Here is a 40,728-nt window from a genome sequence, read left to right on the forward strand (position 1 = left end):
GGGGGGCGCGCCGCCTGCCCCCCGCCCCCGCCCTGGTGTTCTCACCCCACCCGGGGGGGGCGCCCCGTCCCGCGCCCCCCCAACAGGGCTTTTCGGGTAACACCTCAGCGAGCGAAATCCGGATCCGGCCACAGAACACGAAGCCTCGCACCCCATGCGTCAACCAAGAGTTGACGCACGGGTGTCGTCAACTTAGGGTTGACGATGATCGGTGTGGAGCACACCGCCAGAGGTCGGAAACGGGAGTGGTAGTGGCAGCCATCCAAGCGCCGGATGCGGCGGATACGAAGAAGAAGCGGGCCCTCGTGGTGGGCGCCGGTATCGCCGGACTCGCCGCCGCCTTACGGCTGCACCGGCAGGGCTGGGAGGTCGTGGTGGTCGAGCGCGCCCCGGCCCGGCGCAGCAGCGGCTACCTGGTGAACCTGCACGGCCCCGGATACGACGCGACCGAACGGCTCGGGCTCGTACCGGCCCTGGCACCGCACGATATCGGCTTCTTCACCTCGATCATGGTCCACGCCGACGGTCGTGAGAAGTTCCGGTTACCGGCCGCGGTCGCCGAGGCCGCCGTCGGCACCCGGGCGCTCAGCATTTTCCGCGGTGACCTGGAATCGGCGCTGTACGACGCGGTGGCCGAGCATGCCGATATCCGGTTCGGTACCACCGTGCACGCGGTGACCCAGAACGCGCAGGCGGTGGACGCCACTCTCGGCGACGGCAGCCGTATCCGGGCCGATCTGCTCATCGGTGCCGACGGCGTGCACTCCCGGATCCGTGAACTGGTCTTCGGCCCCGAAGCCGAGTACCTGGTGGACCTGGGCCATATGGTGGGCGCGTTCCCGCTCGAAGCGGCCCCGGAGCATGTACCGGACGGCGCCGGAACCACTTTCATCGGCCCCGGTCGCACCGCCGGGGTGATGAACCTCGGCCCACAGCGTTCCTCGACGTTCTTCACCTACCGCTGCCCCGATACCCGAGCCGAACTCGACCGGGGGCCCGCCGCCGCGCTCACGCAGTCCTTCGGGGATCTCGGCGGCGGGGTCACCGAGGCCTTGCACCAGCTGGAAACCGATCCGGGCGGGGCCTATTTCGACTCCGTCGGCCAGGTGGTCATGGACCGCTGGAGCGACGGCCGCATCGTCCTGCTGGGCGACGCCGCCTGGTGCGTCACGGTATTCGCCGGCTACGGCGCGGCCCTGGCCCTCGACGGCGCCGACCGCCTCGGCTCGGCGCTCGCCGAGCACAGCGAGGACATCCCCGGCGCGCTCGCGGCCTGGGAGTCGTCGCTGCGACCGGAAGTCGGCAAACGACAAGACTTGGCGCGCAAGGGAATCAGCAGGTTCGCTCCGGCGACCCGCGCCCAGGTCTGGGCCGGTGAACTCATGCTGCGCGCGATCGGGCTACCGGGTATACGCAGCCTGGTCCAGCGCGCGATCCGGCGCGCGAACAACTAGGCCGTTCGTTTTGCCGTACTTCCCGGCACTCCCGGCTTCAGCCGGCGATATGGCCCGCGAGCCGTTCAGCGGCGGTGCGGGGCTCGCGGCCGAGGAGTTCGGCCAGCAGCGGGCCGGTTTCGGCGAAGTAGCCCGCGCGGGCTGCCTGGTACCAGGTGAGCAGGAGCCGGGCCATCTGCTCCGGCACACCGGCCGTGATCTGGTCGGCGATCCAGCCTTCGCCGTCCAGGACGGTTCGCTTGATAGTGCGACCGGTGAGAGAGGAGGCGATCTGGGCGAAATCGTCGAAGGTGAGGGCGGTCGGCGCGGTAAGGGTGACAGGACCATCGAAGGAGCGGTCACCGGCGAGGATGACCGCGGTGGCCTCGGCGATATCGGCACGGTCGGTATACGGGATCGGCCCGTCTTCGGGCTGAGCGATCACGCCGGTCCGCTGCCATGGGCCGAGAACCTGATCGAGCGGGCCGTAGGCGCCGTTGCGCAGTGCGGTCCAGTCGACTCCGGAGTCGCCGAGGATGGCCTCGGTGGCGATGTGGATATCCGACGGCCGGTACGGGCTGCCGGGGACAGCGCCGTGCTGGCTCGTGTAGAGAATCCGCCGGGCGCCGGCGGCGACCGCGGCTTCGATGGCAGTGCGGTGCAGGCCGACCATATCGGCGGCCGGGTCGTTGCCGGACACCAGCAGGATCTGCTCGGCACCGGCGAACGAGTCACGCAGCGCGGCCGGGTCCTCGTAGGAGGCCTGCCGCACACGCACACCACGGTCGGCGAAGTGCTGCGCCCTGGCGGCGTCGCGGACACTGATACCGATCCGGTCGGCGGGTACGTGCTCGAGGAGGTGCTCGACGGTGGCCCCACCCAGCCCACCGGTGGCGCCGGTGACAACGATCATGTTCTCGACCTTCCTGAGCGCCCACGACGTCCGTCTCCGGGTGGGCGGAACTATAAGTTGACCAATCGAGTCAAGTTCTCTGCTTCCTGCGACCGTAGGTAAGCTGACTCGATGAGTCAAGTTATGACGGCGGGCAACAGAAAGAGACGGTGAGGACCATGCCCGGTGCGGTGCCTCCGGAATCCCGGCTGCGTGCCGACGCCCGGCGCAATTCCGAACAGATCCGCTCCGCCGCGATCGGCGCCTTCCGAGGGCAAGGCCTGACGGTGCCGCTCGAGGAGGTCGCCAAGGCAGCCGGCGTGAGCAAGGCCACGATCTTCAACCGGTTCGGCGGGCGGATCGGTCTCATCGAAGCAGTCATCGAAGAGGTCGTGGCGAGTGAGCTGTTCGCCGTTATCGACCACACCCGCACCATCGACGACATCGGCGAGCGGATCGCGTACTACCTCACCGCGCTCCGCGACCTCCAGTACCGGCAGCCCGCCTTCAACGACGTCCTGTTGCAGACATATCCGCACTCGGAGCAGCTCATGGAGATCTGCCGGGCCGGAAGCGAGGCCAACGAAGAGCTCATCGCAGCGGCGCGGCCCTCCGGTGCGTTGCGGCCGGAGTTCACCGCCGACGACCTCCACGCACTCGTCGTCGACACCGCCCTCGCCCTCAAGTACGGCACACGGCCTCCGCGAGACGATTACGACCGCCGCACCCGGTACCTGCTGGACGGCATCCGCGGGCGCTCCTCCGTCCAGCGTGGACAATGACAGCATCCTTGTCCTTGCGCCCGCGTCGCCTGCCGAGGCCGTGGACGCACCGGCCTGGCTACACGGGCTACACCGCCGGGCACATCGCGGCCCGGTAGAACGCCGCGAGCGCGTCGTCGGCCGGGTGCGGCTGCGGGCGCCCGGCGGCATCGGGCCGGTTCACGCGTACCAGGTTCACCGCAACCGACATCTGGCGCTGCCCGTCGGCCGAGTGCAGCGACATCATCGAGGCCCCGAAAACCGAACCGTCGTGGCCCCAGAGCGTGTCACAGCCCGGCAGTTCCACCTTGTGCACACCGAGCCCGTACTCGATCGGCTGCCCGTCCAGCGCGATCACCGGAACCGTCTGCCGCATCTGTTCCAGCGTCTCCCGGCCGACGAGCGCACCCGCGAACAGTTCGCGGTAGAGCGTGTTCACGTCGGCCATGGTCGAAACCAGCCCGGCGCCGGGGCCGAGCCAGGAGTTGTCGTAGGTGCTGTAGTCCCGCGGCGGATCGATGACGCCGTACAGCGCCTCGTACATCCGTGAGTGCGGCTCGTCGAGTTCCGGCCGGTCCGGGAAGTAGGTGTGTTCGAGTCCCGCCCGCGCGATCACCTGTTCGGTGACGTAGCGCTCGAACGGAATACCGGTCGTGTGCCGCACCAATTCGCCCAGGATGCGGTAGTTGGTGTTGGAGTACACGCCCGGGAGCGCGCCCGGCTCGCCGGCAGGCGCGTTCACGCCCAAGGCGATCAATTCCGCTGTATCCCACTTCCGGAACCGGTTGTCGTCGAGACTGTCCGCCGAAACCTCGCCGCCGGTGAACAGTCCCGCGAGCGAAGGGAACGCGTACGGCAGATAGTCGGGCAGGCCGCTGGTGTGGTTGATCAGCATCCGCACCGTGATCTTCCGGCCGCGTTCACCCGGCACCACATCCGGCAGATAGTCGCCGATCGGCGCGTCGAGATCGACCCGGCCCTGCTCGACCTGCTGCATGACCGCGATCGCGGTGAACGTCTTGGTGACGCTGCCGATGCGGTGCCGCATATCCGGCGTTACCGGACGGCCGGAGGCCAGGTCGGCGACTCCGGCGGCGTGGCTCCACACCTCGTCACCTGCGCGCACCTCCGCGAAAACCCCCGGTATCCCGGCACGCTCGATTGCCGCCAGCGCGACGCGCAGGCGCTCGGTGTCCACTGCGTCCGCGGGCTCGGGGCTGTCAGAGGAGGCCATTGTGCAGGCACTGATACTCAGCGCGGCGGCCATCATGATGGCTATGTGTCGGATCTTCACGTCGTTCGTCCTCTCGACTCGGTAGCGAACGCACCAACTTTCGCGCCGACCGGGGAGGTCGCGAATCTGCCGAGAGACTTCGCCGAGCACGACGACAGTCGTAGGAGATCGATGAGCCGGCTACGCCGACCGTCGTAGGCGATTACAACTCGTATGTGCGCACCACTACCATCACATCGCCGTCCGGACGGATCGAGGCGATCGTATCCGCTGGTCGTGGCCGGAATCCGGGTGCTTCGGTGAGACCGTGACTTTCGTCGAAGACCGTAACGCGCACCCGATCCGCGCCGGGAGTGCGCACCGTGAAATCGGCCCCCTCGGGTGGCAGATCACGGAAGCGGATCTCGCCCGGCAGCCCGTCCGGGCGCATCCCCGTGACGGGGACGGTGACCGGTGCGGCACCCGGAACCTGTGTGGTGACGAGATCGATCGGCCGATCGAAGCGCAGGATCACCGAGGTCGCCGCGCGCGGGGATGTCACATGCATCGTCACGGTTTCGCCGTCGCGGCCACGCAGTTCGACCCGTGGTGCCCGAGCATCGATCGGGTCCGCCGGCCCGGTCCACAGCGGCTCGTGTGCGTAACCGGCCGGGAGGCCGGAGGTATCGCGGCCGGTGACATATCGGCCGGTCCAGTCGGTGGGATACCGTTCGGCGCTCACCCAGTGCGCCCGCCCGGTTTCGGCGTCGAGGACGTAGGCGAGATGGCTGCGCTGCGGATGGGCCGGATCGGCGGTATCGGCGACGAGACCCGCACCCACCGCGGCGATCCCGAGCACCGCCACCGTCGCGGGCACGGCCCAGACCTTGGTCCGGGGTAGCGCCCAGGGTTTCCCCGTGAACGCTTCGGGTTCGGGCAGCAGCAGCTCGACCGCGGGCAGCAGCATGAGACCGAACAAGGCCAAGCAGGCGGCGCCGGCTCCGGCGTAGACCATCCCGACCGCATCGAATACACCGCGGGCGGCCACGGGCAGGAACACGGCCGAGATCGTCAGCCCGCCCACCAGCATCACCGCGGGCCAACCGGCCCACCGCACCGGCATCATCGCCAGCAGCGCACCGGCCGCGGCGCACCCGGCCGGCAGGGTGAACAGGAATGCTGCGCCCGGCGCCGCCGCCGCGCACACCAACCCCAGCACAGCCGGCCAGGCGAGTGCCCCGATCGCCAGCGCGGCCGGACCCAGCCGCACCCGCAGCAGCAGATACCAGACGAGTAGCGCGGTGCCGGCCAGCGCGGCGAGCGCGGCCTCGTAGAAATCCGGCCGGTACAGCAGGCCGTTCATCATGTGGTATCCCGGCCGCAGCGCCACCAGCAGCCACCACAGCGCCTGTCCGAGCCCGATCACCACCCCCAGCGGCAGCACCACCGAAACCGCCGCCAGCACCATCCGCGGTGCACTGGCCAGCCCCCGGCGTCGCGCCGGCACGGCCAGCCCCACCACCAGCGCCGCGGCCAGCACCGCCAACGGCCAGACCAGCGCGTTCGGGTAGTGGATCGAGAGCGGGCCGACCCGGAAGTAGGTGGCGTCCCGGTCGGTGCGCAGACCGGGCAGATCCGCGGCGCCGAGTGCCCGCGTCATGGCCAGCATGTTCTCGCCGTGGTGTTGCAGACTGCGCAGGTCGAGGTTGGCGAGTGAATCACCGGCCGTGTGATAGAACGCGGGCTGCTCGATATAGGCGAAATTCAACCCGTCGAATCCGCCTTCCCGGAACTCGGTGAAATCCGTATCGTTCGGCAACTTCCGGTAGATCTCGACCATCGACGAATCACCGCGCGGATCCGGCACCGTCTCGGCGAACAGGGCCGACAGCTCCGCATTGCCCCGCGAGGTTTCGAACATCAGCGAAGGCCCGCTCACCCCGCGGGCCTCCCAGTTGAGCACCACCCCACCCGCGCGCCCCAGCGGATGCTCGCGGACGAATGCCTCCGCACCCAGCAGCCCGTCCTCCTCGCCGTCGGTGAACAGCAGTACGAGGTTGTTCCGGGTCCCGCCCTGCGCCCCGATCAGCCGTCCCACTTCCAGCATCGCCGCGACGGCGGCCCCGTCGTCGGACGCCCCGGGGCCGGTGGCGGCGGAGTCGAAATGGCTGGCGACCAGCACGGTCCCGGTCGGGTGCCGGCCAGGGAGAGTCGCGATCACATTGTCGACCCGGCCGAAGGCCGCCAGGCCCGGCGCCGTACTGGCCCCGACCGCGTGCTGGTTGTCCACCTCGAAACCGGCGGCCCGCATCTGCCCGGCGATATAGTCCGCGGCCCGGTCGCTCGCCGGGCTGCCCAGCGGGCGCGGTTCGGTCGCGAACCGTTCCAGATGCGTGAGCCCGCGCTCCGCGCTGAACTGTCCGGTCTTCCCCGCCGGCACCAGCTCCCGGTCGTTCCCTTCCGCCCGGACCGCCAGGACCGCCACACCCGCGAGCACCAGTAGCACCACCGCACCCAGCACCCGGCGGGGCGTGTCGATCAGTTTTCGGATCACGATCAGACGTTAGAGGATTCCGCGGGGAGACCCGGTGGTCGTATCGCGTTTCGCGGACTCCCCCGTCTTCGTGGCAGCGCCGCTGTTCTCACACCCTCGCCGCGACGGCCGGGCGGTGGACGCTTCCCGGCCGGTCACCGAATGCACCGTCGGCGGTGAACACTCGTTCGGCGAACCGTTCACCGATCAGGTGGTGCGTGGCGGCGTCCGGGTGGAGCCGGTCGGGCAGCGGGTTCTCGCGGTAGTCGGTTTCGCCGTACAGTTCGCGCCCGTCGAGGTAGAACAGGTGCGGATCGTTTGCCGCCCGCTGGGTGACGATGCGGGACAGCTCCTCACGGACGCTGGTGAGCGTCAGTTTTCCGTTGGCCTGTTCGGCGGGGTCGCCGGTGGCGAGGAAGCGCATTTCTCCCGCGCCCAGCGCTTCGAGATCGAAGGCGCCCGGCCCCGGTGTGTGCTCGTGGATTTCGCAGTAGATGGGCGAGATCACGAGCAACGGGGTCGTCGGATGTCCCTCGCGGATAGTGCTGAGGAACCCGTGCACGGCCGGCCCGAAGGCGCGCATCCGCATCACATCGGCGTTGACGAGATTGATGCCGATCTCGAGGCTGATCAGATCGGCCCGGGTATCGCGGATTGCCCGGGCGGCGAACGGGTCGAGCATGGCACTGCCACTCAGCCCCATATTGGTCAGTTCGACATCACCGCGGGCAGCCGCCAGCGCGGGCCAGGTGGTGGACGGGCTCCCCGCATTGGACCCCTGGCTGATCGAACTGCCGTACTGGAGCCACACTCCGCGACCGCCGCCGGGCACCGGCTCGACGGCGGCATCGGTGCGCAGACCGGCGAGTTCGGTGACTTCGTTGTGCGGCAGCCAGATTTCGACGTTCTTGAATCCGGCGGGGAGATCGGCGAAGCGCACCGTACCCACCGGCCCCGGCTGCCGGGTGGTGTTCCCGGTGGCCATATCGATGGTCACGGTATCTCCGCCCGGGGCATGGGCCTGAGCAGCCAACCGGCCGTCGATACGCAGGTCGTAGATGCCGGCCGGACGGCGGGGAGCACCCGCGTACCCCAGCCGGGTGGCCACGGTATCGAGTTCGATCGTCGTGGCCGAAGTACCGAACACCAGCCGGACACCCGAGGGCTGGCTCTCCGCCATCGCCAGCTGCCCGTCGCCTTGGGCACGCGCCCAGGCCGGCAGGCGATGCGGCAGGATGCCGCGTTCGGTGTGTTCGAGTTCGAAAGCACCGCGGACGATATCCGCGGTGATCGCGGTGGTTGCCCACTCGGCATCGCAGTGCATGGTTTCACCTGTACATCGGTTTCTCGGAGGTCGCGCCGGCCGCTTACGGGCCCTCAGCGCTCAGCACAGGCCATAGTAGGTTTCCTAAATGGTTTAGGCAAACGGTTAATGCTGTATGGTTGTCGGTGTGGCTCGAACAGGACTGACCCCGGAACGGCTGACCCGAGCCGGCGCGGAACTGGCAGACGAAGTCGGTTTCGATCAGGTGACCGTCTCCGAAGTCGCCCGGCGCTTCGGCGTCAAGGTCGCCAGCGTGTACTCCCACCTGAAGAGTTCCCAGGACCTCCGGACACGGATCGCCTTGCTGGCCCTGGAAGAAATGGCGGACAGCGCCGCCGAGGCCGTCGCCGGCCGCGCGGGCCCCGACGCACTGACCGCTTTCGCGAACGTCTACCGCGACTACGCCCGGCAACACCCCGGCCGCTATGCCGCTGCCCGGATGCGGCTACCCGCGGAGACCGCCGCCGCGAGCGCGGGCGTCCGGCATGCGAACATGATGCGCGCCGTCCTGCGCGGCTACGATATCGGCGAACCCGATCAGACGCATGCGGTGCGACTCCTGGGCAGCGTTTTCCACGGCTACGCCGCCCTGGAACTCGGTGGGGGTTTCGACCACAGTGCCCCCTCCGCCACGGACAGTTGGTCACGAATCCTCGAGGTCCTGGATTTCACACTGACCAACTGGCCGGCCCGCCGGCAGTGATCCCGGCGGCGCCCTCCCGCTTGTGGAAATCCGAATTCCCGGCCTACAGTGTGCGCAATCCGATCGGCGCTCTCCAGAAGTACAGCCGCAGAACGAGAGCCCGCGCCGGGATGTCCGGCGATGGAGTGGGCGGCGCTGTTCGCCCACCCATTTTCCTGGAGGAAACCGATGAATATCGGACTCGGATTGCCCATCGCCGACCCCGCGGCCCTGCTCGATTGGGCCCGCCGCGCCGACGCCGGCCCCTTCTCGCCCCTCGGCCTGCTCGACCGCCTCGTCTACGACAATCCCGAACCCCTGGTCGCGCTGGCCGCCGTCGCCGGCGCCACCAGCCGCGTGCGGGTGCAGACCGAAGTGCTGCTCACCCCGTTACGCGATACCGCGTTCCTGGCCAAACAGGTCGCGACACTGGACCGGATGTCCGGAGGCAGGCTGGTACTCGGTCTCGGTGTCGGCGGGCGCGCCGACGACCATCTCGCGACGGGAGTCGAACTCCGCACCCGCGGCCGCCGCATGGACGAACAACTCGCCCGGCTGCGCAGCCTGTGGTCCGGCGACCCGTTCGGCCCCGACTGTGGCCCGATCGGCCCCGCCCCCGTCCGTCCCGGCGGACCACCGATCCTCTTCGGCGGTTTCCGGCCGGCCGCTCTGGCGCGCGTGGCCCGCTGGGGCGACGGTTACCTCTCCGCCGCACCGGCGCAATGGTGCGGCGACCTCTACGATTCGGTCCGCACGTCCTGGCGCGACCACGGCCGGACCGGGGAACCCCGATTCGTCGCCCAGGTCAACGTCGCCCTCGGCCCGCCCTCACTGGTCGACGAAGTGCGCGCGGCTCTCGGCGCCTACTACGAATTCACCGGTTATGCCGAGAACATGGTGTCGGGTTTGCGCACCACCGCCGACGAGATCCGCACGGCGATAAGACAATTCACCGACCTCGGCGCCGACGAGGTGGTGCTGTACTGCTACGGCACCGACCCCGGCCAAGTCGACCGGCTCGCCGATATCGTCGCCTGATCGTCAGGGACCGGGCTCACCATCGTTGCGTCCACGGACTCACGAGGTGAACCCGGCCCGATCGGCCGTCCTACTCGGCGCCGGCCCCAGCCGCTTCCGCTTCGGCAGCCCGGCCCCTGCGTGCACGCACGGCACCACCGGACACCGTGGCCAGGGCGGCCACCGCTGCCACCGCGGCCGAACCCCACAGCAGCACGGTCAACCCGGCACCGTCGAGGATCACGCCGCCCGCGAAGGAACCCAGCGCGATACTTCCGGTGAAGGCACCGACGTACAGGCCGGTGACGGCTTCGCGCCGGTCCGGTGCGGCCTGGACTGCCCAGAGCTGGCTGCATACCGAGACACCTCCGTAGGACAGTCCCCACAGCACCAGTACCGCAGCGGCACCCAGCGGACTGGTTCCCAGCAGGAGCAGAGCGGGCAGTGCGACGGCGATTCCGGCCGCCAGGGCCAGCAACGTGGAACGGACTCGCCGCGTGGCCGCCGCGCCCGCCGCGAAGTTCGCGATGATCCCGCAGAGCCCGTAGAGCAGGAGCAGCAGCGAGATCCCGATACCGTGAACACCCGACAACTCCTCCAACGCAGGCCGCACGTAGGTGTAGGCGGCGAAATGCGCAGTGACGAGGAGAATTACCGCGATCAGGCCCGTCCGTACCGCCGGAATCGCCAGCAACGAACCGGTGTTCGCGTTGCCGGCCGCCTCCGGTTGTGCGGGTAGCTCCGGCAGGAGCACTGCCAGCCCCGCGGCAAGCACCAGAGCCGCCAGCGCAAGCGCCCCGAAGGCACTACGCCACCCCGCGATATCGCCCAGCACGGTCCCGATCGGCACACCCAATACGGAGGCGACCGCGACACCGCTCACCACCATCGACACCGCGAGACCCGCCCGGCGTTCACTCACCAGCCGCGTGACCAGCGCAACCGCCAGCGCCCATACGGTCGCCATGGCCAGCCCGACCACCACCCGGCCGAGGGCGAGAACCGTGAACCCCTGGGCGGCCGCGGTGATCAGATTGCCCACGGCGAGCAGCAGTGCGGCCGCCACCAGGACGCGGCGGCGGTCGAGGTCACCGATCGCCCGCGCGACGAAGGGCGCAGCCAACGCGGCAACGACGCCGGTGACAGCCAGGCTGAACCCGGCGGTTCCGGCGGAGATACCCAGCCCCGCCGACATCGGCGTGAGAATGCCGACCGGCAGCATCTCCGCCGTCACCACGAGAAATGTGGACAGCGCCAGCACGGCGATCGCCGACCAGCGTTCGGCGGGTTCGGCCGCGGGCACCCGCGATTCACTCACTATGGACATTAGTCCAGTCAATGATGCGTGGTATCGCGGAACAACAACGATCAGCTCATTGTTCGATCAGCTGAACTGATCGATCGCGGTGACCGGGAGGAGCGGCATGCCGGACCTACCCGTCCGCGAGCTGGAATGTCTGCTGGTACTGGCCGAGGAGCTGCATTTCGGCCGGACAGCCCAGCGCCTGCGGGTATCGCAGAGCCGGGTGAGCCAGCTCGTCGCCACGCTGGAACGCACTATCGGCACGCAACTCGTGCACCGCACCAGCCGCCGGGTCACACTCACCGATTTCGGCGCCGAATTCGTGGAACGTGTGCGACCCGTATACACCGAGCTGGCGGATGTGGTCGGTGGCGCCCGGCGCGAAGCCCGGCGGGAACTTCCCGGCCCGATCCGCGTCGGCTTCCAGGGCATCGCCTACGAAACCGTCACCTGGACTCTCACCAGATTCGCCCGCGACAACCCCGACGTGGACCTGTCCCTGCAGGAAATCCCGCTGGGCGACCCTTTCGGCGCCGTGCTGTCCGGGCAGGTCGACGCCGCCGTCGCACTGTTACCGGTGCGGGAGCCGGAGCTCTCGGTCGGTTACGTGTTCCCGCCCGCACCCCGCATGCTGGCCGTCGGCCACAGTCACCCGCTGGCAGCCGTCGAGCGCATCGATGCGGAAACCCTGGCGTCCGTAAACCTCGTATCGGTGGACGGCCCCGCACCGGAATACTGGCGCGACGTACACTTCCCGCGCTTCACCCCGCTCGGCAGGTCCATCACCGCGACGGTCCGGGTAACGACGCTCCAAGAAGGTATGACTCTCGCCGCCACCGGCCGGTACGCGATGCTGACCTGCCGCCCCGTAGCGGAACGCAACCAGCGCGCCGACCTGCGTTTCGTCCACGTCACCGGTTTCGACGAGGAGTCCCGGATGGCGCTGATCTGGCGTTCCGCCCACCGCCGGCCACCTTTGACGAAACTGGCCGCCATACTCGGCGAACTCCCCGGCGCGGCACCACTACCTGCCATCCCCACCGGCGCTACCGTCGCCTGACGGCACCGGCCGAACAGGCCGGACAGCCGCTGCGCCGACTCTCGCCGTAACACTCGCGTTCGCTGTCCCCCGGCACCAAACCGGAGGCCGTGGCAACACGAACCTCTTCCGATGCCGATCCGGACCGCCGGCGAATACGGCGGCCGCCCGGCGTCATCCGGACCGTGACCGTGTGAGGCAGACGAAAGGCCGACCTTGAGAACACCGCGATCCCCCCGCACCACCGCCGTGCGCTGCGCACTCGCCGCCGCCCTGACCTCCGCCTGTCTCCTCGGCACCGGCGGCACCGCGACAGCGGACCCGGCGGCCGTGGTCTCGGTGCAGCAGGTGAACGACCGGCAGCAACTGGTATCGGTGTTCTCGCCCGCGATGAACCGGCCGATCCAACTTCAGGTCATCCGCGCCGCGGATGATTCACGACCGCGCCCCACCCTCTATCTGCTCAACGGTTCGCAGGGCGGCCCGGCCGGTAGCGGCTGGGACGTGCAAACCGATGCCGTGGATTTTCTCCGCGGTAAGGATGTCAATGTCGTCACCCCCTTCGGCGGCGCCAGCTCCTACTACACCGACTGGGTCCGCGACGACGCCGCCCTGGGCCGCAACAAATGGCAAACCTTCCTCAACGAAGAGCTGCCACCGGTGATCGAGGAATTCCTGGGCGCCGACGGTAACCGGGCGCTGGCCGGCGTATCGATGAGCGGTACTTCGGTACTGAACCTCGCCATCGCCAAACCGGGTTTCTGGAAAAGCGTTGCCTCCTACAGCGGCTGCGCGCAGACATCGGACCCGATCGGGCAGGAATTCGTCCGGATCACCGTCGAGAACTGGGGTGGTGGGCAGAGCGTCGAAAACATGTGGGGCCCCCGCAACGGGCCCTTGTGGCGCGCCAACGACCCCTTGGTGAATGCCGACCGGCTGCGCGGCACCGCCATCTACCTGAGCACGGGCAGCGGTATCCCCGCAGCACCACACGACGCTCCCGCCGACAAACGGGTCCAGGAGGGCCGGATTCCGCTGCCGGTCCAGATCGCCTTCGGCGGGCCGATCGAAGCCGCCATCCAGCACTGCACGATGAACCTCACCAACCGGCTGCACGAACTGAACATCCCGGTGACACTGCACGATCGGCCGGTCGGCACCCACTCGTGGGGGTACTGGGAGGACGATCTGCACCACTCCTGGCCGTTCCTGGCCGGCTCGCTGGGAGTCCCGGCCTGAGCAACCTGCCGGGCGGTGCGGGTCAGTGACCGTACAGCCCGGTCAGCTCGGCGCCGATCCGCACCAACTCCGCCTGCACCGGCTGGGGTTCGACCACTTCGACCATCGAGCCCCAGCCGGCGAGATTGCGGGCGATATCACGGGGAGTCGGTGCGGCGATCCGCACCCGGCTGCGCCCGTCGCCGAGTTCGGCCTCGGTGTGGCAGTGGCGGCCGAAATGGTCACGCAGGATCGGCATGTACCGGGTCTCGATCAGCACCGTCGCCCAGGTGCGCGACCGCTTCCGCTCCACCTCGCCGACCACCTCCTGCCAGGCCCGGTCGAGCGCGAAATCGTCGGGACGTTGCGCCGGCTCCTCGGTCGCCGCCGCCTCGACGATACGGTCCACGCGGAAGGTGCGCTGTCCGGCGTCGGTGCCGGTGATCAAATACCAGACGTCGTCCTTGTCGACGAGCCCCCACGGGTCGACCAGGCGGGCCGAGCGCTTTCCCCGCGCATCGGCGTAGGTCAGCCGCACCCGCCGGCGGCGTACCACCGCATTCTGCAGCAGATCGACGATATCCGGTCGTGGCCGGTCGAGCCCGCTCCAGCCGGTCCGATCGTTCATGGTCGCGCCGGCGGCCGCCTCCGCATCGGCACGGAAAGTATGCGGGAGAGCACGAACGAGCTTGCGCAGGGCGGTCTTGGCCTCGCCCGAGACCCCGGCCGCCGAACCGATCAAGAGGAACAGCGCCTGCGTCTCGGCCGCCGACAGCCCGCTCAGGTCGGTGCGCGCGCCCCCCACGAGCGCCCAGCCACCTCCGCGCCCTGCCTGCGGATATACCGGGATACCCGCCGCCGCCAGCGCTTCCAGGTCGCGGCGGGCGGTCGCCACCGACACCTCCAGCTCCGCGGCGAGCTCGGCGGCGGTCACCCGCCCGCGGTGCTGGAGAAACAACAGGGCCGCAACCAGCCGGTCTGCACGCATATCTCCAACCTCCCCGGAAAAGTGCTCAGTTGATGAGCACTTTAGCTGGAAGAGTGAATCCCGACAGTCAGGAACCAGAGAGGAACAACCACCATGCTGCGAGGACTCACCACCGCAAACTTCGTCGTCGACGATCTCGCCGCCGCCATCCGCTGGTACACCGAACTGCTCGGCGTCGACCCCTACTTCATCCGCGAAGTCCAGGGGACGCACGCCTACGTCGAGTTCCGCATCGGCGACTTCGAGCACGAACTCGGTTTCATCGACAGCCGGTTCGCACCGCCGAGCCGGGCCGGTGCGGATATCGGCGCGACACTGACCTACTGGGCCGTCGACGACGTCGAGGCAGCATACGAGCGACTGCTGTCACTGGGCGCCACCTCGCATCAAGAAGTCACCGAGCGCGGCCCCGGATTCGTCACCGCGTCCGTCATCGACCCGTTCGGCAACGCACTCGGCGTGATGTACAACCAGCACTACCTCGATATCGTCGAGTCGACGAAGGGCGCCTGATATGGACGTCACGGCAACCAGCGCCGAGGTTTGGCGCGCCTGGCTGGAAACCCACGGCCGCACCGAGACCGAGGTCTGGCTCGTTATCCCCCACAAGGACAGTGCGACACCGGGTCTGCGTTACCACGAGGCCATCGAACACGCCCTGTGCTACGGCTGGATCGACGGACTACACCGCAAACACGACGCCCACAGCTCCCGGCTCCGGTTCACCCCACGCCGGCCGACGAGCAGCTGGAGCGCACTCAACCGCGAACGCGCCACCCGCATGATCGCGCAGGGCCTGATGACCGAAGCGGGCCAGGCCACCATCGACTACGCCAAAACCCACGGCACCTGGCAGCGCACACCCGAAGAACTACCGGACGACCTGCGAAAACCACTGGAAGCCGACAGCACCGCCCACGCGAACTTCACAGCCTTCCCACCCTCGTCCCAGCGCCTGATCCTGGAGTGGATCGCCTCGGCCAAGAAACCGGAAACACGGCAGCGACGAATCACCCGCACCGTAGAACTCGCCGCCGCGAACCTCCGAGCCAACCACCGCTGAACCCAGTTACGGGGCCGACCGGAGCACCGCCGAGACGCGGAGATTGGCCCGAAGTAGCAACACCGATTTGGCTGGGGTTCCCAGATTGCACGGCACAGGCGAAGTTTTCACAAAGCTGCGACGCCAATCTAACGCCCAATTTTGCCGACAAGGCTCGGCTGCTCCAGCAGACCCGACTCGAGAACCTGCTGACGGATGTCAACAAGTGCTACATCACCATTGTCGGCGCGCGCCTTCCAAAAAGACCAACCTTGACAAGATTTCGTTCCGAGAACGAACTGCCCGGCCGCCGAGAGCGAGCCGAATACCTCTCCTGTCGGCAGTTTTACCCTACCGTCGGGCATTACTTGCGCTTCATAAATCCGTCCACGCCTCCTACCGGTCAGCTTTTGGTTGGCGGCGAGCACACCGACATCAATCAGGTCCTTGATCGCAACCGCATAGTGCGCTCTTGTCCTTCTCGCCGCAGGGTCCGAAGCCCGCGGGAAGACGACAGGTTTTACGCCAAACTTCTCCGGTGACCAGATCCGTTCACAGAGTTTCTTATAAAGATCCTGTCGCTCATTGATAGAATCGACATTAAACTTGCTATAGCCACGGAACTCCTTCTCCAACTTGTTTTCCCTCACGAATCTATTGAAGGGCGCATTATGATTCCGGTGATCGCGATGCAAGGATGCCGCGAGGTCGTTTTGCCGCTGATACCAGGATACCTTTTCATCGAACGGCCTGTCACGATAACTTGAATTATCAGATTTAGGAAGCAATACGAGCGCACCGAGACGATTCCGGTGCGCGTCGAAAGCTTGCCTTGTCCCCACCTCGGCCTGATATCGATCAAACTTATTGGCCCAGATATGCTCGACCTCGAAGGGAACATCCTCAGCAAGATACCGCCCCGAGTCGTCGGGCTTGTTGCAGCCAACTGCAACGAAAGAAGTCAGACGACCGAGAAGATATCTGATCTGACGTTTGTTACTAGCCTGCAAACCCAAAGTGCCCATACCAGTAAATGCATAATCCAAGACTCGAACGTGCTCCGCCAAGACTACCCGAAGGGCCCGCGCGGGCATTGACGATGATTTCCGAAGGTCATGGATCACATCCCATGAAACAGCAGCGAGGTCATCTTCGGTGACCGGCAGCCCTCCTAGGAATCGCCATACGAATACGAGGTCAAGATACTGACCAACCAACTCAGCCTTTTCCTTCACGGAGACAGGGTCGTCACGCCGATCAACGGCTGCAATAACTGTGGCGAACTGCCCACCAATCCGATTGTATCGGTTGAAGAATAGGTGTGGAAGCTCGGCCGAGAACGACTGAGCCGCGCGTTCCAACATGCAGTAGTGTCGAGCATAACTACTCATACTGTCGATTAGCTCACGGTACTGGTTCTGCCTCTTTATGCCGAGTCCATCGACACTGTCCCGGAACCAGCTATAAAACTCTCCAGATTGAACCGGGTTGTCGGTCAGTTGGGCATACAATTCATCAATTCTTGCGGCGTCTTCAATATTCTGAGCATACCGTCCGACAAAGAATGACTTCAAGAATCGCGTGGGCGCATTGGGGTCTACGGCCGCCAGGTCCGTGATCATTGCACGCCACTTATTGTCGATACCAGCAGTCTCGCCGGACACACTTCTCAATAGTAGGCTTTTCAGAAGATCGAGCGGTCCGAGGCGAACGCCGCGGTCGTTTACTCCTTCGTATATTTCCCAACCTTGGGCGCGGCTCGCCGCTTTTATTCCCACCATACACACTCGATTGAGCAACCAATCAACGAAATACGGAAGCGCTTCGTCACGAAGGTCTTCTGGAAATATTGTTTCGAGTTCATCTGCAGCCTCCCACAACCTCCGGGAACCCGCAGGGGCGTTGGCGGGCAGTATGTAGTCGTCATCTCGAAAAACATGCTCTAGCAAATCGGCCCGATCGCTGATATCAATCGTAAAAGTCGACTGCCCATACGATGTCGATTTTATAAGCGGATTCAGCCCGCCTGCGTCACCGTCGAGTCCGGCGTCACGGAGCAGCGATTGCAGAAATATGAGGAACAGGTGCAAAGTTGAGATCCGCTGCTGACCGTCAACAATATAGGTAATTCCTTCATCTTCATGGTAAACGAACGACCCGAGAAAATACGGGGCGTACTCAGCCACTCTTCGACGCTCGTAAGTTGGCCTATGATCTTCCATGAATCTGTGGCGAAGATCGTAAACCAGGCGGCGGACCTCGGATCGCGTCCACGAGAACTCGCGTTGGTATGTATCCAGTCGGTACCTCCGCGACGAGAAGACACCTTCTATTGTCACCCCGAACCCGCTGATGGGACTGTCGGCCACGAAACCTCCAGAGCTACTACAACATTCAACAAATATCTTGTCATGCAGAGCCGACATCACCGCCTGGAATCCAGGGGTTCCAGCCATCGCATCAACTACATCGCCTGCTGACATCGCGCGAACATCCGCGTGCCGGATGGCTACCCGCCCGGCTCGCCGACATACGGATACTGGCTTTTCACCATGCGGGCCCGTCCGGCGACGGCTAGGGTCAGCTCATCTTCCGAGCCTCGCAGTACACAGAGATCAGTGTGAAGGGCCTCGAGCAGCTCGAGTGCGCCCGCCGTGTCGCCAGTCCCCACGAGCAGTTCGGCAAGGTCCAAACGAAGTTCCAAGACGAAGTCGCTGCCGTCACTATCGGCTGCGGTCACCTCGGCGATAAGCGTACGCATAGCTGTCAGGCCACCATCGATGTCCCCGAGCTGCATCTGACATTGGACGGCCGCGGCCCGCACCTCCCACGCCGATTCGCTGAATTTACCCTCCACGCGGCGGTATGCCTCCGCCAGCGCTTCCAGTTCAGTCCTAGCGCGACGATATTCGCCACCGAGTGCCCAAGAGGCTGCCATCTGGCGGCGCAGTTCCAGGACATCGGCGTTGTCCACACCACGCGCTTCGGCGGCTTGTTCGAGGACCGCGGCTAGGGCGTCGGCGGCCTGGGCGAAGCGCTGAAGCTCGAAGAGTTCCGAGTACCGGTCACGGGCCTTGGCTACGGCAGTGTCGAGGTGGGTCGCGGTGAGCGGAGCGGTCGGTGGGATGTCGAGTTTATAGGCGCGGGTCGGCTCGACCTGCGTTGTTTCCAAGGGGGCGTTGGGGCGGCGGAATATCCGGGTCGGGTCGGGCAAGCCCGGCAGGTATGTGGCGGCCGGTTCCAGCTCGGTTCCCGGCAGCGGCAGGAACGGCAGGAGGCGCTCGTAGACGGTGTAGGCGTCGGCCGGACGCTGCTGGGGTTCCTTTTCCAGCAGGTCCAGGACCAGGCGTTCGAAGTCGGGCGGTACTTCGGCGCGGAGTTCGCGAAGCGGGGCCGGCAGCTCGTCCATATGCGCTTGCTGCATGAGATAGGGCGAGTCGTTGTCGAACACCGGTGTACCGCTGGCCATCTCGTGGATCAGGCAGCCGAGAGAGTAGAGGTCGGCGCGCGGGGTCACCACGTGGCCGTGCATCGCCTCCGGCGACATGTATCGGAGGGTGCCGATCGCCGCGCCGGTTTTGGTGAGTTTGCGGGCATTGCGGTCGAGGATCGCGGCGATGCCGAAATCGATCACTTTCACCGAGCCGTCGCGGGTGATGAGCACATTGGCGGGTTTGAGGTCGCGGTGCACGACCGGCAGCGCGTGCGCGTGGGAGAGGACGGTGGCGATTTGGGCCGCGACCGAGGCCACCCACGACGCCGGTAGCCCGGCCCCCGGTTCGATGTAGTCGAGCAGCGGGACACCGTCGATCAGTTCCATCACGAGGAAGACGTGTTCGAAGGAGACGTCGAGTCCGGCGTCGAACACCTGCGGCACGCCGTGGTGGCGGATGCGGGCCGTTACGCGCGCTTCCCGGCGGAATCGTTCGGCGAATTCTTCGGCCTCTTCCCCCGTGTCCACCTGGTCGACCCGGATGCGCTTGATCGCGACCGGGCGGTCGAGCACGCTGTCGTAGCCGCGCCAGACCGAGCCCATGCCGCCGGAGCTGATCGGCTGGGTCAGCTCGTAGCGTTCGGCGATCAGTTTCCCCATATCGTCCCCTGCTGTTGTTCACCGCGCGCCAGGCGCGGTCCGTTCGTGGTTCAGGCTGCGCCGCCGATGCCATGTTGCCGCCTGAGCAGCCGCCACGCAGCGCGGCCGAGTTGTTTGTTCAGGGTTTCCTTGAACTCGGGGTCGGTTTTGCTGAAGTAGCGGTTGCCGAGTTTCTGCTGGGTGGCGTAGTTCTCGATCATCTTCTTTTGGAAGACCTCGGCGAACTTGCCCTGGAAGTCCTCTTGGTTCTCGTTCCCGAGCGCGGCCAGCTGCACGCCCTCGTCCTCGACCGTCGCCTGGAACTGTTTGGCCACATCGGCTTCGGTGAACTCGGTGCCGAACCGGTCGTTGAACGCCGAGATGAGTTCCGACAGCAGCGATTTCTCCGGTTCCTGCGGGCCGCCGGAGCCATCGCCGAAACCGGGCAGAGTCTGGGCGCCCTCGGGTGCCAGGCTGATGTCCTGCTCGCCCATTTTTTGGACGCGCAGGTAGCTGAGGTCGATTTCCCCGATATCGACCCCTCCGTCGGCCAGCCGCGGCAGTACGTTGAGCAGATGCTTGCCGAACAGGTGCAGCGTCTCGAGTTCGACGTCCCGGTACGGCACGATCTGCGCGAGGAAACCGTACTTCCGCACGTAGTCGCGCAGAGCGGAGCGGAATTCCTCGGCGGTGTCGTGGTCGTCGGGGTTGTCGCTGTGCAGGAGGGTTGCGAAGCGGGTTTTGGCGGGTTCGAGGTGCCAGTAGAGGTCGGCGTGCAGATTCTGCCAGGCGGTGGCGGAGCCGGCGGCCTTCTCCTCGGCCTGGGTGTAGGCGTCGGCGAAGGACCGCATTTCGTGGGAGAGCAGGATCGGCGCGGCCAGCACCCGGTCCTGGGCCAGGTAGAGGAGGTTGGGGTCGGTGGGCATCGCTTCGGCCAGTTCGTAGTACGGCCGGAACGAATTCTGGATGTCTTCGCCGTCGTTGACGAAATCCAGCACCACCAGATCGTCTTGCCCCTTGCGCTCATGGGTGCGGTTGAGCCGCGACAGGGTCTGGACGGCGGCAATGCCTTTCAGCTTCTTGTTCACATACATGGTGGTGAGCAGCGGCTGATCGAACCCGGTCTGGTATTTCTCCGCGACCACCAGGATCCGATACTCCCGCTGCCCCTTACCGCCGGAACGGGTGGCGATATCGTCGGCCCGGGTGTAGGCGAAGGCGGCGGGCAGTTCGCTTTCGGCCAGCCCGTTCTCCTTCTCCTCACTGGTCTCCTCACCCTCGTACTCGAGCGTTCCCGAGAATGCGACCAGCACGCCGACGTCCGGATAGGTGGTGATGTAGCCGCTGATCTCGAGGTGTTCGCGGATGGCTCGCGCCATGGCGACCGCGCTGCGCCGGGAATCGGTGACCACCATGGCTTTCGCGCGCCCGCCCAACCGCGGGCGGGTGTGTTCGACGAAATGTTCGGTGATCACCTCGGCCTGCTGTTTGACGGTCGCCGGATGGGTTACCGCGAACCGGGCGAGCAGCACCTTGGCCTTCGATTCGGGAACTTCCCGGTCGTCGGGGTTCTCGTTCACCAGCCGCCAGTACGTTTTGTAGGTGACGTAGTTGCGCAGCGGGTCGAGGATGAACCCTTCCTCGATGGCCTGGCGCATGGAGTAGGTGTGGAACGGGACGAACCGGTCGCCCTCGCGGGTGCCGAACGCCTCCAGCGTTTTCGCCTTCGGGGTGGCGGTGAACGCGAAGTAGGAGAGATTCTTCGCCTGCCCCCGCGCTTCGGCTTTGCGTTCGAGCCGCTGGTCGAGGGTGAGCTCGACGGCGCCGGTCTCCTCGTCGTCGGAGTCCAGGCCGAAATCGCGCAGTACCGCACGCACCGCGGTCGCGGCGTCACCAGACTGTGAGGAATGCGCCTCGTCGACGATGATGGCGAACCGGCCGCCCAGCAGTTCGGCGGGATTCTTCTTCAGGAAATCGATCAGCGCCGGGAAGGTCTGCAGGGTGATCGGGATGATCTTGCCCCGCTGTTTCGACAGGGCGTCGGCCAGTTGCGCGGATTTCGCGCCGCGTTTCTCGTCGATCTCCACGACCAGGCCCTGCACCCGCTCGAAACCGCCGACGGTGTCGCGGAGCTGGGAGTTCAGGTTGCGGCGGTCGGTGATGATGATGACCTTGTCGAACACCGGGGTGCCCGGTTGGAGGCCGGCCGCGCGGGCGGTGGGGTCGAGTTCGGCGGGGTCGGTGGGGGTGTGCAGATCGGTGAGCCGGTGGGCTAGCCAGCCGATGGTGTTCGACTTCCCCGAACCGGCGGAAGCCATCACGAGATAGTTGTGGCCGGCGCCGTGGGTCGCGGCGTGCGCGGTGAGCTTCTTGACCACCTCCCACTGGTGGTAGCGGGGGAAGATCGTGGTGCGGGTGGCTTTACCCGACGGACCCTTGGTGGTGCTGGTGTGGATGAAGCGTTCCAGCATGTCAAGCCAGTTGCCCGGGTGCCAGATCTGCTCCCACAGGTAGGACGTGGCGTAGGTGTGCCCACCCGCGGGCGGCGGATTACCGGCGCCACCGGGCTGCCCCGGACCTTCCGAACCGGTGTTGAGCGGGAGGAAGCGGGTGTTCTTGCCGCGGAGTTGGGTGGTGACGAAGACGAGATTCGGGTCGACGGCGAAATTGGCGACCACCCGGTTACGGAAGATCAGTTCGGTGGGGTCGCGTTCCTCGCGGTACTGCTTCTTGGCGTCCTCGACGGTCTGGCCGGTGAGCGGGTTCTTGAGTTCGGCGGTGGCGACGGGGATGCCGTTGAGCAGCAGGGCGAGGTCGAGCCGGTGGCGCTGATCGGTGTACTTGGTGGCGTACGGAAGTTCGCGGACCACTGTGAGCCGGTTGGCGCGGTAGTCGGCGAGCGCTTCCTCGGAGGTGACCAGGTTCGGTTTGAAGTAAGCCAAGTGGATACGGACGCCGTGATCCTTCACGCCCGACCGCAGCACCTCGATGAGCCCCTTGCTGCTCAGCTGCTGGTCGAGAACCCTCAGGAAGCCCTGCTGGGCATCGCTGGGGTTGGCATCGTCGTATTCGTCGCTGGGGTCCTCGCCGTAGTACGTGCACAGATCCGTCCACGCCGGCAACTGTGTCGCCCCGATGAACGCAAACAGTTCACCCGCATCCACACCGAGTTCAGGGCGGTACTCATGCGGATTACCCTGCCGCCAGCCGGATTCCAGCATGGAAGCGACAATGGCGTCGCCGAAAACGATCTCGTGGTGGATCGGGCTCACGTGGTCATACCCCCTGTGTGATGTTTCTGCCTGACGCTGTAGAGACGTCGAACTGGCCGGTTACGGCTGCTGTGATGAGGGCTTGGCGACGCTCAGCGAGTATAGAAGATTGCTTCTCGATTAGCCCTATTTGATACCGGATAGCCCGCTCAGCCGAATCACATTCCCGAGATATCTCCTCTTGCTCCGCGAAGCCCGGAAGAAGCAACGGCATACGCAACAGGATAGAGCTGTTGAGATTCGCCATTGTACTTCCCACCGATTGTTCAAGGAAGTAGTGGCGAAGAGCTGGAATACCTAAATATCGCATCAGGTACCCGGGGTGAAATTCCCCTGAATTCAGCCGCACACGCAAGGACCCCGTTCCGCAGATCCATCCAGCCTGCTCGCTGGTGACAACGGCCGCGCGTCCCAGTTCTCCACGACGACCGAACACGACATCACCTTCTTCGAGAATATGCCGCGTGAGGCGCGCTCGAACCTCGTCCGACACCGTCACCGCGGTATCCCCGACAATGCCCTGAGGCGTGATGTTCGCCGGGTTTACTACAGGCCAGCCGTTATCCACATAATCCTCCGCGTGTAACTGGCTTCCGAATGGACCCGTCTGCACCTGACAGCGCAGGCTACGGAGCCGAGCAACAACCCATGATTCGGGGACATGACCTAGCGGTAGAAAATCGGTCGGCACGCGCTGCGCATACCGCTGACCCCTGACAAGGGAATCAATAACCGTCGCAATTCTCTCCCCTAGAAGAGCAATGCTCCGCTTGCGCAAAATCAAGATACGGTCGATGCGAGAGGTTTCGGCGTCGAGGAAGTCGGCGATGCGGCGCTGCTCCTCCAGCGGAAGCAGAGGGATACGGACAGACAGAGCCTTCCCCAAGGTCAAGCGAAGTCGAGTGGATCCATCAGCCAAGCCTCGCATCTCAGCGAGACCGGCTTCCGACGAAAGGTACGCAGCCAGGTAGCGAGGATCCAGGAGGTTCGGATCAACCCGAAATCGGTAGCAGTCCGCTTTGACAAGCGCGGGTCCAATATCCGGTACGACACACGCACGGCCGACTCGATTATTCTCATCCCCGAGACCGGCTACGACCACGTCTCCCGATTCAGCATGATGTCCAGCAAGACTTCTCCAGTACTCAAGCGGTAGGTACGCTTCGTCGGAATCCTTCCAGAATCCGGTCCCGATGTTCCCGAGCCTGATAACCCGCGCTCCACTATCAACGTAATGCTCGGACTTAATCGCGCTCCCGAACGGGCCGTCACATGAATCGAGCACGGCTCGACGCAATTGTACAGTCATCATCGAGTGACCTCGCCCAGCAGTTGCTGAATTTCGGACTCCAGCGCCTTCAATTCGGCATCTATTTCCTCCAGCGGCCGAGGTGGCGTGTATACGTAGAAATGCCGCGTGAATGGAATCTCGTATCCGATCTTCGTTTTCGAGTAATCGATCCACGCATCCGGTACATGGGGCAGCACCTCGCGCGACAGGTACTCCTCCACGCCTTGTTTCAACGGAACGTCTTCGGAATCGCGAAGTTCAGGATCAGGTTCCGGTTCTCCCTTCACCAGTTGCATTTCGCCCTCGGGATCGCGCACCCCAAGGACCTCCCGCAAGAGCTTCGCGAACGGCGCACCGGTGGGCCAGGGTTCGCCGGCACCTACTACCGCGTCCTTCAGCGCCGAGATCGCGTCGGTCTTGGCCGACCACTTCGACCCCACAAGTGGCCGGAGCAGCTTCCGGAAATCCTCGGGGTTCGGGTACGCCTTCTTGACCGGCGCCGCCGCGGCGAGCTTGTCCAGAGCTTCTTCGGTGAGTTCGAAGCGGAGACGAAGGGGACGTTCGACGGTGATTCGGCGGTATCCGAAATCGCTGTTGGCGAAGACCTTCACCTTGCCATGGTCGGCGTGTTCCGGGTCGGCGGCAATATCGAGGGCGTTGCTGTAGATGCGGATGACGTCGTCGATCTGCTCTCGCGACAGCATCTTGCGCTTGTCGCCCAGGGATTTCCGCATCTTCTGCCAGTAGTCGCGAGCGTCGAGCAGGATTACTTTGCCCGCTTGTTCGGGGGATTTCCGGTTGGTGAGGATCCAGAAGTAGGTGGAGATGCCGGTGTTGTAGAACAGCTGGTCCGGCAGCGCGACAACGGCTTCCAAGTAGTCGCTTTCGATGATCCATTTGCGGATATTCGATTCGCCGGATTCCGCGGAGCCGGTGAACAGCGGTGACCCGTTGAAGACGATCGCCACCCGGCTGCCGCCGGAGGAGGCCGGTTTCATCTTGGAGATCATGTGCTGCAGGAAAAGCAGGGAGCCGTCGTTGATCCGGGGCAGGCCGGCACCGAACCGTCCCGCCTCACCGAGGTTCTTGTGCTCCCATTCGACATCCTCCTTCACCTTCTTCCACTCCACCCCGAACGGCGGGTTGGCGAGCAGATAGTCTGCGCGGATTTCGTCGTGGCCGGGGTTGCTGAAGGTGTTGCCGAACACGATGTTGTCCGGGTTCTGCCCTTTGATCATCAGGTCGGAACGGCAGATCGCCCACGATTCCGGGTTCAGTTCCTGGCCGTACACCTCCACCCGCGCCTGCGCGTTCAGCTTGGAAATGTGTTCCTCGGCAGCGCTGAGCATGCCGCCGGTTCCGCAGGCGGGGTCGAGGACGCGAAGGGTGACGCCGGGGCGGTAGATCTTGTCCTCGTCGGGGGCGAGCAGCAGGTTCACCATCAGCTCGATCACTTCGCGCGGGGTAAAGTGTTCACCGGCGGTCTCGTTGGACTGTTCGGCGAAGCGCCGGATCAGTTCCTCGAAGACGTAACCCATATTGTGGTTCGGCACCTGGTCCGGGTGCAGGTCCAGGTCGGCGAATTTGCCGACCACCTGGTAGAGCAGGCCCGCGCCGTCGAGTTTGCGTATCTGCTGGGCGAATTCGTACTTCTCCAGCACCTCGAGCGCATTGGCCGAGAACCCGCCGATATAGGCGAGCATGTTTTTCATCGCATGCGAGGCGTCGGCCAGCACCTTCTTGAGGGTGATGTCGGTGGTGTTGTAGAACTCCGTGCCGGCGGCGGCGCGCAGGAACGGATCCGGGTCGATATCGGTATCCGCCAGCTGCGCCGCCTGCTCGACCACCTGGCCTCGCGTCGGTTCCAGCACACACTCCAACCGGCGCAGCACCGTGAACGGCAGGATCACCTTGCCGTAGTCGGACTGTTTGTAATCGCCACGCAGCAGGTCGGCGACCGACCATGCGTGGTTGGCCAGTTCGGTGTGCTTGTTGGTGTTCACTTCCTACCTTCCAGGAGTCGCTCCGCGTCGGCGGCGAGCGGGTCGTGTGGTTCGAGGGCGCCGGCGGTGAGGCCGGTGCCGAGCAGTCCGGCGAGCCGGGCCGCGGAACGGTCGGCGCGGCGGGCCGCGTGGCGTAATCGGTGCAGCCGTTGGAACATCGCACCGTATCGCTGTTGCTGATCGAGCGGTAAGAGGGGGATGCGGAGGCGGCTGGGGACCACGCGGATCGTGGTGGCGCCGACGGCGGCTGCGGCGTTTTCGGGGCTCGCTACGAAACCGGCGAGGAACCATGGGTCGAGACGGCCGGGGGCGGGACGCAGCAGGAAGACGTTCGGGCCGAGCAGGGCGCCGGCCTCCGCGCTGCCCGCGACGCGGGCGCGGGGATGTTCCTCGCGCATACCGCGCAGCAGCGGCATCACCACGTCGCCGGGTTCGATGACCACCGAAACGGTCGCCCTGCCGGGCTCGGCCACGCCGGACGGCTCGGTATCGGCGAGGAGATCGCGGGTGGTGAGGACAGCTGCGCCGAGATGTGGATCGTTGGACGTTGCGTCCTCCTCGCGGCGCTGCCTAGTCAGGTGGACCTCCAGCGCGCCGCCTTTGGCCAGGTCGGCGACGGTAGCGGTGCGCCAGGCCCGTTTCTCGATCCCGTGGAACTCGGGTAGCTCGTCGAACTCGCCACACAGATCGTCGATGGCGACTTCCAGATCCCGCATCCCGGCGCCCGCGGCATCGGCGGTGCGGTCGGCGTCCACCGCGCCACGGACATACCGCCCCGGAGTCAGGTCGACGTCCTCGTCCAGGACGTCTATCACGCGAACCACAGCGGCTACATCGGGCAGGCCACCTTTTTCGCTACTGTTTTCGTCGAAATGCCGCCATGATTCGAGAATGGTCTCGGCAAGGTCGCGCACCGCGCCCGGTTTTCCGGGTTCCGAGGCCGGTTCGAGACGTGCTGCGTCGACGAACAGCACCTCGCCCGACCGGCTGTCACCCGGCGCCGGGCTACGCAGCACCCACACATGCAAACCCAGCTGACGAGGCGGAGCGGCGCCGGCCGGGAGGCCTATTACCGCACGCAAAGCGCCCTGGCGCAGCAGCTCACTCCTGATCCGGCGACCCGTGCCACGGAAGGCGACGGCGGGCGGTAGCAGCAGCACCGCCGTGCCGCCCGGCCGCAGATGCGCGAGCGCGTGCTGCACCCACGCCAGTTCGGATTCGCCGCGCGGCGGCACGCCGTAGGTCCAGCGTGGATCGAGCGCCAATTCGTCGGCGCCCCAATCACGTTGCTGGTTGGGCGGATTGCACAGGACGGTATCGGCTTCGAGATCGGCGAACGCATCGGCGAGGAGACTGTCCCCGACCCGGGTGTCCACCTCGATATCCGGGGCCCCGCGCGCGATATTCAGCGCCGCCCGCTGGGTCTGCACCGGCAATATGTCTTGCCCGTAGCATTCGCGGGCGCCGCGCCGGGCCGCCGCAACGAGTAGGGCGCCGCTGCCGCAGGCCGGGTCCAAAACCGTCCGAGTATCCGCTCCGGGCGTGTACGCCAGCTCCGCCATCAGGTCTGCGATCTCGTCGGGGGTTGTGTAGACGCCGGTGGTCGGGCCCTCCTCCAAGCCGCGTTCGGCCAGTGCCTCGATAACCGGACCCGGCCCGGCGTCGGCGACCGCGGCCCGTACCGCACGGACTACTTCGGAACTCTCGTCATCCGCTGCCGATGGACCGAGCGCGGCGCCGATAGGCGCGAGCAGCGCGAGCAGAGGCGGAACCTCCGCTGGTGCCACCTGCGCACGCAACACCGTACGCAGATGCTGTAGTGGCGACTCGGCGGAATTCACACCGTGTTCTTGCAGCCACTGCCGCACTTCGGACAGGTCGAACACCGGCCGCGCTTCGCTGCCGCCCGCCGGAGACGGGAAGCCGGGATGCCGCCGGCGCCAGTTACTGACGGTCGCTCGGGTGACACCGGCCAGCCGGGAGATTTCCGCGGCGGTGACCAGTGGGGCGGTCTCGGGCATACGCCTCCTTTCGTCAAGCAACAACCTAGGCGGACTGAGAACACTCGTCAACCACCTAAGTGTTGATTGACAATGTTTTCGCTTGCTCTGCACGCTGATGTCGTCTAGCGTTCTCGGCATACGGCGACCACCCCGGAACGCCGACTTCCGAATCCGAATTCCTTGTCTTGCAAGGAGTACCGCCATGCCCAACCACCGCGACCAGCTCCTCGACCACGCACGCGACAAGGGTTACCGCCGCCGCCTCGCCGCCCGCGGGCACCGCCCGCTGCGATTGCGGCACGGCGACGACCTCCGCGGTCTGCCGCCGCTCCCCCGCCGCAGCCGGTGCGCGCACACCGGGAAGATCCGCTACTTCGAACCCGAAACCGCCGAGCTGGCCTTGGCCGGCCTCGACCACGACAACCCCAGAAGACGGGAGCAACGGGCCTACCGATGCCCGCACTGCGCCGGCTGGCACCTCACCAGCCAGGCGCGCAACAGCGCAAGTAATCCCGCCACCGGCCCCGAGCCCGTGGCCTGAATTCAGGAGACCGCGTGTCCCTACGCACCCGAATCACCGCTTCCGTCCTCGCCGTCGGCGCCACCGCACTCACCGTCGGACTCGGCGCCGGCACCGCCAACGCCGAAACCCACGTCCGGCACTACTCCGGCTACGACGCCGAATGGGCCTGCAACGCCGACAAAGCCGCCTACGGTTCGGTCGCCGGCGCCGTCGTGCTGTGCGACCGGCTGAACAACGGCCGCTACCGGCTCTCGGTGGTGCCCTACGGCGAAATGCCGCTGCACCTGCTGAGCCTCATGGCCACGGGCAGCTTCGACGGGCTCTCGTAGTCCTTCCGGCGACCACCGCCACTGCTGGTAACCGATATCTCCCGCGGAACCGCTGAGCCGCCGTCCACCGGCGGCTCAGCCTCCGGCCCCAGCGAAATACACGCATCTCGCGGCAAGCGCCGTCGGGCCGATCCCGCATGCCCGAACCACCCCGAACCAAGGAGTCCGGTCAGATGACCAACCCGCACTATCCCCTCCCTCATCCGCAGCCCCCGCGCAAGAGCCGCACCGGGCTCTGGATCGTCCTCGGTGTACTCGGCTTCTTCATCCTGCTGTGCGGTGGATGCGCCGGCATCATCGCTACCAGCGCAGACGACTCCGACAGCCCGAGCAGCAGCGTCACCGCCGGCTCCGCACCCGACGAGGGTGATCCCCTCGCACCCGCCGGAACCGAAGTACGCGACGGCAAATTCGCATTCGTCGTCACGGAGGTCGAACCCGCGGTGAAGACGGTCGGCGGCGACTACCTGAGCAAAACGGCACAGGGCGAGTTCGTCCTCGTCCACATCGACGTCACGAACACCAGCGACCAGCCACAATCCTATTTCGGCAGCAACCAGAAACTGATCGACGCCCAGGGCCGGGAATTCACCAACGACACCGAAGCCGAGATCTACCTGAACGACGACGTCTACACCGATATCAACCCCGGCAACAAGTTCTCGGTGATCCTCGCGTTCGACGTCCCCGTCGGCACCATCCCCGCAGCCCTGGAATTCCACGATTCGGCGTTCTCCGGCGGCGTCCAGGTCGCGGTGCGGTGACCTGCCGTACCCGACGACACCACACACCTCTCCCGCTATGGAACCACTCGCTCTCTGAAAGAAGGTCGATGACCACCACTCTGAACTTCGCCGCCCTCGACGTCGAAACGGCAAACCCGAAATACGGCAGCATCTGCTCGATCGGCGTCGCTATCGTCCGCAACGGAACCCGGGTGAGCACCCGCACCTGGCTCTGCCGACCGCCCGCACCGGTCGACAGCTTCAATCCGGTGAACGTCGGAATCCACGGCATCACCGCTGAAATGGTCGCGAATCAACCCTCTTTCGCCGAGCAACTGCGGGCGGCAGTGACGGTCATCGACGGACTTCCGGTGATCGCCCACAATGCCACCTTCGATATGGCGGCGCTGGTACAAGCGTGCGACCACAGCCGAATACCGGTCCCGACCTGGGAATACGGCTGCACCCGGCGATGGGCGAAGCAACACCTTCCGCATCTGCCTCGGCACGGGTTGAAGGAGGTCGCCGCGGCACTCGGCACCCGCGTCGCCCAGCACCACGAGGCCGGCGCCGACGCAGCCGCAGCGGCGGATATCGCCATCACGATCGCCGCCCGGGTAGGCGCCCACGACCTGGCAGCTTTGGCGAAAGCCACCGGTACGCGACTGGGCGCACTCGGCCCCAACGGCAACATCGGCTGTCGCTGATCTACCGAGAATGTTTGCCATGCAGCCCGGCACCTACGGCGCTGTCCGATGGCGGCGGAACCCTCGGCTGCGATTCGCCGAAGCCCGCCGCCATCACACCGAGCTCCACCCGCCCCTCGTGCGGTATCTGGGTGTTGGATTCCACCGCTATGCTGCGAATACTTCGCGTGAACCTAGGTCGCCGAAGGGGTCATCGATAAGGCAGTGCGATGTCAGTAAACAACTGGTACAGCAACCGGGCACACCGGAGCGACGAAGACCCTCGCTACGACCCGGACCACGCGATCCGTTCGAGTTCGGCGCGGTACGCGAGATTCGTTCGCCGGCCGGCGAACGGCGGCGAGGTGGAGGGCATGCCGCCAGGAGTACGCCAAGGGCCGCTGCGACGCCCGCACGCAAGGCCGGCGGCGGTTCCGCAGCACGGCCGGTAAAGAATCCCGGAGTAACGCCGCCGTCCAAAGCACGGAAGCAGTGGGAAGAGTTCGCGAAGACGTGGTTCTCGCGCAATCCGACCGGTTCGGCCCGCTCCTGCCGGGACGCAGCGCGGGCCGCAGGGCTCCTTCACGTCACCAAACAGATGGCGGTCGAGCAGCTACACGCTGCACACGCGCGCCGGAAGCAACCAGCCGCTCCCGCGACGGCGCGCCGCCTGGCGGAAAAGGCGCGAAGGCTCACCGCCGACCGTTCGAAACGAAGCAAGAGCCGGCGATCCCGGCCCAACGCGGTACCGGAAACATTCCCCAGGGCGACAGTGGTCCGGGCGGAGGATCGGTGCCCGTCCTGCGATATGGTCCCCGACCGGATGACCGGGGCCTGTCGCTGCGGATAATCGAGATACGAGGCTGACGTGGACGTCGAGGGTCACTCACCTCGCCGAGAGCTGGCCATTTCGATCTATCTGTCGGGCATATGTCAGTAGTAGTCCACCGAAACCAGCGCCTCCGCGGAAGTGGTGAAGAGATTCCCCGTCTGCTGCATCAACGGGGGTGTCGCGGCCTTCGGCTTACCCTCCGCAGTGAGATATTCCCGATTGAACCACACCTGCTCCACCTCCCCGACCGTAATGCCGTGGTCACCGTTCAGATCGATTCGTGCCACCACCCGACAACTCAGCGAGCCGATCCCGGAGGGCACAACCGGTCCGTAAGGCGAGGCATCGCGATCCAACTCCAGACCGCACGAGGCCAGCTTCTCGACTGGATCAACCACCGAAAACTTCGAATATCTCGCACCGAGTTTCCACACCGATTCCAACTGCTGGATCGTCGGCACTGTGACCGTGAATCCGTCGGCCATCAGCAAATTCTTATATGTCCGCCACTGCTTGAGCACCGCTATCGCTACCTGTTGCGGCTTCGTGGACACTGATGTCAGGTTGGATACGGGAATCAGGTTGGCAATTTCGTTCTCGTCCTTGGTGCCGATCAGATAGGCGATGCGCGGGGCGAGTAATCGGTGGGCAAGATCAAGCGAGTCTGCCATCCCCCACCTTTGCAATTTTCGAAACCATCGCGAATGACCGGATGGCGTCCTGCATTATTCGGCCGTCGGAACTTGCGCCCGCAGCGTGAGCCTCCAGGTCTTTCTGTATGGCTCGGAGTGCGGCGCGAAACTGCGGCAGATGCTGAACCGCGGGCACTTCCAGTGCGGGCAGCAGGGTGCCGAGAGATGAATGCGGGCCTTCGAGATGTAGCCGTGCCCGTGCCAGGTCTGCCTGGGCCAGCGTCAGGGTGACCGGCCACGACGCATCCGGGGTCGGCCCATAGCAGCCGATCACAGCCTCCGCTTGTCGCTCGGTGTTCGTCCAGTCGCCCAGCTTGGCGAATATCGTGGCGTCGTAGTAGTGCTGGCGGGCCGAGGAGAAGGTGAAGATCGGACCGAGATCGGCCAGTTCGCCTACGCCGGGCAAACGTTCCCGTTGTCTCCTAGCAGCGTGTAACGCCGTCAGCGCCGATTCACGGTCGCCGCGCTGTGCATGAGCGCGTGCTTCGAGGCCGCCCAGCCGCAGGCCGGCGAGACCATACTTGGCGCCAGCTCTGTCGACCTCCCGCAACACCTGTTCCGGTCGACCCCACCAAGAAGCAATCATCGCCCGAGTGCAGAACACCCACGACAGCAGTGAGCTGTGGCCGGCGAGCTCGGCGAATCGGCTGGCGACCCTCGTCTGAGTCATCGCCGCCTGTGGCTCAGCGAGATCGTGGGAGACCGAGGCCAGCAACACACAGGTCGCAGAAAATAGAACGTACAGATCCTGCAGATCGCTGACTCGGCCAGTTCGGTGAATCACCGCTGCGATCTGATCCCGCAGAGCCGTGAGCCGAACGAAAATGCGCGAAATATCCGGATCGACCGCATAGTCCGATGCCAGTCGATACAAGTCTTCAGCCGCATCGTGCAGCGAATCCGGGTCGGCCGGCGAACGCTCGACAGCGTTCATCAGCTCTGCAGACTCCTGCGCAGCATTGTTGACAATCCCGGCGACACCTATACCAACAGTCATCGCGGAAATGCCCATCGCCCGTAGTGCTTCTCGCCGCTTCGTGGGATCACCCCCATCGTTCAAGTGAATCTCCGACTCGGCACCGTCACGGCCTTCTGTAACGACATCGGTACGAGCGAATCTCTCTCCGCTTTGAGAGATGGCTTTCGATGTTACCGAAGAGGTAGGCGTTTGGTCCGAAGGATGAACTTCAGCTCCGAAACACCCAGTTCGCTGATGGGGTTCTCCGACTTCCACCAGCCGCTCGAAGCGGGCCGCCTGTTCATCATCGAGCCGCCTGCGGGCGGTGTCCATACACTCGGCGTACTTTGCCCCCAAGGTGATATCTGCGCCCCTGCGTTCCCATTTGCCGACCGACTCGATCGAACAACCGATCCGGTCGGCGAACTGAACCTGCGTATCCCGCAACGCCGTACGCAGCGCGGCAACCTCAAGCCCAGTCCACTTGATAATCGTCATCTTTCGGCGTTCTCCCCTCCGCTGCAATTACCGCCAGCGTACGGCCTCCGTACGGGTTCGGTGTGTCCTTCTACCGCAAGAACACAGCAATGCTGAAACCAATCAATACCGCAACCCGCAGAGGCGCACGCTCGACTTTCGCCCCGACCGAACCCGGAGCCGACCGTTATGCCCGTTCCTTCCACCGAAACCACCGTCCGCGAGCCGGCCTGCGTGGACCCGATCCCTTCCGGTACCGCCCCGGTCGACGACCACCTGCGTCAGGAACTACCGAAACTCCCCACCAGACGCGCGCACAACCAGTCGATGGCGGCCACCCTCCGACTCTGGCACACCCGCAACCGCGACCTCCTCGAACGCGTCGCTGCCGGCCTCCGCCACCTCGACCACCCGGCAGCCTGCAAGAGCACCGACCCCATCCGCGGGCGAGCACACGCCATCCACCTGATGGCCGACCACACCACACACAACTGCCCCCGGTTCCGGCTCGCGGCCCAGTACATCGAGGACCACCAGTGATCGCCGGGCCGAGGGCGTGCGGCCCGGTCCCGGTACGTCCGTGTCGAATCGTGGAGGGGCAAGCATGGTGACGAAACCTGACGCACCGACACGGGCGGTTGCCCTCCTGCACAGCACCCACGACCCGGCCACCTATGAAGCACTGACGCGAAAACACCGGCTGACCATCGTCCACACCGTCCACACGGATACCGTCGCCGTCCTGGCCGCGCTGATCGCCGTCCAGTACGCCCTCGAGCACGCCGCGGACGCGGTCGTGATCCCCCACCTCGGCGCCCTCGAGCCGCGCACCCCGTGGTGGGTGGTCACCCAAGCCGCCGACCTGATCACCGGAACACAGGCCTATCCCTTCGGGTCGGCAATCACCACACAGCGCGGGACCGGACAGTGATCACACTCGGATTCACCATCGCGATCGGCCTGCCACTCGCCGTGCTGATCCTGTCGGTAACGCTGCCCGAACGCCGCGACAAGCCATAACCATCCGCCCATCACCAGCGAAAATGTAGCTGGCCCCGGCTTGATGTGTGGCGATCACCAGACCTATGCTGGGAGGCGGCCGGGAGCAGAAGGGGGGCTTGTGAATTTACATCAACTCCGAATGGCAGATCCAGGCAAGTGGCAATCAGCAGCCGACGACCTACTGGCCGCGGCCAAGGATTGTGAGGAGGCCGTCGCTGCGATCCACGCAAACGGATCTCGCCGGCTCGAGGAATCCTGGACGGATTACTTGGGCGACATCGTCCGGAATCGGATCTCGGATGTCACCGGCAAACTGGAAGAAGTCGCAGTGCTGCTGCGGGGAGCTGTAACGGCGCTGGACACATTGGAAGACGCCGCTCGCATTGCTCAAGGACAGGCGAGCTCCGCGATCGCGGCCGGCGCAGTAGCAGGTCTGCGACTCGACGGCGACGTGCTGGTTGTCCCCGACGGTCATCATGATCCGGATACTGCCTTGGACGACTGCAACCGATACAACACATTGATCAAGGATGCGATCGATGCGGCGAACCGCGCCGATCAAGAAGTCGCAGAGGCACTCCGAAAACTGAGCATCGACGTCGACACCGCCTCCTTGGAGGATGCGACCGCCCAGCAATCCTCGGCGGTGACCGATGCCTTGGATGCAATCCGCGAAACACTACCCCAAGGACAGCCACCCGATGTAGTGGAAGCATGGTGGAATTCGCTTTCCGTCGACCGGCGAGAGCAACTCATGTTGGCGGTGCCGGTCGAACTCCATGGGCTGGAAGGCATCCCCGACAGTGTCAAGAAAGAACTCGAGGGATCGAACGGCTACAACGCAGTCGCGGCGGTGGAGTTCGCCCGCGACCACGCGGACGACACCTCGATAGATATATTCGAGAACAACTGCGCACACTTTGTTTCGACGACGCTGGCCGCCGCTGGTCTGGATCCCAAGGGCGATATGACCACTGATTCGGACGGCTGGAACCGGAGCCGAACGGCTGGGATCGACTTCGACCCTCCGGGCCCGGGCTCCCTGCAAGGCCTGAGCTACACCGACACATGGTTCAATGCGGAAAAGCAGAAGAACCTCTTTCTGGAGAACGGCGCGGAGGATGTCGGTTTGGGCGGCGTGAAACCGGGCGACGTGCTCTATTGGGAACACACGCAGGAGGTCGGCGACTACAACGCCGGTGAAGCCCACCACACCGCGGTGGTCACCGCAGTGCTGCCCAACGGGGATGTCTTGTATTCCCAGCACACCACCAACGGCAAGGACTTGAGCTTGACCAACCGGATGGGATTCTCCAACCAGGATGGCGGCACTCAGAACGTTCGCGTCATCCGTCCGAAGGAGACCTGGTAGTTGAAACGCCTCGCCCTGCCCTCTGCCGCAGTCGTTGTTGCGGGCTTCATCGCTGCTGTACTCCTGCTCGTTGCAGCAGACGGAAAACTGGACGAGCGAAAGGAAGCTCTGCTCGCTTCGCATTGCGCACGGGATATCGACGTGCCGATGGCGGCAGTAGTTTTCAACTGGTCCGCCACACTCCTTTTACTTGTCGCGGGAGCCGCGGCGATCGTGTTCGTTGTGTCGGTCCTCCGGTTCGAATCGATTGCCATCAAAGTACCGGCCATTATCATGGCGGGCCTCGCATTCGTAGTCACCGTCGGTTACGCGCTGCTTGTCGGGTCCGCGCTGGTCGATCCGGGTTCCGAGGAACCGATCTCGGCCGAATACCATCCGTGTACCGGCCGTTTCTGACAGAACAGGATTCACCATGGCCGAAATCTGCATCGATCCCGAAACGGCCCGCCAGGCCGGGACAGCTATCTCCACCGATAGCAACGATTCGCGTGTCCGTCTCGAACAACAATTCGACGAGATCGAGCCCGCCAAGCAGGCCAACGACGGCTGGCAGACCGGAGCTGCTTTGGTTGATTTCGCGCAAATGCGCAAGACCGACATACTGTCGAGCCTGGCAGAGCTCGACAGTATCGGCCAGAAAATCGTGGAGGTCATCACGAGCCGGATGTCCGTCGACGAACGGTACGCTACGAGTCTCGATCGCGTCGGCAATGCGGTGGACGCGTTGTCCCAGTAGCACTCCTCATTCGACCGTACCGAGCCGGCAGATTCGCTTAATCGATTCTGGCGCACGGGAAGCAGGCCACCTTCGGCGTCGGCACCGCTGCCGAACTACGGCGCCCTCAAGCCGCGCACCCCGTGGTGGGTGGTCACCCAAGCCGCCGACCTGATCACCGGAACACAGGAATATTCCCTCGGGTCGGCACTCACCACACAGCACAGGACCGAACAATGATCGCGCTCGGATTCGCCATCGCGATCGGCCTGCCACTCGCCGTGCTGATCCTGTAGGTGATACTGCCCGAACGCCGGGACAAGCCATGAACCATCCTCGGCCGATGCCATCGCCCCGGGCACTCTCCGGGGTTGCCGGTCGAGCGGGACAACTTCACACACTCCTCGGGCGACCGGGTTCGGGTGGTACATCGAATACGATGCCCTGTTCCTCGTCCGCCTTGATCTGCGCGTCGACTTCTTTGAGTTCGTTCCACAGCGAGAGGATCATGGAGCCCCACAAACCCATGCTCGGTGCGCCCCCGGGGTTGAAATGGATGACGGTGTTCTCAATGGGGCAGATGTAATCCAGAATGTACATTCCGGTCAGCGATATTCGAAGAAAGGGGTTGGTGTCTGCGGGTAGGAACTTTGCCGATGTGTATACCTCGAGCACTCTTTCTTCGCCCTCGTATTTCAGAGGCGCCTTATCAGGCATATCTTCGAGCGCAACTGCCAATAATTCCGCTCCGGAAAGTCCCCGCACGAAGTCGCCGGCACGGCAGTACCCCTTCATGGTTCGCCAGAATATCATTTCGAATTCGTTGGCGAATTTCATTCCCGCTGTACTCGGGGCAGGAATGAATCCGTCGTTCATCCAGTATTCTTCGCTCACATTGCCTGCGTCATCGGCTTTCCGCCCGGACATAACGTTCTCCGGAAAGATCGGTCCGTCGCGACTGACCGCGGGATCCACGTAGTAGAACCACTTCCCGGGGCTCCTGCGTGCGGTTGCCCGATCGTTCTCCGATATAGGTGGAAGTGCGGGCCTTCCGAGCCGATTGAATATGCGAATATCGGTCATGAAAACCCCTCCGGGCTCAATGGGTTGCACTGTGGTCGTTACGGGTTGACGTAGTGGAACACTCGGCGGCGCGTAAGTCCTTCCAGGTCCGAGGTATTGTGTGACTCTAGAAGTACTCGAGCATCTCGGACTCGAATTCCGGTGAGAGTGTGACGTCGTTGGGTGGGACGTAGTTTCTCATGCGAACATGTTCGAGAAACCCTTCCGGAATATCGAGATTGTATTTACCGAAGTAGTGGACCGAATCGACTCGCCAGATCCACTCGCCATCGGAAATGAGAGACGATGCGCTTGCGATTCTGTCGGTATTGTTCAGCACATCTGTAACTACGTCGAGGACATCGAGGACTCCTGGAGAGGATTCCATGTACTGCGCAATGCGTTCGCGATCACCTATGGCGCCGCTGGTCAACGCGTCGAATATCGAGGGTAGTTCCTGGTGGCGTCCGGGCTTGTACATCTCGCGGTACAGTCCGACCGGCTTCAGTGTCACTATCGATTTCCTTGTTTCGTCTCCGGCAATGGCTTGGCAATGTGGCGGACTGGTTCAATTCATGGTCTCGGGATCCTCGAATCGGCTCCGTTCGTTGCCCATGAAGTCCCAGCCCGGCGGGTGGCCGTAGGCCGACCGTCGGCCATTGTATTCTGCACCCGCAGTATCGGGTAGTTGACCTCGTTCATGAAATGAACCGGTAGGTTGATGTTCCGTATTCGGATGGAAAGTGACCCACACTCCATGATCGCGAATGATTGCGGTCGAACCCGGGATGCGGGGCGCTCCCACTGCATCAGTGGGAGCGCGCACCGGTACGCCCAGGCGATCGGACACATACTGCGCCCAGCCGAACTCGTTGCCACTGAAACACGCCAATAGTCGTACTGGTGTACCCGGTTCGTAGTGCGGGTTGTCGAGTATGGCCCGGACGATCTGTTCAGGGTGTACTTCGTCGTGCAATCCGGGGATCGGTGCACCACTTTCAGTGCCGTGTACGACTACGTCGTGTTCTCCTTCGTTGCGTACGTTGTGACGAACCATATGCGTGCGGAAGTCGTCGCCGATGGCAGTGAGTTCAGGGCGGTGCACCACCGGCTCCCCGTTGGGGAGGTAGCTGTCGAAGGAGATCTCGCCGTCCTGACGCTCGGCGTCTCGGCGGTTGTCGAGAAAGTCGCGTTCGGTCGCGCGGCCGGCGCCCGCGGTGGTGGGGGGTGTCGGGCCTAGTGGTCGAAACTCCCCCGGTCGGGCCATGCCCCCCGGTTGGTGAGGCGGTACTGCGTGATCCACGCGGCCACCTGTTCCGGTGTCCGGTCGCCGGGCTGGAAATCCCCCATGGGCTGGACGTGACGGGTCTGCTTGTTGATCCCCAGGAGGAACAGCTTGCCGGCCAGGAACGGGTTGTCGAAGGTCACCGTGTACCCGACTGACAGGGCCTCCTCCCATTCCTTCTGGATATGCACCTGGGGGGCGCGATGGTGAGTTCGGGGTGGTTCCGGGGTCCATGCGGGGGGCGGCGGGGGTTGCCTGGGGTAGATCTGTACGGCCTGGGGTCGGCTGCCCTCCTCCTTGGAGGTGTGGAAGCTGCTGGTGATCATTCCGAGCGACCAGCTCGGGTACTCGTAGATCGCTCCGTTCTCCGCGTCGACTACCAGTTTCGGCATCCCGACGTCCTGTTGGGTCGACGTTTCGTGCTGGGTCGGTATCGGGGAGCACACCCACCCGTGATCGATCTGGTAGATCCGGTACTCCCGATCGGTTTCGAGGATCTGTGCCAGATGGGTTTTCACCTGTTCCTCGGTCTCGAACTGTGCCGGCATCGGGTACTCCTATCGGGGAGGGAATGACGTTGAACCATAGGCCGGCCGAGTCGGCGATCAGGTCCTGCGGCGGGCCTTCGGCCAGACGGTTGCCCTGGGGGTCCACCCATACCGGGCCGTCGGCGCCGAGCGGGTAGACGATGGCGATGGCGTGGTTGCCGTCGATGACAGGCCGGCCGTCGGGGCTGTACTGGAATTCTCTGGTGGCGGGGTCACGGGCATGCCATTGGTTGACCACGAACGCCGCGGCACCCGGCCCCATGCGAGCGACTTGATCGTGCAGTCCGCGGAACTGCTCGTTGATGGTGCTGCCGAGGTCGAATCCGGACCGCAGATCCTGGCCGAGCCAGGCTGCCGAGCGCCGCAGGCTGTCGGCCTCGCCGGCCGTCACCCGTCCCCGCGCATCGGGTTGCTCGGCTCGCCAGCACGGCGCGGCAACCAGGGGCCGGCCGAAGAACGACGAGAGGAGAGCCATGCAGCTTTCGACGCAATTGTTGTTGCGGCCGGGAACGCTGGTACCGCCGTCGTTGATTCGCGAGAAGTAGGGATTTGTTCGTGGGTCGGCGAACATCTGGAAGTGGTCGCCGTTGCGCAGGGCGTCCTCGACGGCGGCCTGGTATTCCGGGCGTTCGACAGGCCGGAGGTATCCATCCGCGAAGACTCGGCCCTGGGAAGGGTCGGCGAAGGGGGCGCGGGTATTCGCGGTGGCGATATCGTTGCCGATCACGCGGAGGTCCGCGGTGTTCAGGCCGGGATCCCCTGGTCGGCTCGGACCGATTCCCAACTGGTCGCGCACGAAGCCGGCGAGAGTGCCGGGATCCGCGTGATGCGGATTCCAGATGCTCGGCCCGTTCTGCCGGGGATCGACGGAAACCCAGATATTCGCGGCCGCCGGATCGCTGGTGTAAACGATATCGAGCAGGATCCGTTCGCCGCCCGGGAGTTCGTAGCCGCGGTTGAAGGCGCTGTCGACGGTTGTCTGTACGGATTCCATCACCCGATGCACATCCGCGCGGGGCACATCCGGAGGCGCGCTCACGTGGACCGCGATCGTGGCGACGGTGATCCGCTGGGGAGGATTCCCCGGGACATCGACATGCCGCACGCTGTACGCGGGCCCGGACCGTGGACGTGCCGTCGGTGCTACCGGTGTTACGCGTCCCTCGACCGGCGGGAGCTGACGGCAATCTTCGCGGAAAACGCGCGTGGGGTTCGGTGGATTCTGTGGGCGGGGAGCGGGGGCGGCCGGCGTGTCGGTGCGTCGGCCGTCGCCGACGGGGCTTCGACCGTCTTGCGGCCGGGGGGGGGGGGGGGGGGGGGGGGGGGGGGGGGGGCGGGCGGGGGGGGGGCGCACGCGGCGCGCGGGGGGGGGGGGGGGGGGGGGGGCGCGCGCGGCGCGCGGGGGGGGGGGGGGCGGGCCGGCCCGACCGCGCCCG

General features: G+C 65.1%; 35 protein-coding genes and 1 pseudogene. 17 read left to right on the plus strand and 19 right to left on the minus strand.

Annotated elements, in window-relative coordinates:
- Positions 1–251 precede the first annotated feature (251 nt).
- Positions 252–1,454 carry an FAD-dependent oxidoreductase gene (locus tag QH196_RS28950; protein ID WP_280419019.1) on the plus strand — a complete coding sequence of 401 codons (1,203 nt, stop codon included), beginning with the start codon at positions 252–254 and terminating at the stop codon, positions 1,452–1,454.
- Positions 1,455–1,491: 37 nt separating this feature from the next.
- Here the strand turns inward: QH196_RS28950 and QH196_RS28955 are convergent, their stop codons facing one another.
- Positions 1,492–2,346, minus strand: coding sequence for an NAD(P)H-binding protein (locus QH196_RS28955; RefSeq protein ID WP_280419020.1), 855 nt, complete (start codon positions 2,344–2,346; stop codon positions 1,492–1,494).
- Positions 2,347–2,504: 158 nt separating this feature from the next.
- On the opposite strand from QH196_RS28955, the gene QH196_RS28960 reads away from it, so the two are divergent.
- Positions 2,505–3,107, plus strand: coding sequence for a TetR/AcrR family transcriptional regulator (locus QH196_RS28960; RefSeq protein ID WP_280419051.1), 603 nt, complete (start codon positions 2,505–2,507; stop codon positions 3,105–3,107).
- Between the two features lie 67 nt (positions 3,108–3,174).
- On the opposite strand, the gene QH196_RS28965 is transcribed toward QH196_RS28960, so the two are convergent.
- The 3 genes from QH196_RS28965 to QH196_RS28975 all read right to left on the minus strand — a co-directional run bounded on the left by QH196_RS28965 (position 3,175) and on the right by QH196_RS28975 (position 8,156).
- Positions 3,175–4,380: a serine hydrolase domain-containing protein gene (locus tag QH196_RS28965; protein WP_280419021.1), complete on the minus strand. Its 1,206-nt coding sequence runs from the start codon at positions 4,378–4,380 to the stop codon at positions 3,175–3,177.
- A 142-nt stretch (positions 4,381–4,522) separates the two neighbouring features.
- Complete coding sequence (locus tag QH196_RS28970; RefSeq protein ID WP_280419022.1) at positions 4,523–6,853, minus strand: M28 family peptidase; 2,331 nt, start codon at positions 6,851–6,853, stop codon at positions 4,523–4,525.
- 88 nt (positions 6,854–6,941) lie between these two features.
- Positions 6,942–8,156: a GDSL-type esterase/lipase family protein gene (locus QH196_RS28975; RefSeq protein ID WP_280419023.1), complete on the minus strand. Its 1,215-nt coding sequence runs from the start codon at positions 8,154–8,156 to the stop codon at positions 6,942–6,944.
- A gap of 127 nt (positions 8,157–8,283) precedes the next feature.
- Between QH196_RS28975 and QH196_RS28980 the strand changes: the two genes are divergently transcribed.
- Both QH196_RS28980 and QH196_RS28985 read left to right on the plus strand, forming a co-directional pair.
- Positions 8,284–8,859 (plus strand): TetR/AcrR family transcriptional regulator, encoded by a 576-nt coding sequence (locus QH196_RS28980; protein ID WP_280419024.1) that lies wholly within the window; start codon positions 8,284–8,286, stop codon positions 8,857–8,859.
- A gap of 168 nt (positions 8,860–9,027) precedes the next feature.
- Complete coding sequence (locus tag QH196_RS28985; protein ID WP_280419025.1) at positions 9,028–9,876, plus strand: LLM class flavin-dependent oxidoreductase; 849 nt, start codon at positions 9,028–9,030, stop codon at positions 9,874–9,876.
- A 70-nt stretch (positions 9,877–9,946) separates the two neighbouring features.
- Here the strand turns inward: QH196_RS28985 and QH196_RS28990 are convergent, their stop codons facing one another.
- Complete coding sequence (locus QH196_RS28990) at positions 9,947–11,182, minus strand: MFS transporter (RefSeq protein WP_432279571.1); 1,236 nt, start codon at positions 11,180–11,182, stop codon at positions 9,947–9,949.
- Between the two features lie 97 nt (positions 11,183–11,279).
- Between QH196_RS28990 and QH196_RS28995 the strand changes: the two genes are divergently transcribed.
- Positions 11,280–12,218 (plus strand): LysR family transcriptional regulator, encoded by a 939-nt coding sequence (locus QH196_RS28995; RefSeq protein ID WP_280419027.1) that lies wholly within the window; start codon positions 11,280–11,282, stop codon positions 12,216–12,218.
- Positions 12,219–12,413: 195 nt separating this feature from the next.
- Positions 12,414–13,436: an alpha/beta hydrolase gene (locus QH196_RS29000; protein WP_280419028.1), complete on the plus strand. Its 1,023-nt coding sequence runs from the start codon at positions 12,414–12,416 to the stop codon at positions 13,434–13,436.
- Between the two features lie 22 nt (positions 13,437–13,458).
- Here the strand turns inward: QH196_RS29000 and QH196_RS29005 are convergent, their stop codons facing one another.
- The gene (locus tag QH196_RS29005) at positions 13,459–14,403 is read right to left on the minus strand and encodes a helix-turn-helix transcriptional regulator (RefSeq protein WP_280419029.1); all 945 of its coding nucleotides are present in this window, start codon (positions 14,401–14,403) and stop codon (positions 13,459–13,461) included.
- A 93-nt stretch (positions 14,404–14,496) separates the two neighbouring features.
- Between QH196_RS29005 and QH196_RS29010 the strand changes: the two genes are divergently transcribed.
- Together QH196_RS29010 and QH196_RS29015 are read left to right on the plus strand one after the other, a co-directional pair.
- On the plus strand, positions 14,497–14,916 hold the full coding sequence (locus QH196_RS29010) for a VOC family protein (protein ID WP_280419030.1): 420 nt from the start codon (positions 14,497–14,499) through the stop codon (positions 14,914–14,916).
- 1 nt (position 14,917) lies between these two features.
- Entirely contained in the window at positions 14,918–15,466 is a 549-nt protein-coding gene (locus tag QH196_RS29015) for a YdeI/OmpD-associated family protein (protein ID WP_280419031.1), read from the plus strand.
- Between the two features lie 128 nt (positions 15,467–15,594).
- On the opposite strand, the gene QH196_RS29020 is transcribed toward QH196_RS29015, so the two are convergent.
- Genes QH196_RS29020 through QH196_RS29045 form a run of 6 tightly spaced genes read right to left on the minus strand, consistent with a single transcriptional unit; the run spans position 15,595 to position 28,104 of the window.
- Entirely contained in the window at positions 15,595–17,928 is a 2,334-nt protein-coding gene (locus QH196_RS29020) for a GmrSD restriction endonuclease domain-containing protein (protein WP_348538116.1), read from the minus strand.
- Between the two features lie 26 nt (positions 17,929–17,954).
- Positions 17,955–19,538, minus strand: coding sequence for a serine/threonine-protein kinase (locus QH196_RS29025; protein WP_280419032.1), 1,584 nt, complete (start codon positions 19,536–19,538; stop codon positions 17,955–17,957).
- Between the two features lie 50 nt (positions 19,539–19,588).
- On the minus strand, positions 19,589–22,789 hold the full coding sequence (locus tag QH196_RS29030) for a type I restriction endonuclease subunit R (protein ID WP_280419033.1): 3,201 nt from the start codon (positions 22,787–22,789) through the stop codon (positions 19,589–19,591).
- A 4-nt stretch (positions 22,790–22,793) separates the two neighbouring features.
- Positions 22,794–24,101, minus strand: coding sequence for a restriction endonuclease subunit S (locus tag QH196_RS29035; protein WP_348538117.1), 1,308 nt, complete (start codon positions 24,099–24,101; stop codon positions 22,794–22,796).
- Positions 24,098–26,083, minus strand: coding sequence for a type I restriction-modification system subunit M (locus QH196_RS29040; protein WP_280419034.1), 1,986 nt, complete (start codon positions 26,081–26,083; stop codon positions 24,098–24,100). Before QH196_RS29040 ends, QH196_RS29035 begins: the two co-directional genes overlap by 4 nt.
- Positions 26,080–28,104 carry an N-6 DNA methylase gene (locus tag QH196_RS29045; protein ID WP_280419035.1) on the minus strand — a complete coding sequence of 675 codons (2,025 nt, stop codon included), beginning with the start codon at positions 28,102–28,104 and terminating at the stop codon, positions 26,080–26,082. The genes QH196_RS29040 and QH196_RS29045 overlap by 4 nt, the downstream gene beginning before the upstream one ends.
- Positions 28,105–28,288: 184 nt before the next feature.
- Here QH196_RS29045 and QH196_RS29050 point away from each other — a divergent pair, with 184 nt between their 5' ends.
- The 4 genes from QH196_RS29050 (at position 28,289) to QH196_RS29065 (ending at position 30,370) form a co-directional block, all read left to right on the plus strand.
- The gene (locus tag QH196_RS29050; protein ID WP_280419036.1) at positions 28,289–28,627 is read left to right on the plus strand and encodes a hypothetical protein; all 339 of its coding nucleotides are present in this window, start codon (positions 28,289–28,291) and stop codon (positions 28,625–28,627) included.
- Between the two features lie 14 nt (positions 28,628–28,641).
- On the plus strand, positions 28,642–28,938 hold the full coding sequence (locus tag QH196_RS29055) for a hypothetical protein (RefSeq protein ID WP_280419037.1): 297 nt from the start codon (positions 28,642–28,644) through the stop codon (positions 28,936–28,938).
- 173 nt (positions 28,939–29,111) lie between these two features.
- A complete protein-coding gene (locus tag QH196_RS29060) occupies positions 29,112–29,702 on the plus strand; it encodes a DUF4352 domain-containing protein (RefSeq protein ID WP_280419038.1) in 591 nt (196 codons plus the stop codon).
- Positions 29,703–29,770: 68 nt separating this feature from the next.
- Positions 29,771–30,370 (plus strand): exonuclease domain-containing protein, encoded by a 600-nt coding sequence (locus QH196_RS29065; RefSeq protein WP_280419039.1) that lies wholly within the window; start codon positions 29,771–29,773, stop codon positions 30,368–30,370.
- A gap of 912 nt (positions 30,371–31,282) precedes the next feature.
- Here the strand turns inward: QH196_RS29065 and QH196_RS29070 are convergent.
- Positions 31,283–31,852: a flavin reductase family protein gene (locus QH196_RS29070; RefSeq protein ID WP_280419040.1), complete on the minus strand. Its 570-nt coding sequence runs from the start codon at positions 31,850–31,852 to the stop codon at positions 31,283–31,285.
- Entirely contained in the window at positions 31,836–33,329 is a 1,494-nt protein-coding gene (locus tag QH196_RS29075; protein ID WP_280419041.1) for a helix-turn-helix domain-containing protein, read from the minus strand. The genes QH196_RS29070 and QH196_RS29075 overlap by 17 nt, the downstream gene beginning before the upstream one ends.
- A gap of 168 nt (positions 33,330–33,497) precedes the next feature.
- Between QH196_RS29075 and QH196_RS29080 the strand changes: the two genes are divergently transcribed.
- The 5 genes from QH196_RS29080 (at position 33,498) to QH196_RS29100 (ending at position 36,418) form a co-directional block, all read left to right on the plus strand.
- Positions 33,498–33,848 carry a hypothetical protein gene (locus QH196_RS29080; protein ID WP_280419042.1) on the plus strand — a complete coding sequence of 117 codons (351 nt, stop codon included), beginning with the start codon at positions 33,498–33,500 and terminating at the stop codon, positions 33,846–33,848.
- Between the two features lie 64 nt (positions 33,849–33,912).
- On the plus strand, positions 33,913–34,239 hold the full coding sequence (locus QH196_RS29085) for a hypothetical protein (protein ID WP_280419043.1): 327 nt from the start codon (positions 33,913–33,915) through the stop codon (positions 34,237–34,239).
- A 210-nt stretch (positions 34,240–34,449) separates the two neighbouring features.
- Positions 34,450–35,682 (plus strand): amidase domain-containing protein, encoded by a 1,233-nt coding sequence (locus QH196_RS29090; RefSeq protein ID WP_280419044.1) that lies wholly within the window; start codon positions 34,450–34,452, stop codon positions 35,680–35,682.
- Positions 35,683–36,078, plus strand: coding sequence for a hypothetical protein (locus QH196_RS29095; protein ID WP_280419045.1), 396 nt, complete (start codon positions 35,683–35,685; stop codon positions 36,076–36,078).
- 16 nt (positions 36,079–36,094) lie between these two features.
- Complete coding sequence (locus QH196_RS29100; RefSeq protein WP_280419046.1) at positions 36,095–36,418, plus strand: hypothetical protein; 324 nt, start codon at positions 36,095–36,097, stop codon at positions 36,416–36,418.
- 372 nt (positions 36,419–36,790) lie between these two features.
- Here the strand turns inward: QH196_RS29100 and QH196_RS29105 are convergent, their stop codons facing one another.
- The 5 genes and pseudogenes from QH196_RS29105 to QH196_RS32600 form a co-directional block, all read right to left on the minus strand.
- Positions 36,791–37,480 carry a hypothetical protein gene (locus QH196_RS29105; RefSeq protein ID WP_280419047.1) on the minus strand — a complete coding sequence of 230 codons (690 nt, stop codon included), beginning with the start codon at positions 37,478–37,480 and terminating at the stop codon, positions 36,791–36,793.
- 106 nt (positions 37,481–37,586) lie between these two features.
- On the minus strand, positions 37,587–37,973 hold the full coding sequence (locus QH196_RS29110; RefSeq protein WP_280419048.1) for a hypothetical protein: 387 nt from the start codon (positions 37,971–37,973) through the stop codon (positions 37,587–37,589).
- Between the two features lie 54 nt (positions 37,974–38,027).
- Entirely contained in the window at positions 38,028–38,762 is a 735-nt protein-coding gene (locus QH196_RS29115) for a hypothetical protein (protein ID WP_280419049.1), read from the minus strand.
- On the minus strand, positions 38,696–39,292 hold the full coding sequence (locus QH196_RS29120; RefSeq protein ID WP_280419050.1) for a hypothetical protein: 597 nt from the start codon (positions 39,290–39,292) through the stop codon (positions 38,696–38,698). The genes QH196_RS29115 and QH196_RS29120 overlap by 67 nt, the downstream gene beginning before the upstream one ends.
- Positions 39,293–39,398: 106 nt before the next feature.
- Positions 39,399–40,286, minus strand: a pseudogene (locus QH196_RS32600) (toxin glutamine deamidase domain-containing protein); the annotation flags it as partial.
- Positions 40,287–40,728: the final 442 nt, after the last annotated feature.

The sequence above is a fragment of the Nocardia carnea genome (assembly GCF_029868325.1).
GTDB lineage: Bacteria > Actinomycetota > Actinomycetes > Mycobacteriales > Mycobacteriaceae > Nocardia > Nocardia carnea_C.

Bases quoted from the DNA above. Each gene is read 5' to 3' on its own strand.
- QH196_RS28955 (WP_280419020.1), bottom strand. From the start codon at position 2,346: ATGATCGTTGTCACCGGCGCCACCGGTGGGCTGGGTGGGGCCACCGTC.
- QH196_RS28960 (WP_280419051.1), top strand. From the start codon at position 2,505: ATGCCCGGTGCGGTGCCTCCGGAATCCCGGCTGCGTGCCGACGCCCGG.
- QH196_RS28975 (WP_280419023.1), bottom strand. From the start codon at position 8,156: ATGCACTGCGATGCCGAGTGGGCAACCACCGCGATCACCGCGGATATC.
- QH196_RS28985 (WP_280419025.1), top strand. From the start codon at position 9,028: ATGAATATCGGACTCGGATTGCCCATCGCCGACCCCGCGGCCCTGCTC.
- QH196_RS28990 (WP_432279571.1), bottom strand. From the start codon at position 11,182: ATGTCCATAGTGAGTGAATCGCGGGTGCCCGCGGCCGAACCCGCCGAA.
- QH196_RS28995 (WP_280419027.1), top strand. From the start codon at position 11,280: ATGCCGGACCTACCCGTCCGCGAGCTGGAATGTCTGCTGGTACTGGCC.
- QH196_RS29005 (WP_280419029.1), bottom strand. From the start codon at position 14,403: ATGCGTGCAGACCGGCTGGTTGCGGCCCTGTTGTTTCTCCAGCACCGC.
- QH196_RS29010 (WP_280419030.1), top strand. From the start codon at position 14,497: ATGCTGCGAGGACTCACCACCGCAAACTTCGTCGTCGACGATCTCGCC.
- QH196_RS29015 (WP_280419031.1), top strand. From the start codon at position 14,918: ATGGACGTCACGGCAACCAGCGCCGAGGTTTGGCGCGCCTGGCTGGAA.
- QH196_RS29020 (WP_348538116.1), bottom strand. From the start codon at position 17,928: ATGTCAGCAGGCGATGTAGTTGATGCGATGGCTGGAACCCCTGGATTC.
- QH196_RS29025 (WP_280419032.1), bottom strand. From the start codon at position 19,538: ATGGGGAAACTGATCGCCGAACGCTACGAGCTGACCCAGCCGATCAGC.
- QH196_RS29035 (WP_348538117.1), bottom strand. From the start codon at position 24,101: ATGATGACTGTACAATTGCGTCGAGCCGTGCTCGATTCATGTGACGGC.
- QH196_RS29045 (WP_280419035.1), bottom strand. From the start codon at position 28,104: ATGCCCGAGACCGCCCCACTGGTCACCGCCGCGGAAATCTCCCGGCTG.
- QH196_RS29050 (WP_280419036.1), top strand. From the start codon at position 28,289: ATGCCCAACCACCGCGACCAGCTCCTCGACCACGCACGCGACAAGGGT.
- QH196_RS29060 (WP_280419038.1), top strand. From the start codon at position 29,112: ATGACCAACCCGCACTATCCCCTCCCTCATCCGCAGCCCCCGCGCAAG.
- QH196_RS29065 (WP_280419039.1), top strand. From the start codon at position 29,771: ATGACCACCACTCTGAACTTCGCCGCCCTCGACGTCGAAACGGCAAAC.
- QH196_RS29070 (WP_280419040.1), bottom strand. From the start codon at position 31,852: ATGGCAGACTCGCTTGATCTTGCCCACCGATTACTCGCCCCGCGCATC.
- QH196_RS29075 (WP_280419041.1), bottom strand. From the start codon at position 33,329: ATGACGATTATCAAGTGGACTGGGCTTGAGGTTGCCGCGCTGCGTACG.
- QH196_RS29080 (WP_280419042.1), top strand. From the start codon at position 33,498: ATGCCCGTTCCTTCCACCGAAACCACCGTCCGCGAGCCGGCCTGCGTG.
- QH196_RS29085 (WP_280419043.1), top strand. From the start codon at position 33,913: ATGGTGACGAAACCTGACGCACCGACACGGGCGGTTGCCCTCCTGCAC.
- QH196_RS29090 (WP_280419044.1), top strand. From the start codon at position 34,450: ATGGCAGATCCAGGCAAGTGGCAATCAGCAGCCGACGACCTACTGGCC.
- QH196_RS29100 (WP_280419046.1), top strand. From the start codon at position 36,095: ATGGCCGAAATCTGCATCGATCCCGAAACGGCCCGCCAGGCCGGGACA.
- QH196_RS29105 (WP_280419047.1), bottom strand. From the start codon at position 37,480: ATGACCGATATTCGCATATTCAATCGGCTCGGAAGGCCCGCACTTCCA.
- QH196_RS29120 (WP_280419050.1), bottom strand. From the start codon at position 39,292: ATGCCGGCACAGTTCGAGACCGAGGAACAGGTGAAAACCCATCTGGCA.